This is a genomic window from Enterobacter sp. EGD-HP1 (assembly GCF_000733275.2).
Lineage (GTDB): Bacteria > Pseudomonadota > Gammaproteobacteria > Enterobacterales > Enterobacteriaceae > Enterobacter.
On sequence record NZ_AVOP01000001.1, the window covers coordinates 57,672 to 114,855 of the forward strand.

Sequence of the window (57,184 nt, forward strand, 5' to 3'; positions counted from 1 at the left end):
CGCCGTGGCACCTGAGCCAGGCGATTGTCGGTTTACTCTCGGTTGCTTATTTGACCGGAACGTGGAGCTCGCCGAAGGCCGGGGCGATGACCGCGCGCTATGGACGCGGCCCGGTCATGCTGTTCTTCACGGCGGTGATGCTGGCCGGCCTGCTGCTGACGCTCTTCTCCTCCCTGTGGCTGGTTTTTGCCGGAATGCTGCTCTTCTCCGCGGGGTTCTTCGCCGCACATTCGGTCGCCAGCAGCTGGATTGGCCCGCGCGCGCGTCGCGCCAAAGGTCAGGCATCGTCGCTGTATCTGTTTAGCTATTACCTGGGTTCCAGCATCGCCGGGACCCTCGGCGGCGTGTTCTGGCATAACTACGGCTGGAACGGCGTGGGCGGGTTTATCGCGCTGATGCTGTGCGCGGCGCTGCTGGTGGGGGGAAACCTGCATCAGCGTTTGAAATAAATATACGCTATCCCCCGTATGACCGTAATCGTGCGGGGGAACGTTTCTCAGCTTAATTATGCTTAATTTAAAATTAAGTATAATCAATGCATTATAGCCATTACGTGCATTTATCACCCCTCATTCTCTCTGTAGTCTCGTTGATTCCATCCTTAGTTAAGAGGGATTTTAAAATGGCGATTCCAGGTAATATGTGGTTGTTCGATGGTGGTGGTGCACTGATTAAAGGCGGTTGTGATGTTCAGCACAGGGAATGCAGCATTGAGTTCAAAGGATTTCACCATAATCTTTCGACTCCGACCGATAACCTGACGGGCAAACCTACAGGTAAACGCATTCACTCCCCAATGATGATCGTAAAGGAATTCGATTACTCATCACCCTATCTCTATAAAGCGGTCGCGACAGGTCAGGCTCTGCAAAAAGCCGAACTCAAGTTCTATAAGATTAATGACGCAGGTCTTGAAGCAGAGTACTTCAATATTCTTCTGGAAGGCGTGCGGATTGTTTCGGTATCACCTGCAATGGCCGCACCGGGCGACAATAATAACAACCACCTCGAAACGGTTGAATTGCGCTATGAGAAAATTACGTGGAAACATAACGACGGCAATATCATTTTCTCTGACGCATGGAATGAACGGGCGACAGCGTAACTGGGGTACTGGTATGGATACTACGGAAGAGATTAACGGAACCTACTTCTACAGAGGCCATTCAAACGTCACTCCGGGTGAGTTACTTGAGATCATCTTTCTGGAAGAATTCTGTATGGAGTTGGGGATAGATGCCGTTTCAGGTGCGGCTATTTTGGGCGGACAACCATGGCTAGGTACTCGGGCTAAACCTAAAGGCGCAATCCTGGGGACAAGCGTTGTTTCAAAGTACGCGCGAATAATTTTACGGGACGCACGTCTCCCTTTCGGGATTAAAATTCCTACTCCCGTTGGAGTCAGAATGCAGCCCACTAACAAACTCGCAGCGGTAATTGGTCGCTACATCCCCTGGCCAGGATGGGCCTCGCTTGCAATGACTCTTCATCGAGTTTCAACGCGTACGCAAGAGAAATACAATTTGATTAAATACAATTTGATTGCACGCCCAAAAGACCGCATAGCGTGGACATCATTCTAATGAGCATCGTAGACGACGTGTTATTTATGTTTCGGGATGAAATTCCTGGTTATCTGGATAACGACTGGAAAGAAGTTCCTCTGGAACTGGATTCTGATTTATTCGATACACCGGGCGATGACCTGCATGACGCATTAAACCGGTACGAAAAAGAGTTCAACGTCGATTTGTCTGGTGTGAACTGGTCTCGTTATTTTCCCTGGCAGAATACCCCATTGTTAGATCGCTGGTTTAAGCTGAAGCGGGAAGACGTTGAAGCAACCCGCATCCCGTTGACCGTAAGAATGTTTACAGAGTCCGCAAAAGCAGGTAAGTGGCTCTACGACTGACTAGTAAGGGGCTTCGCGCCCCTTACATCAAAAGTGCACTACTCCCTCCTGAATCACGTTACACTTCCTGAACACTCCCAAAACGATAAGGAAGAACAACAATGGAAAAAGCATCAGCTTATCAACAACTCACCCGCACCTTCCAGCGCCTCTCCCGCTTCTCGCACCTCTCCTCCATCGCCAGTTGGGACATGTTCACCATGATGCCGCCAGGCGGCAGCGCCGCGCGCGGCGAGGCGCTGGCGGAGATGAGCGTCCTGCAGCACCAGATCCTGACCGATAAAAAGGTAGGCGAATGGCTGACCGCTGCGGCAGGTGAAGAACTCAATGACGTCGAACAGGCCAACCTGCGCGAAATGACGCGCCACTACCAGCAGGCCACCCTGCTGCCGGAATCGCTGGTGGAAGCCAAGTCCCTCGCGGGCAGCAGGTGTGAACACGCCTGGCGTACTCAGCGCCCCGCCAACGACTGGCAGGGTTTTTCCGCCAACCTGAAAGAGGTGGTCAAACTCAGCCGCGAAGAGGCTCGCCTGCGGGCCGAAGCCAAAGGCTGTACGCCGTACGACGCGCTGCTGGACATTTTTGAACCCGATATGACCAGCGCGCGTCTGGACGTCCTTTTCGGCGATATGAAGTCCTGGCTACCGGACCTGCTGGCAAACGTGGTGGAAAAACAGGCTCAACGGTCGTTTATTCCTCCGCAGGGTCCCTTCCCGACGGCAACACAGCGTGAGCTGGGCCTGGAAGCCATGAAGATGCTGGGCTTCGATTTTAACGGCGGTCGCCTGGACGTCAGTGCGCACCCGTTCTGCGGCGGCGTCCCGGAGGACGTGCGCATCACCACGCGCTATGACGAAGATGAACTGCTCAGCGCGCTGTTTGGCGTGATCCACGAAACCGGACACGCCCGCTACGAACAAAACCTGCCGCGCGCGTGGGCAGGACAGCCGATTGCCCTGGCCCGTTCAACCGCGATCCATGAATCACAGAGCCTGTTCTTTGAAATGCAGCTGGGGCGCAGTGAAGCCTTCCTCAAGCATCTTCTCCCTGCAGTACACGCCCGCTTTGGCAGCCAGGCGGCATTCAGTGAAGAGAACTTTATTGCCTGGAACCAGCGCGTGAAGCCTGGCTATATCCGCGTCGATGCGGACGAAGTGAGCTACCCGGCACACGTGGTGCTGCGCTATGAGATTGAGCGTGCGCTGATCAACGGCGAGATCGAGGTGGACGATATTCCCGCTCTGTGGGATGAGAAAATGCAGGCCTGGCTCGGGTTATCCACCAAAGACAACTACCGCAACGGCTGTATGCAGGATATCCACTGGACCGACGGCGGTTTTGGTTACTTCCCGTCTTATACGCTTGGCGCCATGTACGCCGCGCAGCTGTTCCATGCGGCCAAAACGGCGCTTCCGGGTCTGCAGGCCTCCATCGCTGAGGGCGATTTTTCCGCTCTCTTTGAGTGGCTACGTCAGAACATCTGGCAGCACGGCAGCCGCTTCAGCACGTCGCAGTTAATTACCCAGGCGACGGGTGAAGATCTGAATATCCGCTACTTCCGCGAACATCTGACCTCTCGCTATTTGTAATCTGTTTGGCCGGGGGTGAGGGAGCTCAAGTAAAAGAGCCGTATGTTCCCCCTCACCACAGCCCTCTCCCTCAAGTGAGAGGGGGTCGTCCGTGCAGAACCCCGGCAATGTACATATGGTTACACGCCGATACCAATCACTCACGGAAACCTCGAATTTACAGGGATATAGTTATTTCAACGGCCCCGCAGTGGGGTTAAATGAAAAACCAAATTCGAGGGTATGAGAATGAATAAAGTATTAGCTCTGGTTGTTGCCGCTGCTATGGGTCTGTCTTCTGCTGCATTTGCTGCTGACACTACCGCAACTGCTGCACCGGCTGCCGCGCCTGCTGCAACCACCACCGCTGCGCCAGCAAAAGCGGTTCACCATAAGAAACACCACAAAGCTGCAGCGAAAAAAGAAGCCGCTGCACCAGCAACCGCAGCATCAACCGAGCAGAAAGCGCAGGCCGCTAAAAAGCACCACCACAAGAAAGCCGCTAAACCGGCTGTAGAGCAGAAAGCTCAGGCTGCTAAAAAGCATCACCACAAAAAAGCCGCTAAACCGGCTGTAGAACAGAAAGCTCAGGCTGCTAAAAAGCATCACAAAAAAGCAGTAAAACACGAAGCTGCTAAACCAGCTGCACAGCCAGCTGCATAAGAGTACAAGCTTAACCGTGCCCTTCGGGGCACGTTGGTAAACCGGCGCTGAACCGGAACAGGTTCCGCGCCGTTTTTTTTATCCGGAGGGCGTATGCTGCGACGCTATCGGTTTGAGCTGATTCTGATCCTGCTTATTTTATGCGCGCTCATCGCAAGCCATTTTTATCTTTCCTGATTGTAGCACGCTGATTTTACTCCCACTTTAGCGCTGTCCCGTCTATAGTATTTTCATAGGGTTCACTTTTAATAATCATAATTACCCCCACCAGAGTGTGATATGCGTAAATCTGTTGTGTTGTTACTGGGAACGTTTGTTCTTTTTTCTGGATTCTCACATGCGGATGATGGCGGTGATGACACCATTAGCGCGAAAGAGCTAAAGACGCTTTTTTTCGGTCATGACGATCGTACGCGCGTCGCCGATCCCACCCAGGCCCCCTGGGATGCAATAGGTCAACTGGAAACCGCCAGCGGTAACTTATGTACTGCGACGTTGATCACCCCACAACTAGCCCTGACGGCAGGCCACTGCCTGTTAACACCGCCAAACGGCAAGCCGGATAAAGCGGTTGCCTTGCGGTTTGTGTCGCAAAAAGGGACCTGGCGCTATGAAATACACGGCATTGAAGGCCGGGTCGATCCGTCTCTGGGCAAACGCCTGAAACCGGATGGCGACGGCTGGATAGTGCCACCGGCGGCCGCCTCATGGGATTTTGGCCTCATTGTTTTACGCTACCCGCCTTCAGGCATTACGCCGCTGCCGTTATTTGACGGCGACAAAGCCGCACTCACCGCCGCGCTCAAAGCCGCCGACCGAAAGGTGACGCAGTCAGGTTATCCTGTCGATCATCTTGATACGCTTTATACACATACCGACTGTATTGTGACGGGCTGGGCGCAAAACAGCGTGCTTTCGCATCAGTGCGATACGTTGCCGGGCGACAGCGGTTCACCGCTGATGCTGAAAACGGAAAACGGCTGGCAGCTGATCGGAGTCCAGAGCTCTGCCCCGGCGGCAAAAGACCGGTGGCGAGCCGATAACCGGGCCTTGTCCGTTACCGGTTTCCGCGACCAGCTGGAAGCGCTGGCGCAGCAGTAAATCAGCAGCGTCTCACCTTACGTAACGCTCTGATTGACTCAATCGGCATCGGCTGGCTGAACCAAAAACCCTGCAGTTGATCGCAGCCAGCCAGCCGCAGCAGTTTCATTTGTTTCTCGGTTTCCACCCCTTCTGCCACCACCGCCATGCCCAGCGCATTGGCGATCCGCACCGTGCCGCTCACCAGCGCTGCCGCCTGTTCATCGTGGTCCACCAGCCCGGCCAGGGATTTATCGATCTTGATGGTGTCGAAGTTAAAACGCCTCAGATAGCCAATGCTGGAATAGCCGGTACCAAAGTCATCCAGCGCCACCGCGGTGCCCAACGCTTTAAGATTGGTTATCGCCATGCGGGCACGCTCCGGATTTTCCAGCACATAGCTCTCCGTGACCTCAAGCTGCAGCCGGTGGGCCGGGAAATGGGTGCTCTCCAGCACGCTGGCCACTTTTTCTTCGAAGGCAGGATCCCGAAATTGCGCGGGCGAGATATTCACGGAAAGCTTTAATTCACCGTACGGCTGCAGATCCTCACAGGCCCGCCGCAGCACAAACTGGCCCAGTTTGTAAATCAGACCGCTGGTCTCCGCAATGGCGATAAAGGTATCCGGGCCAAGCGGCCCCTCCGGGCGACGCGGCCAGCGGACCAGCGCTTCGACGCTGCTCATTGTCTGGCTGCGTGCGTCAATAATCGGCTGATACCAGACCTCAAACTCATCGCGTTCCAGGCCGTCACGAATTTGATTTTCAATCGCCAGCTTGCGTTCCCGGACGCTGTTCAGCTCCGCGTCGTAGTGGGTGATACGCCCTTTCCCGCTCATTTTGGCGTGATACATGGCAATATCGGCGCGGCGAAACAGTTCCGAGCTGTTGCATTCAGTCAGGGTTCCGCTGGCGATACCGATGCTGGCACCGATATGGATTGTGCGTTCCCCCAGCTGAACCGGAGTGGTGAGAAAATCGAGCACGGAAACGGCAAAGGCGGTAGCCAGCGCCTCTGCATCATCACCGCCAATGGTCATGGCGAACTCATCCCCGCCCATGCGCGCCAGCATCCCGCCAGGCGGCACGCGTTCATTCAGCGTTTTCGCTATCGCCACGATGAGATCGTCACCGACGCTGTGACCGTAGATGTCATTCACATCCTTAAAGCCATCGAGATCGATAAACACCACGCTTTTGACGTCGGTATCGCCGCGTAAACGCACCCGATCCAGCGCCTCGATGAGCGCGCGCCGGTTAGGCAAATGGCTTAGCCAGTCCGTTCTTGCAACCAGACGCGCCTGGCTTTCGCCGCGCGCGAGTTTGTAAAGCCCCACGCTGCTCACCAGAATGAAAAGCAGGATCAGCGCCGACGCCAGCACCACAATCTGCCGGATATCAGAAGATGCCGCCCGGGCGGCCTGTGCGCCCGGAAGCCGCGCCTGCCAGTTCAGAAATCCGACTAACTCCCCTGCTGCACTGTGCAGCGGCATGCTGCGCTCGTTAATTTTGCCTGGGGTAAAGTTGAGGTTATCGATCTGAAAGGTGCCGCCCAGGTCGGACAGGATTCTGGCGTTAAGATGGCGGGTAATGACCAGATAACGACGCGTTCCGTCGTGAACCTGTAGCCTGCCGACCATCGGGCGAATCAGCCCAATGCCGACAAAGGCCACGCCGGTGCGCGTCTGGCTGATCCCCGCATAGATATTTTTTTCACCCGCGAGCGCGCGCCCGTGCTGGTCGATAAGCGCTTTGAGGCCTTTGCCAAAAAAGTCGAGGTTTTTTTCGTTAAAGGGCCGGCTTTGAAACGATCCCCAGAGAACGTTGAAATGCTCATCCAGCACGAAGGTGCCGTCATAGAGGTTATTGATTTTAAAGCCGGCTCCCCATGTGTTGTACAGCCAGTCGGTATCGAGCGTGGGACGGTAGGCCTCCCGCACCGCATCGTCCCAGACGGCGTTATCAAGCACCAGAGAGGAGACGCGGTTAACCGAGGTCTGAATAGCTCCCTGCACGGAAAGCACCGTGCGATGTTCATCAATTTCGTTGGTTTTGGAGCTGATAAGATGCAGGGAAAGATAGAGCAGTGCGACGATGGAGATGATTAAGCCGATCCCCGCCATGAAGACCATGGCAAACAACGTTCTCGCATTGGGAATATTGCGCCAGCTTAATGTGCGATACATCAGCCATCCTCTTCATGTTTTGCTTTTCTAAGCGTAATACAGGCAGCGAATTTCGCTGCCTGTAAATCATGGTTCGAGGAGTGTCAGGCGAGTTTTATCATGATCATGCCGGCAAGCAGCAATATCAGCCCCATCCAGCCCTTGTTATTTAAGCGCTGGCCGAAGAGTACCCAGCCTGCGGCCAGCGTGGCGGCGATACCAAAACCGCCCCACAGCGCATAGGCCACCGAAAGATCGATCCCTTTTACCGCCTGGGACAGGGCGCTGAACGCCCCAAGAACCGCGGCAATCGACATCAGGCCGTAGTGTTTACGGCGAAAACCGTCCGAGAATTTCAGCAGAACGTTCGCCAGAATTTCCAGCACGATAGCGAACCCCAGCCAGGCCGCATGAACCCATTCAAACTGTTGCATGGTTCTGCTCCTTCTGCTGTTTGCCAGGCTTTCGGGTACCGGATTTAATCAGCACAATACCTGCGACCAGCGTCGTTAATCCGGCGACCTTCATTGTTGTTAATGTTTCGTCAAATATCAGCACGCTGAACAGCGTAATCAACAAAATACCGATCCCTTCCCAGAGTGCATACGCCACGCCCAGCGCAATTTTTTTCACCGCAAACGAGAGGAAAATATAGGAAAGTGAAATCATCACCAGCATCAAAATAAAACCGGTGTTGCCATCGCTAACGCTTGCCCACTTCATAGACAGCGTGCCGGTAATTTCAGCGATAATTGCCAGCGCTAATAGGATCCAGTAAAACATGTTTTTCTCCTGCTTGAGAATATAATCCATCGTGGCCCGCTGCGTGCAGCAAACCAAAAAATACGAATTGAAATCAGACAGCTAAGCGCTTAGCGCTAGCTCAGGCAGAAGAAATGACTATAGTGCGGTGCGCCAGTGTTGCTCACCAGAAAGCAGGCAGAAGGAGGTGGAGTATACAGCGGTATTGTTTGAAGAGTACGTCCTGAACATATTGTCCATAAAATTACAATTATCCGCGTTGTTGCTTCTCGTCTTTGCGGATGAAAATTGTCCTCGGTAGTTAAACACACCAATTTTGTACCATAGGCTAGGATTTTACTCAAAGTCTTTGCAATTCTTTACCCATCCCGTTTGATTTTGGTTAGTTTATTGCAACGCCTTTCACCTTTATTATAAATAAAAAGATTATTCCGGAGTCACCATGGCTAAACCCATCATTACCCTGAACGGGTTAAAAATTGTCATCATGCTGGGCATGCTGGTGATCATACTCACAGGCGTTCGTTTTGCCGCCGACATTATTGTGCCCTTTATTCTGGCTCTGTTTGTTGCGGTGATCCTTAACCCGCTGGTGCAGCGCATGACGCGGCTACGCATCCCGCGCGTGCTGGCGATTACGCTGCTTATCAGCATCATTATTGTGGCGATGGTCTTGCTGGTGGCGTATCTGGGGACCTCGCTAAACGAACTGGCGCGAACGCTGCCAAAATACCGTTCTTCGCTGGCGATACCGCTGCTGCAGCTTGAACCCTGGCTGCAGCGCGCGGGTATCGAAGTCTCGGTTGAGGAACTCCTGAAATATATCGACCCTAATGCGGCCATGACGATCGTCACCAGCCTGCTGGCGCAGCTTTCCAATGCCATGACCTCCATTTTCCTGCTGTTTTTAACGGTGGTGTTTATGCTGCTGGAGGTGCCTCAGCTGCCGGCAAAACTGCAGCAGATAATGGTCCGTCCGGTTGAAGGGATGGGGGCGATTCAGCGCGCGCTAGACAGCGTCTCTCGCTATCTGGTGCTGAAAACCGCCATTAGCCTGGTTACGGGCGGTGTCGTCTGGGTGATGCTTCTGGCGCTGGACGTTCGCTTTGCGTTTGTCTGGGGGTTGCTGGCGTTTGCGCTTAACTACATTCCCAACATCGGATCCGTGCTGGCGGCGATCCCCCCTATCCTTCAGGTGCTGGTTTTCAGCGGGCTTTATGACGCGCTGATCCTGCTGGCCGGATACCTGGTCATCAATCTGGTGTTCGGTAACATTCTTGAGCCACGCATGATGGGACGAGGCCTGGGACTCTCCACGCTGGTGGTCTTTTTGTCCCTGATTTTCTGGGGCTGGCTGCTCGGCCCCGTTGGGATGCTGCTCTCCGTCCCGCTGACCATTATCGTCAAGATTGGCCTGGAGCAGACGGCGGGCGGGCAAAGTATCGCCGTGCTGCTAAGCGATATGAGCCATCAGTAGCGGTCAATCCGCCATGGACAGGAGGGGCTTGCGGGTCCTTCCTCCTTCGCGATACGTACCGATCGCCCTCTGCCATTCCGCAAGTGGATACACCGTGACGCCGCTGTACCCGCTGTTGGGCAAATTACGCCAGATGCGGTCAAACTCCGCGCGCCACGCCTCAGCGCTGAGCGCCTCCAGACCGTTTCGGATATGGAACCACGCCACGCGCGGCACGGGCCGTTGCTGTCTGAAGGTTTGCCCGGAGAGCAGCCCGTAGCAAACAAACATCCCCTGTTCGGGCATCACGCTGAGGATCGCTTCCGCAAGCGGCCCGCCGGTGGCATCGTAGACGATGTCGGTACGCGCGGCGACGGCGCCAATCCGCTGCGCGTCATGCTGCGCGACGGGAATGATCCCCATCGACTCCAGCCGTTCAGCGTGAACGGCGGAACGGTGAATTCCGTACACCGCTTCAGCCCCCGCCTGATGCGCCCACTGTCCCAGCAGAATGGCGCAATCCGATCCGGCTGCCGTGAGCAGCACCCGCTTTCCCTGAGGCGGATAGCGGGTAAGCATCATCTGCGCCGCCAGCGGGTTGATATAGGCCCGCGCGGCCAGATGTGCGTCAACAGCGTCCGGAACGGGGATGGCATACTCTGCCGGGCAATCAACATAGCGCTGCCAGGTGCCTTGACCGCGCAGCGGCAGGACGCGTTTACCCAGCAGATGCGCAAACGACGCGGGCGCGTCGGTGACAACCCCGACACCTTCATACCCCGCTACCGCCGGTAACGGGGTTCGGTGGCGGTAGGCGCCGGTAATGGGAATGAGATCGGACGCGTTTACCGGAGAAAACAGCATTCGCACGCGAAGGTGACCCGGCACAAGCGCCCCCAGCGGCGCGGTTTCAGGTTGCAGAACGGTTTCTGGCCCGCCAAAACGGCGATACCAGAGGGCCAGGTTTTCCATTACGATCTCACGGCTGATAGCGGAACGACTATTCGCGCCAGCCCATTGCCGGTGCGACATGTTTGAGAATAGACTCAATCACGTGCGCATTATAATCCACACCCAGCTGGTTCGGCACGGTCAGTAATAGCGTATCTGCTTCAGCAATCGCGTCGTCCTTTTTCAGCTGTTCAACCAGCTTGTCAGGCTCTGCCGCATAGCTGCGTCCGAAGATCGCGCGCGTTTTCTCATCAAGGTAACCCACGCTATCGCTGTCGTTGCGGCTGGCACCAAAATACATCCGGTCGCGGTCGTCCATCAGCGCAAAAATACTGCGGCTGACCGATACCCGCGGCTGGCGCGTATGCCCTGCATCTTTCCAGGCCTGACGGTACGCGCGGATCTGTTTTGCCTGCTGAATATGGAACGGCTCACCGGTTTCATCGTCCTTCAGGGTTGAACTTTGCAGGTTCATTCCGAGCTTTGCGGCCCATACTGCCGTCGCATTTGAACCGGCGCCCCACCAGATACGCTCGCGCAGCCCTTCAGAATACGGCTCCAGGCGCAGCAGCCCCGGCGGATTCGGAAACATCGGCTGTGGATTAGGTTTTGCAAACCCTTCACCGCGCAGCACCTCAAGCAGCACCTCGGTATGACGGCGCGCCATATCCGATTCGTCTTCCCCTTCCTGCGGGACATAGCCAAAATGACGCCAGCCATCAATGACCTGCTCCGGCGAGCCGCGGCTGATGCCAAGCTGCAAACGACCGCCGGAAATCAGATCCGCCGCCCCCGCATCTTCGGCCATGTACATCGGATTTTCATAGCGCATATCAATCACGCCGGTACCGATTTCGATGGTTTTCGTTTTTGCGCCTATTGCCGCCAGCAGAGGGAACGGCGAGCTAAGCTGTCGGGCAAAGTGGTGTACGCGGAAATACGCGCCGTCTGCCCCCAGCTCTTCCGCCGCCACGGCTAAATCGATGGACTGCAGCAGCGTGTCTGCCGCCGAGCGCGTGCCGGACTGCGGTGAAGGCGTCCAGTGGCCAAAGGATAAAAACCCGATCTTTTTCATAACCCTGTGTCCTGATAATGCTTTGCGTTCTAACTACTTTACGCATTACCGGCGGAGAATAAATGCCGTTTATTTAACGGAATGATTCAAATAAATTGATTGAATTGAGCGGGGCGTCATTACGCGCCATAATGGGATATAATATCCCCCACTTTTTTCATGGCAGGTAAAACCGGCAATGGCTTTGATCCCCAAAAACTACGCGCGGCTGGAAAGCGGCTATCGCGAGAAAGCATTAAAAATCTATCCCTGGGTCTGCGGACGCTGCTCGCGGGAGTTCGTCTATTCCAATCTGCGTGAATTGACGGTTCACCATATCGATCACGACCATACCAACAACCCGGAAGATGGCAGCAACTGGGAGCTGTTGTGCCTGTTTTGCCACGATCACGAGCATTCGAAATACACCGAAGCGGATCAGTACGGCACCACCGTGGTTGCCGGGGAAGACGCGCAAAAAGACGTGGGTGTCGCCACGTTTAACCCGTTTGCCGATTTAAAAGCGATGATGGATAAGAAGAAATAATCGTTCACCGCCCATACCTGCCGTATGGGCGGCTCAGGAAAGGATAAAGGCATGGACACCCTCCGCTGCTACTGGGATATGTTTTATACCGCCTACGGTTTACTTTTCACGAGAATACTTAGCCTCATACTTCTGGTCTGGCTGTGCCATGATTTTCTGCGCCGCATCAGGAAAAACGCTGCTGATGCCGCTGGCCCGATCGCAGAAGCCGACGCCCGGGAGCGGTATCAATGGCGTTTTCAGCTGTGGTCATTGCGAACCGTACAAATCCTCTGCCTGCTCTCACTTTTCTGGATGCTTATTAAGGGGCTCTTTGCCTGACCCTTTCCCTGGTTAAAATGTCCAGGCAATAGCGGCTTTCGCCCCAACGGATTACGCGGCGGTCAGCGCAAAACGGTCCTTCAGGACATGGCGGATGTCCTCCTCCGCCAGTTTCCGCGTTTCAGTGCCGTTCGCCGTGATGGTTTTCAGCATATCGCCCAGTAAAATCTGCCGTCCCTCCGGGCTGTGCTGCACCACCACCCGCTTCTGCACAAAGATCGCATCCGGGTGCGTGGAGTTAAGGTAGTTGGCCGGGGCGAAATCAATCCATTCCTGAGGCGTAAGATCAAAGCCGTACTGCCGGGCCCATTCACCCTCAACCTGCGCCTCAAGCAGATACTCGCCTTCCGCGCTGCGGCTCAGTCGGAACGTGTCGAAATCCTGCGTGATACCCACATCAAGCGTGTCCAGCGCCATCGGCGCGCGAATGCCGTAGCTGCCGAACCCGAGGTCGCAAAGCCACTGTCGGCTCTCTACCTCAGCGACGATCGCCATGTGGGTCTTCGGCCGCCGCGCGGGGTAGAACATCGGGCGTGCCGCCACGAAGCGGTAAGGTATCCCTAACGCCGCCAGCGCCATGGCAAACAGCCCGTTTACCTCATAGCAGTAGCCGCCGCGCCCCTGCGTTAACACCTTATCGGCAATATCGTCTGGCACCAGCGAGACGATTTTACCCGCCTGCACGTCCAGATTTTCAAAGGGAACGGAAAAGAGCTGATGACGCATCAGCGCATGCAGGGTGGCCGTATCGGCACCCGCCGGTCCGGTGTAATTTATGCGTTTGAAATAGGTGGAAATGTTAAAATTATCGCTGTGCATAATGCCTCCTTGTCCTGAACATGCCGGACACTATAGATGGCGCGCATCATTGGCTGTATAGTCAGTTTTATCGAAAATTTGCCTGAACAGATACCCATGTCTGCCCCGTCCCCGTCGTCCCCACACTATCGCCGCATTGCCGAGATGCTGCGCCTCACGCTGACGTCTGGCGCGCTGCGCCCCGGTGACAGGATGATCTCCGCGCGTAAACTGGCCGAACGCGAGCACGTTAGCCTTCCGACGGCGCTGGAGGCCCTTCGCTGCCTGGAGGCTGAAGGGCTGATCGTTGCGCGCCCGCGTTCAGGTTATTACATCCGCCAGACCAGCCAGCCGCCGCGCGTTGAGCCCGCGCGTTCCTCACCAGGCCCGGTCCCCGTCACCCTGTCCGCCGTGGCCCGGTCGCTGTTCAGCAGTGCAGAAGCCCGGCTGATCCCGCTGGGCGCCGCCCTGCCCGATCCCGCGTGGCTGCCGGGTGATGCGCTGCAGCGGGCGTTGCACTCTGCGGGCCGTCGTCTGGACGCTCACGGGCAGAGCTATAGCCTGCCTCCGGGAAGGGTTGATTTGCGCAGTAAGATTGCCGCCCGTTCTGCGCAGTGGGGAGCCCGGTTCGGCGCGGACGATCTCATTATTACCGCAGGCGCGACGCAGGCGCTGCGCCTGGCCCTTCGGGCCGTGTGCCAGCCGGGCGATGTCGTGGCGATTGAGCAGCCCGCCTACTTTGGCACGCTCCTGCTGCTGGAGGATTTAGGCCTGAAGGCCTTAGCGATCCCCACCGACCCTGTCGACGGCCTGCTGCTGGAACCGCTGGCGGACGCCATCCGCTGCCACCGCCCCGCTGCCGTTCTGGCCTCGCCCACCGTGCAGAACCCGTTGGGTGCCAGCATGCCCGTCGCGCGCAAGCAGGAGCTGGTTGCCCTGCTTGAAGAGGCAGAAATTCCGTTGATTGAGGACGATGTTTACGGAGATCTGGTCGGTGACGGGCAACGACCTCCGGCCTGCAAGGCGTTCGACCAGAGCGGGAATGTGATCTACTGCAGCTCCCTGTCTAAAACGCTTGCGCCGGGCTGGCGAATCGGCTGGATTGCAGCGGGACGCTACCACGCGCAGGTCTTACAGGCCCGCATGGCCGGAGACTGGGCGGGCGCCCCGCTGCTGGAAGCCGCAACGAGCGAGATGCTGGCAAGCGGCGACTACGATCGTCACCTGCGGCGGCTAAAGCGCCGGATCGCAGAGGGGATACGCGCCGTTGTGGCGCGGGTCGAGGCCAGCTTTCCACCCGGTACGCGCGTTAGCGTACCCGCAGCCGGTTTCCTGCTGTGGGTAGAGCTGCCTCAGCAGGTCAACGCGCTGGAGGTGCACCGTCGCGCGCTGGCGCTGGGCATTGGCGTCAGCCCTGGCCCCCTGTTTTCCCCGGCTGCCGAGTTAACCCACTTTCTGCGGCTGAACTGCGCAAACGAACCCACGCCCCGCCTGCTGAACGCCGTGGAACAGATTGGCGCGCTGTGTCACGAGCTGGCTGTTTTCACACCAGACTCTCCAGCCATTCGGTAAAGACCCGTACTTTGCGGGAAAGGTGGCGGTGCGGATAGAGCAGTGACAGCTTGCGGTCCGGCGAGCGATAGTCCGGCAGGACTTCAACCAGAAGACCGCGGTCAAGGTAAGGCTGGAGAAAAAGATTCATCCCCTGCATTAACCCCAGCCCGGCAAGGCCTGCCGCGATGTAGGCCTCGGAGTTATCCACGACAAGCTTACCGGGCAGGGTAATCTCCGCGATGCCTTCCGGCGTGGTAAACGTCCACGGATGAATTTGTCTGCTGCTGTTATTAATCCAGTTGATGGCCTGATGCTGGCGTAAATCATCCGGCGTTTTTGGCGTACCGTGTTTTGCCAGCCAGGCCGGGCTGGCGCAGGTCGTGATTTTGATGTTCCCGATTTTACGCGCGATATACTCGCCGTCCTCCAGCTCTCCCACCCGCAGCACGCAGTCCAGGCCATCCCGCAGCATATCCCGACGGCGATCCGAGCTGCTCAGAATGATGTCGATCTCAGGATGCTGACGGTAAAAATCAGGCAGATTGGGGATGACCCGCAGCGTGGCAAAAGAGACAGGCATATCCACACGCAGCTGACCGTGTATTGCCCGGTCCGTACCAAACGACTCCAGTAATTCGTCCGCCTGCGCCAGCAGGGGTTTACTCCGGCGATAAAACGCTTCCCCATCCGGCGTCAGGCTAATCCGACGCGTTGTTCGCTGCAGTAGCCGCGTGCCGCTGTGTTGCTCCAGGAGCTGCAACGCTTTGGTGATGGCCGGACGATGGACCTGCAGATTCTCCGCCGCCTGGGTAAGGCTGCCTGACTCGACAATTTCAATAAAAATTCTAATAGATTCAAAAAGGTTTATTTGCATAAGAGACGCTTTTGCCGCGAGCAGGATAAAGTAATTGTTATTAATTTTATAACAGTGATGAATCTTTTTGGCTATTTTTCCTAACAATCCTGCGCCCTACACTCTCCTCCATTCAAACGAGAGGGAGAGTCCGCTATGAAAAATAACCGTATTTGTCAGATCCTGGGTATCGAAAAACCTGTTATTCAGGGACCGCTATCCTGGCTCACTGACGCCCGCTTAGTCGCTGCGGTCAGCAATGCCGGCGGGCTTGGCGTGCTGGGACCCAACGCGGGCTTAACCGCCGACACCGCGGTGTCAACGCCGGAAGAGACCGCCGAAAAAATGCGCGAGGAAATTCGTAAAACCAAACGGCTGACCGAAAAACCGTTTGGCGTGAACCTGATCCCCACAGCCGTTAATGACGTCTGGACCAGGCCTATTCTTCAGGTGGTGAAAGAGGAAGGCGTCAGGGCCGTGGTGTATACGGGCTATGGGGAAGGCAGCATTATTCCGGCGCTCTTCAGCGAGCTAAAAGAGGCGGGTATCGCCATTATCTACCGCGACATCAATCCCACCCCGGAAAACACCCGCCTCGCGGAAGACCTGGGCGCAGACATTATCGTCGCCACCGGTTTTGACGAGGGCGGAACGTTACCCGCCACGGTGCTTGGCACCTTTTCCATCGTGCCGCTGATTGCCGATGCCGTGAAGCACATCCCGGTGATGGCCGCGGGCGGCATTACCGATAATCGCACCGCCAGAGCGGCGCATGCCTTAGGCGCTGAAGGCGTGTTTGCCGGTTCGGTGTTTATCAGTACGGAAGAAAGCCGCGTGCCGCAGAGCGTCAAAGAGAAAATTGTTGCCGCCAACGGTCTCGATTTGCTGCTTTTCCGCACCGTACCCCATTACTACCGCTCTCTTCCCGGCAGGCTGGCGGAAAAACTGGCGGCGATGGATAAAGCAGGCGCAAGCAACGAAGAGCTGGGCAAGGCGATGGGAGGATTACGGGGCCTGCGTCTTGGCATGCTTGAAGGCAACACCGATGAAGGTTATATCGCGCTCGGCACGGGGATTGGGAACATCCGCAGCGTGAAAAGCGTGGCCGAGGTTGTTAATGCATTAACGGTTGAGTAAGTGCCCCGGCGTCCTGGCCTGCACCAGGACGCCCTGGTTCATCAGGGAATAATTCGCGCCGCTCTCAGCTGCGCAAACAGGCTGAAAAACATCTCATCGGTCGCCTGCATTTGCGTAAAGCCCGCCCTACGCAGCTTGCTCCCGTCCCCAAACATGTCGTAGTTCCAGCCAAAGACAAAATCGGCAAACTGCCCGTCGCTCAGCCGCAGAATATCCGCTTCCACCAGCCGCTCTCCGGCAAGCTCGCGCCATACCCCGCGATAGTCGTTAAACAGCTGATGGAATGACAGCCTCACCGGCGGCGCAGAATCCAGTTCAAACCAGCGTGCGATGCGCGGCCACAGTTCGCTCCAGCGCCAGATATCGCCATTATTCACGTTGAACGCCTGATTCTGTGCCGCAGGTGACGTGGCGGCCCACAGCGTTGCCTCGGCCAGCAGCCCGGCGTCGGTATGATCCACGATGCTGTGCCAGGCCTGTTCCGAACCGGGAAAACGCAGCGGTAACCCCAGCGCCTTACACAGGGAGGCGTACAGGGCGATGCTCAGCGCAAGGTTCATGGCATTCCCCGGTACTGCGCTCCCCACCACGCCCGGCCTGATGGCATGCCAGTGCCAGCGTTTCCCCTGCTGAAACTGGCTGAGCCACGTGAGCTGCGCGGCGTTAAATTCAGCACCCGGTACGCCGGGATCGCTTTCCCGCGCCGGGGTTTTAAACGGCCCCAGATGCGCACCATAGACTTTGTACCCCTGCATCAGGCTTACCGTCTGCAAAGGTGCCGTTTTTTCGAGGGTGCTGACCAGATTACGCAGCATGGTGACGTTCGGCTCAACCATGTCCGTCCAGTTCGCCGCGTTCGCCCAGGCGCTGTAAAAGATGTGGGTGACACCGTTCAGGGCGTGCAGCGCCCGTGCAGTGTCCTGCGCATCCAGTAAATCGACGTTCACCACGGGAATGCCGTCAGGATGAGACTCGGCATGGCGGCTAAGGCCGATCACCTCCCACTGATGGTGCAGAAGCGTGTTGACCAGCTGTCTGCCGACAATGCCGCTGGCCCCCGCGACCAGGGCGACGTTGTGTTGCTGCATCTTATTCATGGTGTTTCTCCGCAAAGGGTGACAGACGCAGTGTGATCTATTATTTTTTCTGGAGATATCCCCTGAAACCGATGGCACTTATAAGCAGAATCATTAAATGAATAACAAGCTCACGGCCATTTCTACCTTTCTACGCGTCGCTGAAGCGGGCTCGTTTTCGGCGGCCGCCCGGCAGATCGGGATTAAGCAGTCCGCCGTCAGTCAACAGATCGCGGCGCTGGAGGAATCGCTGGGTGTGGTGCTGCTGCACCGTACGACGCGTACGATGAAGCTGACCGAGCAGGGTGAACGTTACCGGCGAGATATGCAGCTTGTACTGGACGCCATGGGGGAAGCGGAGAGGCGCTTACATCCTGTCGATCATAGCGTTCAGGGACGCGTCCATGTCCAGCTACCGAGCGGCCTGGGGCAGATCTTTTTGCCGCATCTGCTGGCGCTACAGCACCGGCATCCCGAACTGCAGCTGATGATTTCCCTGGATGACCGCCTTGCCGATCTGGTGACGGAAGGCGTGGATGTCGCGATACGGCTGAGCAGTGAGCCTCCGCAGGCGCACGCGGCTCGCGTGCTGGCGCATATTGAAGCCGCGCTGTTTGCCGCTCCCGGTTTTCAGGCGGTACACGCCGTCAGCGAACTGACGACGCTGCCACACGTACGGTTCAGCGGTATTCCGCTGGATGCCCCCCTGCGCCTGATTTCTGACGAGGAAACGGTCGAGATCAGCGTAAATACCGTTTTCCGTGCCAACACCAGCGACGCGCTGCTGCAGGCGCTGGAGTCCGGCATCGGTATCGGCGGCATGCAGCAACCGCTCGTGGCCAGGGCGCTGCAGGCGGGCACGCTGGTACCGGTACTGCCCGAGTGGCGGCTCCCCGATCGTTTCCTCTATGCCGTCTATCCTGACTCCCGCTTTATTCCGCAGCGCGTCAGAAAGGTCGTCAACGTGATTGAGCAGTTACTGCCTGAGATCGCGACGCATGACGCCACAAAATAGTCGCCTTCTACTTCGCCACCGGCAAATCGGCGTATCGCGTCGTATAGGCCGGTGACAGCATCTCACGCTTCATCGCCCAGGATTTCTCAATACCCTGCCCGGCAAACCATATCTTCCCTTTGCCAGAATGATTTACGCTGTCGATCGTCTCCATCAGCGCCGCGCTGTTGGCGCGCAGACGGTTATCGTCAAACAAGTTTAGCTGGGCGACGCCGCTGCTGAAAAAATCCGCCAGCATGACCCCGGCTTTCATATAGCGATACCCGTCGAGCCATATACGCCCCAGCGCCTCTGTGGCGGCGCGGATGATATCCCGCGAGTCATTGGTGGGCGTCATCAGGGTGACAGAAGCCTGATTGCCGTAATAAATTTCGTTGTCCGCATGCGGGCTGGTGCGCACAAACACGCTGATAAAACGGCAGTATTGATGCTCGCCGCGCAGTTTCTCTGCTGCCCGCTCCGCGTAGGCGCAAATCGCCTGGTGCATCTCTTCATATTGCGTAATGCGGTGTCCAAACGAACGGCTACAGATGATTTGCTGCTTCGTGGGGGTGAACTCTTCCAGATCAAGGCAGGGCTCGCCGCGAAGCTCGCGGGCCGTACGTTCCAGCACCACGTTGAAATGTTTGCGGATGACCCAGGAGGACGCTTCCGCCAGCTCCAGCGCTGTGGTAATGCCCATCGCGTTCAGTTTTTTCGTGATGCGCCGCCCTACTCCCCACACCTCTTCTACCGGAACCTTTGCCAGCAGTTTACGCTGCCGTTCGCGGCCTGAGAGATCGACCACGCCGCCCGTGCTGGCCCAGCGTTTCGCCGCATAGTTGGCCAGCTTCGCCAGCGTTTTGGTCGGGGCAATACCGACGCCAACGGTTAAGCCCGTATTTTTAAAGACCTGCGTGCGCATCTGGTGACCGAACGCTTCCAGTGACAGGCAGTGACTGACCCCTGAGACGTTCACGAACGCCTCATCAATGGAGTAAATCTCTATTGCCGGGGCGAGATCGGTCAGCGTCTGCATGACCCGACTGCTGAGATCGGCATATAGCGCATAGTTCGAGCTAAAGACATAAACCCGCGACGGGTAGAGCTTTTCTTTGAATTTAAAATACGGCTCACCCATTTTTATGCCGAACTGCTTTGCCTCCCGCGACAGTGAAATAATGCAGCCGTCGTTATTGGACACCACTACGATGGGTTTCCCCTCCAGATCGGGGCGGAATACCCGCTCGCAGGAGGCATAGAAGCTGTTCACATCAACCAGCGCGAACATGTTTATGCGTTTTGAGCGTGTGGGTGACGACGCCGAAGATCTGCAGCTCCTCTTCGGACTGAAAGGTAATCGGCTGATAACGGGCATTATGCGGCAGAAGTCTCAGAACCGGACGGGTCTGTAGCTCTTTCACCGTAAACTCACCGGCGACCGACGCCACGACAATATCCCCATGTTCGGCATTTAACGAACGATCGACCACCAGCAGATCGCCGTCGCCGATCCCCGCCCCAATCATGGAGTCTCCACTCACCTTGATAAAATAGGTCGCACTGGGGTGCCTTACTGCCAGCCGGTTAAGATCGAGACGATCTTCCACATAATCCTGCGCCGGGCTGGGAAACCCACAGGCAACACGTTCTAAAAACAAAGGTAATTCAATGATTTGTTTTGGGTGATAAGAAAAGAGAGTGTCCATAGTGCCTTTCTCGCCAGATACTGTATATAAATACAGTATTACGGATTGTGGACAAGGATCAAGGTCATTTCCGGAGACGAATCCAAACGCGTTGAAGTTTGAGCGGTTTTAATTGAGCAACATCGCCCGCCGTTAACAGGATTGACAGCGAAAGTCATATATAAGTCATGTTGTTTATGACTTATAAAAAAATAACATCACTATGTACTAACTACATATTGACTTTAAAGTCAGATAAAAGCATATTTTACAGCACGAATTAACAAGACTTACTGGAGAATATTTCCCATGCCAGCCCGTGACTATCCAGACAAGCGTGTTGCACGCGGTCTGGCAAAGGAGGCCGATCTCAGGATGCTGAGCGCCCGTATCGATCCCGATCTGATGGAGTACATCAGAATCACCGCCTTTGAGACGCGTAAAAGTAAGCAAGAGATTGTGGCGGAAGCGTTAGCGCTCCACAGGCAGAAAAGTCAGACAGGACCCTAAGCGCGCAAAGCCGAAAGTCCCCTTCGGGCTTTGCGCGTATCACGTTTAATCTATCAGCGAATTCAGCGTTTCCAGTGCTTCAGGCGGTAACTGCAAATCCGCCGCCGCGAGGTTTTGCCGCAGATGCGCCACGGAAGAGGTGCCCGGGATCAGCAGAATATTCGGGGAACGTTGCAGCAGCCATGCCAGCGCTACCTGCATTGGCGTCGCGCCCAGTGAATCCGCGACAGCCTTCAGCCCGGAAGATTGCAGTGGCGTAAAGCCACCCAGCGGGAAGAACGGCACATAAGCAATGCCCTGCTGCGCCAGCAGATCCACCAGCGCGTCGTCACCCCGGTTCACAATATTGTACATGTTCTGCACGCACACCACCGGTACCAGCTTCTGGGCTTCCGCAACCTGGGTGGCCGTGACGTTGCTCAGGCCAATATGACGCACCAGCCCCTGCTGCTGTAATTCGGCCAGGGTGGAGAGCGGTTCAGCAATCGACCCTTCCGCCGGCCCGTGTGCGCTAAACATGATCCGCAGATTCACCACGTCCAGCACGTCAAGCTGCAGATTACGCAGGTTGTCGTGCACCGCCTGAGTCAGTTCCTGCGCGGAAAAGGCCGGCAGCCAGGCACCTTTGTCGTTGCGGCGGGCACCAATCTTGGTGACGAGCGTCAGATCGTCCCGGTACGGGTGAAGCGCCTCGCGGATCAACTGGTTAGTGACATGAGGACCATAAAAATCACTGGTATCAATGTGGTTCACCCCTGCCGCCACCGCTTCGCGCAGCACGTCCAGCGCGGCTTGCTTATCCTTCGGTGGACCAAAGACGCCCGGCCCGGCGAGCTGCATCGCACCGTAGCCCAGTCTTTTAACCGTCCGCGTTCCGAGCGCGTACGTCCCGCTTTTATCAATGCTGCTCATGTTAACCTTCCTCATAAAAATGATCCGGATTTACAACAGGTTCCCTCGCAGAACCATTAGTTAAGCGCGAGTTAATTAAAGTTTAAATTCTCTACGACGATAGTAATGAAGTACCCCTGCATCTTCTCTAACGGACGACCGCTATGCTGAAAAATCTGCACGTGATTACCGGTATTATCTTTGCCCTCACCATATTCTGTCTGTTGCAAGTTGTCACGGGAGGGTTGTTCTACTCTGCCGTCAGCAACGACCGCCATAACTTCCAGAATTCCGGCGTGCTCAATGCCCAGCAGGAAAGCCTGAGCGACAGCGTGAACACGCTGGTGAAAACGCGCGTCACCGTCACCCGCGTGGCGATCCGCTATCTGAAAAACCAGCGCGACCCGGCTTCCCTTGCGGCGATCAATAAACTGCTTGGCACCGCAGCCGACTCGCTGGCAAAAGCCGAAGCCTATAACAAAGAGTGGCAGAAACTGCCGCAGGTTAACGGCCAGGAGGCGGCATTAACCGACGAGATGCAGAAATCCTGGAACCAGATGCACGAAGTGATGCGCTTATCGATTGAGTATCTGCGTGCCGACAACTATCAGGCCTATGGCGATCTGGACGCCCAGCAGGCGCAGGACGAGATGGAAGCGGTCTATAACCGCTGGCGCGCCGAAAACAACACCCTGCTGAAGGCCGCAACCGAAGAGAACCAGAGCAGCTTCACGCAGATGCAGTGGACCCTGGCGGCGATTCTGCTGGCCGTTATCGCGGTTCTGGTGGTCATCTGGCAGGGTTTACAGCACCTGCTGTTGAAACCACTCCACTCCATTATGAACCATATTCGCGCCATTGCAGGGGGCGACCTGACGCAGGATATCGCCATCTCTGGTCGCAATGAGATGGGTCAGCTGGCCGCCGGCCTGCACGAGATGCAGCAGTCGCTGGTGACCACCGTCAGCGCCGTACGTGGAAGTACCGATTCCATCTACACCGGCGCAGGCGAAATTGCCGCAGGGAGCAACGATCTGTCCGCCCGTACAGAGCAGCAGGCCGCCTCGCTCGAAGAGACCGCCGCCAGCATGGAGGAACTGACCGCAACGGTTAAACAGAACTCCGATAACGCCCGTCAGGCCACGCTGCTGGCGAAAAACGCCTCTGAGACGGCCGCGCGCGGCGGTCACGTCGTGGATAACGTGGTTCGCACCATGAACGAAATCGCCGACAGCTCGCAGCAAATTGCGCATATTACCGGCGTGATTGACAGCATCGCGTTCCAGACCAACATTCTGGCGCTTAACGCCGCGGTGGAAGCGGCACGCGCCGGGGAACAGGGGCGTGGTTTTGCGGTTGTTGCAGGCGAAGTTCGTACGCTGGCGAGCCGCAGCGCGCAGGCGGCGAAAGAGATCAAAGGGCTTATCGAGAACTCCGTCAGCCGGGTGAATACCGGTTCTGAGCAGGTCAGCGAGGCCGGCACCACCATGAAGGAAATTGTCGCCGCCGTCACCCGCGTGACCGATATCATGGGTGAGATTTCATCAGCCTCTGACGAGCAGAGCCGCGGCATTGAGCAGGTGAGCCTGGCCGTTTCGCAGATGGACAGCGTGACGCAGCAAAACGCCGCGCTGGTGCAGGAGTCCGCCACGGCGGCGGCGGCACTGGAAGATCAGTCCGAGCAGCTGCGCCAGGCGGTGGCCGCGTTTCGTCTGAACGGCAAAGAAAAAGCGGTCGCTCCACGCCCGGCCAATCTGAAAACGCCACAGCTGCTGCGTCCGGCCACGGCAACCGCCTCTACCGACAGCAACTGGGAAACGTTCTGAGTCTCAGGCGGGCGAGGATATCGCCCGCTAGCGGCTGCGCTTGGCGTGACGCTCCCAGTTTTCCTGTTTTGCTTCATCGGATTTTCGCAGGGAAACATAACAAGCCCCGCTGCCGCCGTGATGCGGCAGCGCCACGCAAAAAGCCTGCACTTCCTCGAACTCGGTTAACCAGCGCGCCAGATAGCTGCGCACCACGTTAGGATGCGAGTTCTGCTCGCGCCCTTTCCCGTGGATGATAATCAGGTTACGTAACCCGTCGCGCCCGGCCTGGCGAATAAAAGAATAGAGCATCTGACGGCAGCGCTCTGCAGGCTGGCGTAAGAGGTTTAAGCTGGCCTGGCGGGCATATTTCCCCGTGCGCAGCTTATCCATCACGCCCTGCTGCACCCCTTCGCGCTGGAAAGCCAGCGGTTCTTCCAGGGGCAGAACGTCAAGAAAGTCCAGCGTCAGGAAGTTATCCAGCTGTTCATTATCCACCTCTTCGCGCGCCCGCGTATTGCGGCTGGGCTGCCAGTGAATATCCGCGCAGCGCTTCAGGGGCTGGACATCTTCCATGGCGTCAAGAAAAAAGGATTTGTCGTCAGGGTTCATGGGCATCCTCCGGCTACAGCTGAGGACGGTACTATACCTGCGCCTGAGGCAGGCCTCAATCATCGCTGTACGCCGTCGTGCGCCATAAATATTAACCCGATGAATATATATAGTATTTATAAAATGAACTTAAACATGACTTAACTAAAATTTCAGCAAAGATAAAATAAGTGATTTGTGTTAAATTTTCGTAAAATCAAACACTCAACCCCCTTTCCTTTTTCGGGAAAGGTGTTATACCTAAATATACCTGCCTCATGGATATAATACTCAGGATTGGCGAAAGGACGTACTGCTGTGTGTACTATAGGGTCTGTCTGATGTCGGGCAGATCCTGTTTTTTTAATAGGCATTTCACGCGACGACTATTTTTCTCGCTTCCCTTCTGAATTGCGTAATTAATGACTCAGCAAGGGGCGTCTGACGTGAATCACGGCGCTGAATTAAATAATAGGTCGCTTTAGGAAGCGATTCGACTACCGGCAGCATAACCAGGCGGTGCGCCAGCAGCGGGTCACAGCCTAGCTCCTGCGGCAGTATGCTTAAAAAATCGCTTTGCGCGACGAGGCTAATACAGGAAGAAAATGTTTCGCAAACCACGCCAATTCGCGGTATTTGCGAACGATCGCTAAATACCTCTTCTAATTGCTTGTAATAGCTTCCCCGCGGCGTCGGCATTGTCCAGTTAAAATGCAGAAGTTCATTAATTGACGTTGCCCCCATTGCCGGATGCCCTTCACGACAAAATACCGCAAACGGTTTTTCGAAGAGTTTTTCAAACGTAAACTCCTGGTCGTAAGGCCCCTGATAATAGGTGTTGATGGTGAAGTCCAGTTCGCCCTGGCGTAATTCATTGATCATCGACACCAGCTGCCCTTCCATAATCCGCACCTTGACCTGCGGATGTTGCGCGTGAAAGCGGGTAATGACGGCGGGCATAAGCGTGCGTGAAACGCTGGCCCCCATCCCGATGTTGATCTGCCCGGCCAGCTCACCCTGCCGCTGACGGATATCATCCTGCGCCGCGCGCAGCTCTTCCAGAATCAACCGGGCGCGCTGGTAAAAGCCCTCTCCACATTCGGTCAACGCGACGCCCTTACTCCTGCGCACGAAAAGCTGCGCCGCCATGCCCTCCTCCAGCTCTTTGATGGATTTGGTCAGCGCCGGCTGGGAAAGATTCAGCGTTCTGCTGGCACCGCGAATGCTGCCCTGACGTGCAACCTCAACAAACGCCCGAATTTGATGAAATTTAATCTGGAATGTCATAGCCCGACCGATAACCGTTGTTTATCAGAGTAAAGAAACTGTCATCTACTTTAATGGAAAGGGATGTGCGAGGGTAATTCCTGAACGGTTAAAACTGTGAAAAATCGGTTAGTGATAAGTAAAAACTATCACAGCGTGAAGCAGTTCACATATTTTAATGATGACAGGAACAGATATGGACACACTGGCGCAGTACATCCAGACGCTATCGCCGCAGCTGAGCGCATGGCGTCGTGATTTTCACCATTTTGCGGAATCCGGCTGGGTAGAGTTTCGTACCGCGGCGAAGGTCGCGGAAATCCTCGACTCGCTGGGTTACGAACTGGCGATGGGTCGCGACGTGGTGGATGCCGAAAGCCGGATGGGGTTGCCCGATGCCGCAACCCTGGCGCAAGAGTTTGCCCGCGCGCGGGCGCAGGGCGCGCCTGAGAAATGGCTGGCGCCGTTTGAAGGCGGGTTTACCGGCATTGTCGCCACCCTCAATACCGGGCGTCCAGGACCGACCCTGGCGTTTCGCGTCGACATGGATGCTCTTGATTTAAGCGAAGCGCTGGATGAAAGCCATCGCCCGTTTCGCGACGGTTTTGCCTCCTGCAATCCGGGAATGATGCACGCCTGCGCGCACGACGGTCACACCACGATTGGTCTGGGGCTGGCGCGGGTACTTAAAGAGAATGAAGCACAGCTCAGCGGCACCCTCAAGCTGATCTTCCAGCCTGCCGAAGAAGGGACCCGCGGCGCGCGCGCCATGGTTGCCGCCGGGGCGCTGGACAACGTGGACTATTTCACCGCCATCCATATCGGTACCGGCGTCCCTGCCGGAACGGTAATTTGCGGCAGCGATAACTTTATGGCGACCACCAAGTTCGACGTGAACTTTACCGGCGTGGCCGCACACGCGGGCGGGAAACCGGAGGACGGACGTAACGCCCTGCTCGCCGCCGCGCAGGCCGCCCTCGCCCTGCACAGCATCGCCCCGCACAGCGAAGGCGCCTCCCGGGTGAACGTCGGGGTGATGCAGGCGGGCAGCGGACGCAACGTGGTGCCTGCGAATGCCCTGATAAAGGTTGAAACCCGCGGTGAAAGCGAAGCGATTAATCAGTACGTCTTTGAGCGCGCGCAGGCGGTCATTACCGGCGCAGCGGCGCTCTACGGCGTGCGCGCCGAGATACGCCTGATGGGTGCCGCAACGTCCAGCGCGCCGACACCGGCGTGGGTTGATTATCTGCGCGAACAGGCGAGCCAGGTTTCCGGGGTTGTTCACGCCATCGATAAGGTGAAGGCGCCAGCAGGCTCCGAAGACGCCACGCTGATGATGGCCCGCGTGCAGCAGAACGGCGGCATGGCGTCCTATATGGTGTTCGGCACGGATTTGAGCGCCGGACATCACAACGAAAAATTCGACTTCGATGAGCAGGTCATGACCATCGCCATTGAAACGCTGGCGCGAACTGCGCTCAATTTCCCGTGGACGCGAGGTGTGTAATGCAGGAGAACTACGCTTTTATTGCCGATGCGATCGACACGCGATGTCGCACGTTAACCGACATTGCCGACGCGATCTGGGATCGTCCTGAAACCCGCTTTGAAGAGTTCTGGTCTGCCGAACGGCTGGCCAGCGAGCTGGAGGCCGAGGGCTTCACGCTGACGCGCGAGGCCGGCGGCATCCCCAATGCCTTTATCGCCAGCTTCGGCAGCGGGAAACCGGTCATCGCCCTGCTGGGCGAATACGACGCGCTGGCCGGGCTAAGCCAGCAGGCGCACTGCGCGACGGCGCAATCGGCCACGCCGGGAGCTAACGGCCACGGCTGCGGGCATAACCTCTTAGGCACCGCGGCGCTGGCGGGGGCGGTAGCGGTGAAAAGCTGGCTGGAACAGCACGGCGGTAGCGGAACGGTGCGTTTTTACGGCTGCCCCGGCGAGGAAGGCGGCTCCGGGAAAACCTTTATGGTGCGCGAAGGCCTGTTTGATGACGTCGATGCCGCCGTCACCTGGCACCCGGAAGCCTTCGCCGGGATGTTTAACGTCAGCACGCTGGCGAATATTCAGGCCGCCTGGCGTTTTCACGGCGTGGCGGCACACGCGGCCAACTCCCCCCATCTGGGACGCAGCGCGCTGGACGCCGTGACGCTGATGACCACCGGCACCAACTTCCTCAACGAACACATTATCGAGAAAGCGCGCGTCCATTACGCCATTACCGACACCGGAGGGATTTCGCCCAACGTGGTGCAAGCGCAGGCCGAGGTGCTGTATCTGATCCGCGCCCCGGAGATGGCCGATGCGCAGCAGATCTACGAACACATCGAAAAAATCGCCCAGGGCGCGGCGCTGATGACCGAAACCACCGTCGAGTGCCGCTTTGACAAAGCCTGCTCAAGCTACCTGCCGAACCGCACGCTCGAGGCGGCGATGTATCGCGCCCTGCAGCACTACGGCACGCCGCTCTGGACGGAGGAAGAACGCGCCTTTGCCCGCGAGATCCGCGCCACCCTGACGCCCAACGATCTGCAGAACAGCCTGAAAAATATTGCCGCGACGGGCGGTGATGCGGGTAAAGCCTTTTCCCGTCGTCATCAGGAGACGCTGCTGGTGGATGAAGTCGCGCCCTATGCCATCACCGACAACGTGCTTGCGGGTTCCACGGACGTGGGCGACGTCAGCTGGAAAATGCCGGTCGCCCAGTGCTTCAGCCCCTGCTTTACCGTCGGCACGCCGCTGCACACCTGGCAGCTGGTGGCGCAGGGGCGTACCTCCATTGCCCACAAAGGCATGCTGCTGGCTGGAAAAGTGATGGGCGCGACCGCGCTCAATCTGCTCCAGGACGCAGCGCTGCTGGAAAAATGCCGTGAAGAGTTCGAACAACAATTACATGAAAAACCGTACGTGTGTCCGATCCCACAGGGCGTGACACCGTCACCTTTAAAATAAAAAAACACAACACAACAACACAACACTCCCGAGGAACGCCCATGAGTATGTCATCCATACCTTCGCATTCCCCATCCGGTAAGCTCTATGGCTGGGTTGAAAGGATCGGCAATAAAGTGCCGCACCCTTTCCTGCTGTTTATCTATCTGATTGTGATTTTAATGGTTGCCACCGCCGTGCTCTCCGCCTTTGACGTGAGCGTGCGCAGCCCGGCTGACGGCAGCCTGGTGGCGGTAAAGAACCTGCTCAGCGTTGACGGGCTGCACTGGTTTTTGCCGAACGTCATCAAAAACTTCAGCGGTTTTGCCCCGCTGGGCGCCATTCTGGCACTGGTGCTGGGCGCCGGACTGGCTGAACGCGTGGGCTTGCTGCCCGCATTAATGGTAAAGATGGCTTCTCACGTCAGCGCGCGTTACGCGAGCTATATGGTGCTGTTTATCGCCTTCTTCAGCCATATCTCCTCCGACGCCGCGCTGGTGATCATGCCGCCGATGGGGGCGCTGATCTTCCTCGCCGTCGGGCGTCACCCCGTGGCGGGCCTGCTGTCGGCGATTGCGGGCGTGGGCTGTGGATTCACCGCCAACCTGCTGATCGTCACCACCGACGTGCTGCTGTCCGGCATCAGCACGGAGGCGGCAAAGACCATTGATGCGGCAATGCACGTCAGCGTAATCGACAACTGGTACTTTATGGCCAGCTCGGTCATTGTCCTGACGATTGTCGGCGGGCTGATTACCGATAAGATCATCGAGCCGCGCCTGGGTAAATGGGAAGGCCGTAGCGATGAAAAGCTGGAAACCCTGAGCAAAGAGCAGCGCTTCGGCCTGCGCGTGGCGGGCGTGGTCTCGCTGGCCTTTATCGCGCTGGTGGCGCTGATGGTGGTGCCGGAAAACGGCATATTGCGCGATCCGGTTAAACATACCGTCCTGCCGTCGCCGTTTATTCAGGGCATCGTGCCGCTGATTATCCTCTTCTTCTTTGTCGTTTCGCTCGCCTACGGTATCGCTACCGGCAAAATCCGCCGTCAGGGCGATCTGCCCCAGCTGATGATCGAGCCGATGAAAGAGATGGCGGGCTTTATCGTGATGGTGTTCCCGCTGGCGCAGTTTGTGGCGATGTTTAACTGGAGCAACATGGGCAAGTTTATGGCCGTGGGCCTGACCGACGCGCTGGAGGCGGCCGGGCTAAGCGGCGTGCCGGCGTTTGTCGGCCTGGCGCTGCTGTCATCCCTGCTGTGCATGTTTATCGCCAGCGGCTCCGCCATCTGGTCGATTCTGGCCCCGATCTTCGTGCCGATGTTTATGATGCTGGGGTTCCATCCGGCGTTTGCCCAGATCCTGTTCCGCATTGCGGACTCCTCGGTGATTCCGCTGGCACCGGTTTCACCGTTTGTGCCGCTGTTTTTAGGCTTCCTGCAGCGCTATAAACCGGAGGCCAAACTGGGTACCTACTATTCGCTCGTCTTGCCTTATCCGCTTATCTTTTTAGGGGTATGGCTGGTGATGCTGGTGGCGTGGTATCTTGTCGGCCTGCCGATTGGACCGGGAATATACCCGAGGCTGAACTAAAGGAATGAGGATGCTGAGATTACTCGAAGATAAGATTGCGACGCCGCTCGGGCCGCTGTGGGTGATCGCGGACGAGGAGTTTTGCCTGCGCGCCGTTGAGTGGGAAGAGCACAGCGACCGCATGGAAGAACTGCTCGCTATTCACTACCGCTCCCAGGGGTATGAACGTATCCGCGCCACCAACCCGGGCGGACTGAGCGACAAGCTGGCGGCCTACTTCGAAGGCGATCTCAGCATCATCGATACTCTGCCGACCGCCACGGCAGGCACGCCTTTTCAGCGCGAAGTGTGGCAGGCCCTGCGGTCAATACCGTGCGGGCAGGTCATGCATTACGGCCAGCTCGCGGAGCAGCTAGGCCGCGCAGGGGCAGCACGCGCGGTGGGTGCCGCGAACGGCTCTAACCCGGTCAGCATCGTGGTGCCCTGCCATCGCGTCATTGGCCGCAACGGTACCCTGACCGGCTATGCCGGCGGCGTGCAGCGAAAAGAGTGGTTGCTGCGTCACGAAGGGTATCTCCTGCTCTAGTTCCCAGGCTTTTTGTGCTTAATTTTCTACTGGTTAGGCTAAAAATCCATAATCAAGCTGTGGAATTTCAAGAAGATGGCGACACATTGCCGTCTCTTGTCTTTATTGAGGGTTTGTCAGGCTTACGTACTTACCAAAAAGATGTTAAAATTGACCAATATCAATTAAGGCTTGAGCAAACCTATGATCCCGGAAAAGCGAATTATACGACGCATTCAGTCTGGCGGTTGTGCTATCCATTGCCAGGATTGCAGCATCAGCCAGCTCTGTATCCCGTTTACCCTGAATGAGCATGAACTCGATCAGCTTGATAATATCATCGAGCGCAAAAAGCCTATTCAGAAAGGGCAGACGCTGTTTAAAGCGGGAGACGAACTGAAATCGCTCTATGCTATCCGTTCTGGCACCATCAAGAGCTACACCATCACCGAACAGGGTGATGAGCAGATCACCGGCTTCCATCTGGCGGGCGACCTGGTAGGCTTTGATGCCATCGGTACGGGCCATCACCCGAGCTTTGCTCAGGCACTCGAAACCTCAATGGTTTGCGAAATCCCGTTTGAAACCCTGGACGACCTGTCCGGCAAGATGCCTAACCTGCGTCAGCAGATGATGCGTCTGATGAGCGGTGAGATCAAAGGCGATCAGGACATGATCCTGCTGCTTTCCAAAAAGAATGCAGAAGAGCGCCTGGCCGCGTTTATCTACAACCTCTCCCGCCGCTTCGCCGAGCGTGGCTTCTCGCCGCGTGAATTCCGTCTGACGATGACGCGTGGCGATATCGGTAACTACCTGGGCCTGACCGTGGAAACCATCAGCCGTCTGCTGGGTCGTTTCCAGAAAAGCGGAATGCTGGCCGTTAAGGGTAAATACATCACTATCGAAAACGGTGAAGCGCTGGCCGTTCTTGCCGGGCACGCCCGCAACGTGGCGTAACTTCCGCCTGTTGATGACCAGACTGATAAATTCTTGTGATTTATTGGTCTGGTATAATCACTTCCGTTTCGACATATTTTCACCGCAGCACGTCCCCACACAGCGCCCGAAAGGTTCTCGTTGAGGTTATGAATTGAGAGAAAGTTTGTTTTTCGTTTCAGTCGTGATTGCCTCAGTGACCTTTATCTTCATCTGGATCATGCTTGTCGGCCCGATGAAGGGGGAGGAAAAAACCTACGTTCAGGACTCCACGACCTTTGCGATAGCGGTGATGGTGCTGCTGTTTATTGCGTTTATCGCGGTGACAACCACGGTACTTTTCCTCTGATAAATTTTCATGAAATATTGATCTGGCAAAACCTCCCCTCTGTTTCATTCAGGATATATAGGTTACTCTTTTAATTACAGACTGTGGTGACAGTAGTAAGGAGACCTGTATGGCCAAGTATCAAAACATGCTGGTAGCTATCGATCCGAATCAGGACGATCAGCCAGCATTACGACGTGCTGTGTATTTACATCAACGGATTGGTGGCAAAATCAAAGCGTTTTTGCCGATCTATGACTTCTCTTATGAGATGACCACCCTTCTGTCGCCTGACGAGCGCACCGCTATGCGTCAGGGCGTCATCAGCCAGCGTACCGCGTGGATCCGTGAACAGGCGAAGTATTACCTGGAAGCGGGTGTACCCATTGATATTAAAGTGGTCTGGCATAACCGACCTTTCGAAGCCATCATCCAGGAAATTGTCGCTGGTGGGCACGACCTGCTGCTGAAGATGGCGCACCAGCACGACAAGCTGGAGTCCGTGATTTTCACCCCGACCGACTGGCACCTGCTGCGTAAATGCCCTTGCCCGGTCTGGATGGTGAAAGACCAGCCGTGGCCTGAAGGCGGGAAAGCCGTTGTGGCGGTAAACCTCGCGAGCGAAGAGGATTACCACAATTCGCTGAACGAGAAGCTGGTGAAGGAGACCATCCAGCTTGCCGATCAGGTGAATCATACTGAAGTACATCTGGTGGGCGCCTATCCGGTTACCCCGATTAACATTGCCATTGAGCTGCCTGAATTTGACCCGAGCGTGTACAACGACGCGATCCGCGGTCAGCACCTGCTGGCCATGAAAGCCCTGCGCCAGAAATTCAGTATCGATGAGAAAATGACCCACGTGGAAAAAGGGCTGCCTGAAGAGGTGATCCCGGACCTGGCGGAACACCTGCAGGCGGGGATTGTGGTGCTGGGCACCATTGGCCGGACCGGTATTTCCGCCGCGTTCCTCGGCAATACCGCCGAACAGGTGATCGACCATCTGCGCTGCGACCTGCTGGTCATTAAGCCGGATGAGTACCAGACGCCGGTTGAGCTGGACGATCCGGAAGACGATTGACCAGCAGGATGAAAAAAAACCGTCGGGGAACCGGCGGTTTTTTTTGCCGGGTGGCGGCTTCGCCTTACCCGGCCTACGGGTTTGGTAGGCCCGGTAAGCTTGCGCCACCGGGCCTTACCCTGTCAGAGTGATTTCAGAATCGCATCCACGCTGGCTTTGGCATCGCCAAACAGCATGTGGGTGTTCTCTTTGAAGAACAGCGGGTTCTGAACCCCGGCATAGCCGGTATTCATGGAGCGTTTAAACACAATCACGTTCTGCGCCTTCCACACTTCCAGAACCGGCATACCGGCGATTGGGCTACCCGGATCGTCCTGTGCAGCAGGGTTAACGGTATCGTTAGCACCGATGACCAGCACGGTGTCGGTGTCGGCGAAATCATCGTTGATCTCATCCATTTCCAGCACGATGTCGTAAGGCACTTTCGCTTCCGCCAGCAGCACATTCATGTGGCCTGGCAGACGCCCTGCCACCGGGTGAATACCAAAGCGAACCTTGATGCCACGCGCGCGCAGCTTCTCGGTGATTTCCGCCACCGGATACTGCGCCTGCGCCACCGCCATGCCGTAGCCCGGGGTGATGATCACGGAATGCGAGTTTTTCAGCATGTCTGCGGTATCTTCCGCAGAAATTTCACGGTGCTCACCCACTTCTTCATCCGCACTGGAAGAAGACCCATCGGTCCCGAAACCACCGGCGATAACGCTGATGAACGAGCGGTTCATCGCCTTACACATGATGTAAGACAGGATCGCACCGGAAGAGCCCACCAGCGCACCGGTGACGATCAGCAGGTCGTTGCTCAGCATAAAGCCCGCCGCCGCCGCCGCCCAACCGGAGTAGGAGTTCAGCATCGAGACAACCACCGGCATATCCGCACCGCCGATGGACGCCACCAGGTGCCAGCCAAATGCCAGCGCGATGATGGTCATGACCAGCAACGCCAGCACCTGCAAACCGACGCTTTCAGTACGCACGAAGACCACCAGCAGTACAAACGACACCACCAGCGCCGCCAGGTTCAGCTTGTGACGGTTTGGCAGCATCAGCGGCTTAGAGGAGATCTTCCCGCGCAGCTTGCCGAACGCGACGATGGAGCCGGTGAAGGTCACCGCACCGATGAAGATGCCGAGGAACACTTCCGTCAGGTGGATGTTCACCAGAATCGGCTCCAGGCCCGGTTCGTGATACAGGTAGCTGTTGAAGCCCACCAGCACCGCCGCCAGACCCACGAAGCTGTGCAGAATGGCAACCAGCTCCGGCATCTCGGTCATTTCAACGCGTTTCGCCAGGCGAATACCAATCGCGCCGCCGATGATCATCGCCACCAGGATCCACGCCACGTTGCCGGTGTCCGGCCCAAAGATGGTGGCAATCAGCGCAATTGCCATCCCGGCGATACCAAAGTTATTACCCTGCTGAGACGTTTCGTGTTTGGAAAGCCCCGCCAGACTGAAAATAAACAGGATTGCAGCAACAATGTATGCGGCTGTCACTAATCCTCCAGACATATGCTACCCCTTAGCCTTTACGAAACATTTTCAGCATGCGCTGAGTCACGGTGAAACCACCGAAAATATTGATACTGGCGATCAGCACCGCGATGAAGCTCAGGAAGCTGATCCAGCCGCCGTGACCAATCTGCAGTAACGCCCCCACCACGATGATCCCGGAGATGGCGTTGGTTACCGACATCAGCGGCGTATGCAGCGCATGGGAGACGTTCCACACCACGTAGTAACCTACGACGCAGGAGAGCGCGAAGACGGTAAAGTGGCCGAGGAACTCTTTTGGCGCAACGTCAGCCAGCCAGCCGAACAGAATAATCACCAGCGCCATGATCGCGTATTTGCGCCACGGAGAAGCCGGTTTGGCAGGTTCTTTTGGCGCAGGTGCCGCCTTCGCTGCCGCCTGAGGCTGAGCAGAAACCTGAATAGGCGGTGCAGGCCAGGTAATTTCACCTTCACGGACCACGGTGACGCCGCGCACCACCACATCGTCGAAATCAACGGTGACGTTGCCGTCTTTCTCTTTGCAGAGCAGCTTCAGCAGGTTGACCAGGTTAGTGCCGTAGAGCTGAGAAGACTGCGTTGGCAGACGGCCCGGCAGATCGGTATAACCGATCACCTTCACGCCGTTAGCGGTCGTGGTCACCTGATTCGGTACGGTATATTCACAGTTACCGCCGTTTTGGGCGGCCAGGTCGACAATCACGCTGCCCGGCTTCATGGAGTCAACCATCTCACGGGTAATCAGCTTCGGCGCCGGTTTACCCGGGATAAGCGCGGTGGTGACAATAATGTCGACATCTTTCGCCTGGGCGGCGAAGAGTTCCATTTCGGCTTTGATAAACGCTTCGGACATCACCTTCGCGTAACCGTCGCCGCTGCCTGCCTCTTCCTTGAAGTCCAGCTCAAGGAATTCGGCGCCCATACTCTGGACCTGTTCCTTCACTTCAGGACGGGTATCGAAAGCGCGAACGATAGCGCCCAGGCTGTTTGCCGCACCGATGGCGGCAAGTCCCGCCACGCCCGCACCAATCACCATTACCTTCGCCGGAGGGACTTTACCCGCCGCGGTGATCTGACCGGTAAAGAAGCGACCAAATTCGTGGGCCGCTTCAACGATGGCGCGGTAGCCCGCAATGTTTGCCATCGAACTTAAGGCATCCAGCGACTGGGCGCGCGAAATGCGCGGCACGGAGTCCATCGCCATGACGGTGACGCCACGGGCCGCCAGCTTTTCCATCAGTTCAGGATTTTGTGCAGGCCAGATGAAGCTCACCAGGGTCGTCCCCGGATTCAGCAGCGCAATCTCACTCTCTTCCGGTGCGTTGACCTTCAGAATCACCGGCGACTGCCAGACGTCAGCAGCGTCGACCACTTCCGCGCCAGCCTGGATAAAGGCCTCGTCATCGAAACTCGCCAGTTTGCCTGCGCCGCTTTCAACCGCGACCGTAAAACCCAGTTTAAGCAGTTGCTCCACCGTTTTCGGTGTTGCCGCTACGCGGGTTTCATTGGCTAACCGTTCTTTTGGTACCCCAATACGCATAGTTTTCCCTTCCATCGGTTTTTGATGATGGTTTATCGATAAATGCCCGCGGTTTGTATCAATTTTCGCCATTACGCGAGCGACGAAATATGATTAACCCCGGAAAATAAAACAGTAACAAACTGTCTATAACCTACTGAAAATAGCGCCCGCGATCTACCGCCAGAAAACACTATTTCTTACTTTATCTGTGAAAAATAAGCGATCGGCGTCACTGACAGTGATATTTACCTTAAATTCCTTGCCAGAACCGATAAATCGCGCAAGCGAAGCGGTAAAAACATGATATAGCGCCATAAGAGAACAAGTTATTAACATTAAATTAACTTGTAAAAGTCATAAGCTTTATCAGTTTTACTTGTCAAACGCCTGTTTTTTCAACATATCACTAAATGTTATCGAATTCGGTGATTCAGTCAGCACGGGCAGTGAAAAATGGCGCAGACAGCGACGGGTTTTAAATGCAATAATCGGGACCGTCTCAAATTAACAACAATACCAGTACATGGTTTGCGCAAGGCGAAGGATCATTTTTATGAAGCTTAAGAACACACTCCTGGCGTCCGCACTTCTTTCCGCGACCGCCCTGTCTGCGAATGCCGCAACAGAGTTAACGCCGGAGCAAGCGGCAGCGTTAAAACCTTTTGACCATACGGTCATTGTGGGTCGTTATAACTCCATTGGCGACGCCGTCGCCGCGGCATCAAAAGCTGCTGATAAAAACGGGGCGGCCTCGTTTTATGTCGTTGACCAGTCCGATTACGGCAACAGCGGTAACCAGCGCGTGACCATTGCGCTGTACAAAGACAATGCGCCAAAAGCTGACGCACCGAAAAACCGCGTGATCAACGGTGTTGTTGAACTGCCGAAAGATCAAGCGATCGAGCTGGAACCTTACGACACCGTCACCGTTCAGGGCTTCTATCGCAGCCAGCCTGAGGTGAACGATGCCATCACTAAAGCCGCGAAAGAGAAAGGGGCCTACTCTTTCTTCATCGTGCGTCAGGTCGATGCTAACCAGGGTGGCAACCAGCGTATTACCGCATTCATCTATAAAAAAGATGCGAAAAAACGTGTTCTGCAGAGCCCGGATGCTATCCCGGCGAATTCAGAAGCAGGTCGCGCGGCGCTAGCGAAAGGCGGCGAAGAAGCGAAGAAAGTTGAAATTCCAGGCGTAGCAACGACCGCGGCCCCAAGCGCTGAAGTGGGCCGTTTCTTTGAAACACAGTCCACGAAAGGTGGCCGTTATTCCGTTACGCTGCCGGACGGTACCAAAATTGAAGAGCTGAACAACGCCACTGCCGCGCAGATGGTGCCGTTCGACAGCATCAAATTTACCGGCAACTACGGCAACATGACGGAAGTTTCCTATCAGGTCGCGAAGCGTGCGGCGAAGAAAGGAGCGAAGTACTACCACATTACCCGCCAGTGGCAGGAACGTGGTAACAACGTGACCATCAGCGCCGATCTGTACAAGTAACAAAATCGTTTACGAAAGGCGGCGCAATGCCGCCTTTTTTGTTACTTTTTTTGAATTTCTGCCACACGTCATTGCATGCTTTCGTTACACTCCGTAAAATCCCGCGCCTTAGTGTGATCCACCATTTTTATGCGCCTGAGCGAAATAATTATTCTGGATTTTGACCTTTCATAACAGGAAGCCAATGGAAAAGAAACTTGGCCTGAGTGCTCTGACTGCACTCGTTTTAAGCTCAATGCTGGGTGCGGGCGTATTCAGTTTGCCGCAGAATATGGCGGCCGTCGCCAGCCCTTCCGCGCTCATCATTGGCTGGGGCATTACGGGTGTTGGCATACTGCTGCTGGCCTTCGCCATGCTGCTGCTCACCCGCATTCGCCCGGACCTGGACGGCGGCATTTTCACCTATGCGCGTGAAGGTTTCGGCGAGCTGATTGGCTTCTGTTCCGCGTGGGGATACTGGCTGTGTGCCGTTATCGCCAACGTCTCCTATCTGGTGATCGTCTTCTCGGCGCTCAGTTTCTTTACCGATACGCCTGAACTGCGCCTCTTTGGCGACGGGAATACCTGGCAGTCTATTGTGGGCGCCTCGGTGTTACTGTGGTTCGTCCACTGGCTGGTGTTACGCGGCGTACAAACGGCCGCCAGCATCAACCTGGTGGCGACGCTGGCGAAACTGGTTCCGCTCGGCCTGTTTATCGTTCTGGCCTTTATTGCTTTCCGTATGGACGTATTCAAGCTTGATTTCAGCGGCGTTGCGCTGGGCGTTCCCGTCTGGGAGCAGGTGAAAAACACGATGCTGATTACCCTGTGGGTGTTCATCGGTGTTGAAGGCGCGGTCGTGGTTTCTGCCCGGGCCCGGAATAAACGCGATGTGGGCCGCGCGACGCTGCTGGCCGTACTGGCTGCGCTCGGGGTCTATCTGCTGGTGACGCTGCTGTCGCTGGGCGTGGTGGCGCGTCCTGAGCTGGCTGAAATGCGTAACCCGTCAATGGCAGGCCTGATGGTGAAAATGCTTGGCCCCTGGGGCGATGTGGTGATTGCCGCAGGGCTGATCGTCTCCGTCTGCGGCGCTTACCTGAGCTGGACCATCATGGCGGCTGAAGTGCCGTTCCTTGCCGCGACGCACAAGGCATTTCCACGCCTGTTTGCCCGTCAAAATAAAAACAGCGCACCGTCGGCATCACTCTGGCTGACCAACATCAGCGTTCAGGTCTGTCTGGTGCTGATCTGGCTCACAGGTTCAGACTATAACACCCTGCTGACCATCGCCTCGGAGATGATTCTGGTACCCTATTTCTTAGTGGGTGCGTATCTGTTAAAAATTGCCACACGCCCGGCGCATTATGTCGTGGGTGTCGGAGCCTGTATTTACGGCCTGTGGTTGTTGTATGCTTCCGGGCCTATGCATCTGCTGCTGTCGGTCGTGCTGTACGCACCGGGTCTGCTGGTGTTTATCTACGCCCGCCGCACGCATCAGCTGGAAAACGCGCTGAAACGCCGTGAGATGGCATTAATTGGACTGCTACTGGTTGCTGCCCTACCGGCAACCTGGATGTTAATGGGATAGCATGGCCTTTCCCATTGTTGAACTGTAAAGGAGAATACGATGGGAAATGCACCGCTTCGCCCAATACTGATTACCGGCGGAGGCCGCCGTATCGGCCTCGCCCTCGCCCATCACTTTCTCAACCTTCGCCATCCGGTCATTGTCAGCTACCGTACGGAATACCCGTCGATTGAAGGGTTACGCAAAGCCGGGGCTGTCTGCATTCAGGCTGATTTTTCAACCGATGATGGCATTCTGGCTTTCGCGGAAGAGGTGAAATCCACGACGACGGGGCTGCGCGCCGTGATCCATAACGCCAGCGCATGGCGTGCCGAAAAACCCGGTACGTCACTCAGCGAAACGCTCTCCGCCATGCTGCAGATCCACGTCAATGCGCCTTATCTGCTTAACCACGCTCTGCAGGATCTGCTGCGCGGTCATGGGCACGCTGCGGGCGACATTATTCACTTCACCGATTATGTGGTGGAGCGCGGAAGCGACAAGCACATCGCCTACGCGGCGAGTAAAGCCGCACTGGATAATATGACGCGTTCGTTTGCCCGCAAGCTCGCGCCCGAGGTGAAGGTGAACGCCATCGCCCCGGCGATGATTTTATTTAACGAAAACGATGATGCGGAGTATCGCCAGCAGGCGCTGAATAAGTCGCTCATGAAAATCGCCCCGGGCGAGAAAGAGGTCATCGACCTTGTGGATTACCTGCTCACCAGTTGCTACGTCACCGGCAGAACCTTTGCCGTGGACGGCGGCCGACCGCTGCGCTAGTGAAAGCGGCTCCAGAAGAAAATTAACACCCAGGCGCTGAGTCCCCAGCAGACCACCGCCCCGCTCAGCGCCAGGGGAAGACGCAGAAAACCGGTGAAGTACCACAGCGAAAGCAGGTAGAGGAAATACGGAATGATCGACCACATGCCAAACACGATGGTCGTACGTAACGCTTCCGTGCCCCGTTCGGAAGCCACAATATAGTGAGCAATCAGCGCAAAGGTCGGAAACAGCGGGATAAGCCCGGCAATGTAGTAGTTTTTCGTTTTTGCCAGAATGCCAATCAGTAATACCACCAGCGCGCCCAGCACGGCTTTGATCGCCAGCCCCATATTTTTCCCTGGAATAATCAACTCACAATATGAGCCAGAATAACGGAACCGGCGTTAATTTTGAAAGATTAATGGAAGGTTAAGGTTTCGCGGTGTATGTTGGCTTTTTTCACGAAAACAGACGCTGTATGAATAAGATTGTTTATGTTGAAGACGAACCCGAAGTCGGACAACTGATCGCCGCCTATCTGGGTAAACATGATATGGACGTCATTGTTGAACCTCGCGGCGATCGTGCCGAAGAGGTGGTCGTCCGTGAAAACCCGGATCTGGTGCTGCTGGATATCATGTTGCCAGGCAAAGACGGCATGACGCTTTGCCGTGACCTGCGCGCCCGCTGGGACGGCCCTATCGTTCTGCTCACCTCCCTGGACAGCGATATGAACCACATTCTCTCGCTGGAGATGGGGGCCAATGACTACATTCTGAAAACCACACCGCCTGCCGTCCTGCTTGCACGCCTGCGCCTCCACTTACGCCAGCATGCCAGCGTTGAACGCGAAGCGCCCGCGCCGTCGCTGACGCCCCACAAAGCGATGCGCTTCGGTACGCTCTCTATTGACCCCATTAACCGCCAGGTGCTGCTTTCTGGCGAGCTTATCGCCCTCTCCACCGCTGATTTTGACCTGCTGTGGGAGCTGGCAACGCACGCCGGGCAAATCATGGACCGCGACGCGCTGCTGAAAAACCTTCGCGGCGTGAGCTATGACGGCATGGACCGCAGCGTTGACGTGGCGATTTCGCGTCTGCGTAAAAAGCTGCAGGATAACGCGACCGAGCCCTACCGCATTAAAACCGTGCGTAATAAGGGTTATCTGTTTGCCCCCCACGCCTGGGAAACCTGATGCCGTTATCGGGTTTGCATAACCTGCGCGAAATGAAGGCATTACACGAGGATGCCCCCTCTTTCGCGCCTTTATTTATCCGTTTGCGCAACAAATAACTTGCTAAGCACGCGAACTATTCCATAATTAAAACTACTCCTTCCTTTTCTTCGCCCGTACCGCCCCGGCTACATCCATATTTCTGTTCACCGTGAAGCTCTCACGAAACATCGCTCATAAAATCTTGAAATGAGGATTTAAGCTCATGCATTATGTATAGCTACTATGAAGTAGAGGCCATTAAAACCAATCTTGAATGGATTGTTAATCAGGCCGCGCTTAGCCATCCCTCCCCCTCGCGTACCGATCGGAAAGCGCTCTTTGATCTCCTTGAACTCATCCAGTCTTACGAAATTCTCCTGGATTTAATTAACGAATTCGGGACCGATGTGATTGATATGCACATTGCGGAAGGACTGGCCGTAACGGAAACACTCATCGCCAAGGTAAAAAACAGCGCGAATGCCATGTAACACGCTTCACAGACATGAAAATATCGACGGGTTTTCATGTATATTCTGCACAAAGCGTTTCTTCGGTGAGATCCAATGAAAAAGCTGTTTGTGCAGTTTTATCTTTTGCTGTTTGTCTGCTTCCTGGTCATGACCATGCTGGTCGGGCTGGTCTATAAATTCACCGCCGAACGTGCGGGCAGGCAGTCGCTGGACGATCTGATGAAAAGCTCGCTCTATCTGATGCGCAGCGAGCTGAGAGAGATCCCACCGCACGACTGGGCGAAAACCCTCAAAGAGCTGGATCTGAATCTGTCGTTCGATTTACGCATCGAGCCGTTAAAAGATTTTGAGCTGGATCCGCCCGCCATGCAGCGTCTGCGCGACGGGGACATCGTTGCGATGGATGAGAAATACACCTTTATCCAGCGTATTCCGCGCAGCCATTACGTGCTGGCCGTCGGGCCGGTGCCCTATCTCTATTATCTGCACCAGATGCGTCTGCTGGACATGGCGCTGATGGCCTTTATCGCTATTTCGCTCGCGTTCCCGGTTTTTATCTGGATGCGTCCGCACTGGCAGGACATGCTGAAGCTGGAATCCGCCGCGCAGCGTTTTGGCGAAGGGCATTTTACCGAACGCATTCACTTCGACAGCGGTTCCAGCTTTGAACGTCTGGGCGTGGCCTTTAACCAGATGGCCGATAACATCAATGCCCTGATTGCCAGTAAGAAGCAGCTGATCGACGGGATTGCGCACGAGCTGCGCACACCGCTGGTTCGTCTGCGCTATCGTCTGGAGATGAGCGAGAATCTGACGGAAGCGGAGTCTCAGGCCCTGAACCGCGATATAGGCCAGCTTGAAGCGCTGATTGAGGAGCTGCTGACCTACGCGCGCCTCGATCGTCCGCAAAACGAGCTAAACCTCAGTACGCCGGACCTGCCTGACTGGCTGCAAACCCACGTTGATGATGTCCAGAGCGTGAACCCGCAGCGCACGCTGTTAACGCGGGTCACGCCGGGTGATTACGGCGCGCTCGATATGCGCCTGATGGAGCGCGTGCTGGACAATCTGATGAACAACGCCATGCGCTACAGCGAAAGTACGCTCCAGATCGGACTGGATTTGCAGGGCAATCAGGCCAGCCTGACGGTGGAGGATGACGGGCCGGGGATCGCCCCTGAAGCGCGAGAAACCGTGTTTGAACCGTTTGTCCGGCTCGACCCTAGCCGCGACCGCGCCACCGGAGGATGCGGCCTGGGGCTGGCGATTGTCTACTCTATCGCGCAGGCAATGGGCGGCACGGTGCATTGCGAGGAGAGCGAGCTCGGCGGCGCGCGCTTCTGCTTTAGCTGGCCGGTGTACCATAACATTGCCCTTCCCGTCCCTGCCTGACCTTAACCGCACGCTGGCCTGACCCGGCGTGCTGTGCTATACGATAAGTATGTTGTAACTAATGAGAGTGCTTATGGCGACCTACGATCTCCTCGAACGGCTGAACAGCACGTTTCGGGAAATAGAACACGAGCTCCTGACCCTGACCGAACGTTTGCAGACCTGCCGCCTGCTGGCCGCGCGCGTCTTTACCCTGCCCGAGGTAGCTAAAGGGGCCGAGCACGACCCGCTGGACACCATCGCAGTTGAACAACACATCGGCAGCGCCGCCCTTGAGCTGGCGCTGAAGCACTATCGCCGCCTGTTTATCCAGCAGCAGTCAGAAAACCGCAGCAGTAAGGCGGCCGTACGCCTGCCCGGCGTGATCTGCCTGCAAACCGATGCAACAACGCGCGACGCGCTGGAAACCCAGATTGCCCATATCAACACCCTGAAAGCGGCATTTGAAAAGATCATTACCGAAGAGTCCGGCCTCGCCCCTGCCGCCCGGTTTGAATGGGTGCACCGCCAGCTTCCGGGGCTGATAACCCTTAACGCCTATCGCACGCTGACGGTACTGCGTCATCCCGCCACGCTGCGCTTCGGCTGGGCGAATAAGCACATCATTAAAAACTTCACCCGGGATGAGATTCTGGCGCAGCTGGAAAAAAGCCTGAAGACGCCGCGCACCGTCGCACCGTGGTCGCGCGAGCAGTGGATCGAGCGCCTGGAGCAGGAGTACCACAGCATCGCTTCTCTGCCGGCGGATACGCGCCTCAAGATCAAGCGCCCGGTGAAGGTTCAGCCCATCGCCCGCGTCTGGTACTCCGGTCAGCAAAAACAGGTTCAGTATGCCTGCCCTACGCCGCTGATTGCGCTGTATGATGCCGATCGGGGAGCCATCGTGCCGGATGTTGGTGAGCTTTTGAATTACGATGCGGACAATGTCCAGCACCGTTACAGACCTCAGGCGCAGCCGCTACAGCTGATTATTCCGCGGCTGCACCTGTACGTGGCGGGATGACTATTTCAGGCTGCCGACCATCGCTTCCGGGCGAACCCAGGCGTCGAACTCCGCCTCCGTCAGATAGCCCAGCGTCAGGGCGGAGGCTTTCAGCGTCAGCCCCTCTTTATGCGCTTTTTTAGCGATCTCGGCGGCTTTGTCGTAGCCGATATGGGTATTCAGCGCCGTCACCAGCATCAGGGATTCATTGAGCAACTGGCTGATACGCTCGCGATTCGGCTCAATCCCTACCGCACAGTGCTCGTTAAAGCTCTCCATCCCGTCCGCCAGCAGACGAATTGATTGCAGAACGTTGTGGATCACCATCGGGCGATAGACGTTCAGCTCGAAGTTGCCGGACGCACCGCCCAGGTTGACGGCGACATCGTTGCCCAACACCTGACAGCAGAGCATGGTCATGGCTTCGCACTGGGTCGGGTTGACTTTACCCGGCATGATAGAGCTGCCCGGCTCGTTTTCCGGAATGCTGATTTCGCCAATGCCGCAGCGCGGACCCGAGGCCAGCCAGCGCACGTCGTTGGCGATTTTCATCAGCGAGGCCGCCAGCCCTTTCAGCGCGCCGTGGGTGTGGACCAGCGCATCGCAGGTCGCCAGCGCTTCGAACTTGTTGGGCGCCGTGACGAACGGCTGCCCGGTGATGTTTGCCAGCTCCTCCGCCACGCGCACCGCGTATTCGGGATGGGTGTTTAACCCGGTCCCGACCGCCGTCCCGCCGAGCGCCAGTTCCGCCAGGTGCGGCAGGCTGTACTCAATATGCTTCAGGTTATGTTCCAGCATCGCCACCCAGCCGGAAATCTCCTGGCCGAGCGTCAGCGGCGTGGCGTCCTGCAGGTGCGTACGGCCAATTTTGACGATGTCGCGGAAGGCCTGCGCTTTCTCGTTGAGCGTAGACTTCAGGACGTTGAGCTGCGGGATAAGCTGCTCGCGGATAGCAATCACCGCCGCCACGTGCATGGCCGTCGGGAAGACGTCGTTAGAACTCTGGCTCTTGTTGACGTCATCGTTCGGGTGAACCTTGCGCTCCATGCCGCGCACGCCGCCCAGCAGTTCGCTGGCCCGGTTCGCCAGCACTTCGTTCATGTTCATGTTGCTCTGGGTGCCGGAACCGGTCTGCCAGATGGCGAGGGGGAATTCGTCGGGATGCTTGCCCGCCAGCACTTCGTCGGCGGCGTTGATGATGGCGGTCGCTTTGTCTGCCGCCAGCAGGCCTAAATCCTGGTTCACTTTCGCGGCGGCGCGTTTGGTGAGCGCCAGCGCCTGAATCAGCGAGACGGGCATTTTTTCAGTCGAGATACGGAAGTGCTCCAGCGAACGCTGGGTTTGCGCGCCCCATAGCTTGTCGGCCGGGACGTCGATGGCGCCCATCGAGTCTTTCTCATGGCGTACCGTGGTCATTACTTTCTCCTTGATAACAAAAGAGGGATTGCTCACATGCTTAAGGGATAAGTATTGATGACTTCTGAGAAACGATATGGCGCTTTGTGCGCTCTTATTGGTGTCGGGTGGCGCTAGCGCCACCCGATAATTTACAGAATTACTTCACACACGCCGAACACTGGGACGACTGGATCTGTTTGAAGAAGTCGTTACCTTTGTCATCCACGAGGATAAACGCCGGGAAATCTTCCACTTCAATTTTCCAGATGGCTTCCATACCCAGTTCCGGGTATTCCACGCACTCCAGGCTCTTGATGCTGCCCTGCGCGAGCACCGCCGCTGGGCCGCCGATGCTGCCGAGGTAGAAGCCGCCGTGCTTGTGGCAGGCGTCCGTCACCTGCTGGCTGCGGTTACCTTTCGCCAGCATGATCATGCTGCCGCCGTTGGCCTGCAGTTGGTCAACGTACGAGTCCATGCGGCCCGCCGTCGTTGGGCCTAACGAGCCGGAGGCATAGCCTTCAGGCGTTTTCGCCGGGCCGGCGTAGTAGATCGGGTGATCTTTAATGTACTGCGGCAGCCCTTCACCGTTGTCCAGACGCTCTTTCAGCTTCGCGTGCGCGATGTCGCGGCCCACGATAATCGTGCCGTTCAGGGAGAGACGGGTCGAAACCGGGTACTGTGAAAGCTGCGCCAGGATCTCTTTCATCGGACGATTCAGGTCAACGTGAACCGCTTCACCCTCACCCGCTTTACGCAGCGCTTCCGGAATGTATTTGCCCGGGTTGTTTTCCAGTTTTTCGATCCACACGCCTTCGCGGTTGATCTTCGCCTTGATGTTGCGATCCGCAGAGCAGGACACGCCCATCCCGACCGGGCAGGAGGCACCGTGACGCGGCAGACGGATCACGCGCAGGTCGTGGGCAAAGTATTTGCCGCCAAACTGCGCCCCGAGGCCCAGGTTACGTGCCTCTTCCAGCAGTTCCTGCTCAAGCTGCACGTCGCGGAACGCCTGGCCGTGCTCGTTACCTTCGGTAGGCAGACCGTCATAATATTTGGTTGAGGCCAGCTTGACGGTTTTCAGCGTGCTTTCAGCCGACGTACCGCCAATCACAAACGCGATATGGTACGGCGGGCACGCCGCGGTGCCGAGGGTGCGCATCTTCTCAACCAGGTAGTTCTTCAGCTTGCCCGGGGTGAGCAGCGCCTTGGTTTCCTGGTAGAGATAGGTTTTGTTGGCTGAACCGCCGCCTTTGGCGATACAGAGGAATTTGTACTCGTCACCGTCGACGCTGTAGAGGTCGATCTGCGCAGGCAGGTTGGTGCCGGTGTTGACCTCTTTGTACATATCCAGCGCCGCATTTTGCGAATAGCGCAGGTTATCTTCGGTGTAGGTGTTGTAGACGCCGTGCGCCAGGGCCGCTTCGTCACCGCCGCCGGTCCAGACGCGCTGGCCTTTTTTACCGACGATGATCGCCGTGCCGGTGTCCTGACAGGTAGGCAGAACACCTTTCGCCGCGATGTCTGAGTTACGCAGGAACTGCAGGGCAACGTATTTATCGTTCTCACTGGCCTGCGGGTCGCTCAGGATATCGGCAACCTGCTGCTGGTGCGCAGGACGGAGCATAAACGAGGCGTCGTGGAAAGCGTGCTGCGCCAGCAGCGTCAGCGCCTGCGGTTCTACCTTGAGGATCTCTTGTCCTTCAAACTCAGAGACGGAGACGTGATCGCGGGTTAACAGGTAATACTCGGTCCGATCCTTACTGAGGGGGAAAGGATCCTGATAATGGAAGGGTTTATTCGACATTGGTCTCTCACTTACTGCTTCGGTCTGTTTATTCAGGGCAGATGTTCCGCTGCCCGGCTTAAAAGCGAGTCAGCTTATCCTACACAATTTTTTAACAAAAACTGAGACTAGTACGACTTTTTACATCCACAGGTTACTTCCATGAGGTTTATTGCTTTAATACCCGGAGTTAATTCCACAATTGAATCAGGGCTTGATAATGCAAAAACTCATTAACTCAGTGCAAAACTACGCCTGGGGAAGTAAAACTGCGTTAACGGATCTCTACGGTATCGCGAACCCGGACAACCTGCCGATGGCAGAACTGTGGATGGGGGCACACCCGAAGAGCAGCTCAAAAATTGAAGACGCCAGCGGCCAGGTACACAGCCTGCGTGACGTCATTGATGCCGATAAAACCGCGCTGCTGGGTGACAAGGTCGCTCACCGCTTCGGCGAACTGCCGTTCCTGTTTAAGGTCCTGTGCGCCGACCAGCCGCTCTCCATCCAGGTTCACCCGAACAAGAAAGCCTCCGAAATCGGCTTTGCCAAAGAGAACGCGGCGGGTATCCCGTTAGACGCCGCCGAGCGTAACTACAAAGATCCTAACCATAAGCCGGAGCTGGTCTTTGCGCTGACTCCCTTCCTGGCGATGAACGCGTTCCGCGCGTTTTCAGAGATCGTTTCCCTGCTGCAACCGGTCGCAGGTGCCCACAAGGCTATCGCCCACTTCCTCGAAAACCCGAACGCAGACGCGCTGAGCCAGCTGTTTGCCAGCCTGCTGAATATGCAGGGTGAAGAGAAATCTCACGCGCTGGCGGTGCTGAAAGCAGCCCTGGACAGCCAGCAGGGTGAACCGTGGGAGACCATCCGTCTGATCTCCGAATTCTACCCGGACGACAGCGGCCTGTTCTCCCCTCTGCTGCTGAACGTGGTGAAGCTGAACCCGGGCGAAGCAATGTTCCTGTTCGCTGAAACCCCGCACGCCTACCTGCAGGGCGTGGCGCTGGAAGTGATGGCCAACTCCGACAACGTGCTGCGTGCGGGCCTGACGCCGAAATACATCGATATTCCTGAGCTGGTTGCCAACGTGAAGTTCGTGGCAAAACCTGCCGCGGAGCTGCTGACTCAGCCGGTGAAAAACGGCGCAGAGCTGGACTTCCCGATTCCGGTTGAAGATTTTGCCTTCTCCCTGCACGACCTGAGCCAGGCCGAAACCGCCATCGCGCAGGAAAGCGCGGCGATTCTGTTCTGCGTGGAGGGCGAAGCGACGCTGCGCAAAGGCGAACAGCGTCTGGTGCTTAAGCCCGGTGAGTCAGCATTCGTTGCAGCCAATGAGTCTCCGGTTAGCGTAAGCGGCACCGGTCGTCTGGCGCGCGTTTTCAATAAGCTTTAAGCACTTACTGAATTTTTTAACAACTCTTGCTAAGCTAGTTGCAGGCTTAATATCTCCAGGCGGTTTTTACCGCCTGGTTTCATTTTAGGGATAGTCGCAATGAAAAAATCGGTCGTAGCGGTTGGAGTGATTGTAGCGTTAGGCGTGGTCTGGACGGGAGCCTCCTGGTTTACCGGGAAACAGCTGGAAGGCCGTCTGGCTGAGATGGTGGCGCAGGCTAACGGCGAAATTAAGCGCAGCGCGCCGGAGGCAGGCCTTGAGCTGAGCTACCAGAATTATCATCGCGGCGTCTTTACCAGCCGTATGCAGCTGGTAGTGAAGCCGGTTGCCGGTGCTGAAAACGGCTGGCTGAAACAGGGCCAGAGCGTGGTGCTGGACGAGGTGGTGAGCCACGGTCCGCTGCCGCTGGCGCAGCTGAAGTCCTTTAACCTGATCCCGTCGATGGCATCTGTTCATACCGTGCTGGTGAATAACGACGTCACCAAACCGCTGTTTGACCTGGCGAAGAATGAATCGCCTTTCGACATTAATACCCGAATTAGCTATGCCGGTGACACAAGTTCCGATATTGCTCTGAAAGCGCTGAACTACGAGAAAGAGAATGAGAAAGTCGCCTTCAGCGGCGGCCACTTCAAGCTTGAGGCTGACCGCGACGGAAACGTGTTCTCCCTGACGGGTGAAGCGGAAAGCGGCCTGGTCAATGCCGTGAACGAATATAACCAAAAAGTTCAGCTCACCTTCAACAACCTGAAGGCCGACGGCAACAGCCGAATGACCGATTTCCAGGAGCGTATCGGCGATCAAAAACTGTCTCTCGATAAGGTTGCCATTGCTGTTGAAGGCAAAGAGATGGCCGTGCTGGAAGGCATGGACGTCAACGGTAAATCCGACGTTTCCAAAGACGGTAAGAGCATCAACACGCAGCTGGATTACACGCTGAAGAGCCTGAAAGTGCAGAATCAGGATCTGGGCACCGGCAAACTGTCGCTGAAGATCGGCAATATCGACGGCCAGGCGTGGCACGAGTTTAGCCAGAAATACAGCAAAGAGAGCCAGGCGCTGCTGACCGATGCCGCACTGCAGCAGAACCCTGAGGTGTACCAGCAGCAGGCGATGGCGGTGCTGTTCAACAACCTGCCTATCCTGCTGAAAGGCGAGCCGGTGATCACCGTTGCGCCGCTGAGCTGGAAAAACAGCAAAGGCGAAACCAGTTTTAACCTGTCTCTGTTCCTGAAAGATCCGGCAACCGCAACGGGTGAACCGCAGACGCTGGCGCAGGAAGTGGATCGCAGCGTGAAGTCGCTCGAGAGCAAGCTGACCATCCCGATGGACATGGCGACCGAGTTTATGACCCAGATTGCGAAGCTGGAAGGCTACGGCGATGAAGACGCCGGCAAGCTGGCTAACCAGCAGGTGAAAGGCCTGGCGGCAATGGGCCAGATGTTCCGCATCACCAAAGTGGAAGACAACACGATTTCCACCAGCCTGCAGTACGCCAACGGCCAGGTCACGCTCAACGGCGACAAGATGCCGCTGGAAGACTTCGTCGGCATGTTTGGTATGCCGACGCTGGGGATGCCGGAACCGGCTGAACCGGCAGCGCCAGCCGCTCCGGCGGCACCGCAGCAGTAAACGGCAAAACCCCTCGTACGAGGGGTTTTTTATTGCCGGGTGGCGCTGACGCTTACCCGGCCTACGATTCCGGGCCATTGTAGGCCCGTGCAAGCGCAGCGCCGCCGGGCGTGACCTCAGTGCGGCAGGTAAGGTTCTCTGACAAAGTCAGCCAGAAGATAAACCAGGTCATGCAATAAGCCTGCAAGTTCTTGCGAGACAGCACTTGCCAGTGTCTGACTCAATAAGGCCTGATTAAGTGCCTGAGCATATCCCACCAGCATCGCAGTATCTTGCCAGCAATCGGGAATAGAGGATTGCGCAGGTAACCCGGTGCTCAGTCGCTCAACCAGATGAGGCGGTAAATCTTCATCGCATCGGTTTTTTAGCTCATCGAGAGTAAAAGCCAGACGTCCACACAGCGCTAAGCGCTCTGCTTTGTTTTGGGTTTCCAGCAGCACGTTAACAAAAGCGCAGCAGCAATCTGTCAGTTCGAAGAGATCAAGCGTTGAGGATATCGGCAGATCGAGAAGTTGGCAGGCAATACTGTCAGTGGATTGAGGGTTAGCAAGGGTTGGGATCGTAGCCATATGGCAGCCTCCGTGTGATGTTTTAAGGCCACCATCTAAGTTTCCACGCTCAGAGGGTGGTGGCGCTGACAGGGGTGGAAACTGAATCACACGGTCTTCAGCCAGCCTTTCGACTGCCCTATCAGCGCCACCGTTGATTTTACAAGGATATGCGCTGCACCGACACTAAAACTGTGTCGTCGTGTGATGGTTCAGGTTTCCACGCCTGACTGCGGAATTTGCCGCAGTGGGGACACCTTATACGGAATGGAAAATTTAAGGAACTAATTTTATGTATTTGCACAGGATTTATCAAATTTATGCGAGCATGATTCCAAAAAGGGGAGTCGTGCATTCGATAATACCTCCATCCAAATATATTATAAGTTGCAATACACCTCTAATTAAAAAAACCAAAACTCAAACTTTTATACACTCATCCATCATTTTGGGGTTTGTATTGTGTAACTTTGATCACATAGCATTCTCTTTATATCAGCACTTGGTATATTTAATATTTCCTCAGCCAATTCAAAGTCAAGTGGCACAGTTCTTTTTTGTAAGTTCTTCACTAACTCTGACTCATTTTTGTATCCTTGAATCATTTTATAATATTTAGATTTATCCTTCCCGATTAGCTGACTTGCAGTTTCAGGAAAATTCCTTAAGAAGTCATTTACCGAGATCGTTAAGTTATCAATCATGTTAATGATAATTTCAGTTAACTCTATGTATTTGTGCAAATCTACAGAATTGACATTAGAGAGTATCTCGTCCACGGTAAAGGATTTACGTTCGTATTCACGAGCCAAGCCATCTTTTATTTTATAATCATAAGAATTCCGCTCCTGAATAATCTTATCTAACTGATTTAATTAATCTTGCACTGACACGTATGATGAGATATTAAACCACGGTTTATTTTTAATGCTTATATCATTTGTCATTATAACTTGAAGAAGATGCTCATAATTTAGATTTAACGGTGAGAATGAATAGATAATTAGCGGTACTGCAATAGTGCGTTGCAATGGATGCTCAGATAAATTATTTGTATAATTTCCCTTGAGGCTTAATAATGTCCCCTGCATATTCTGAAAGCCCAGTATTGTCTTGTTGACAGTATCTATCTTAAGCTTATTTGTAAGAAATTTATCCTGCCATTTATAACCAGACTTAGCACTCAAGTAAGCAACAGCGGCTGAGAGCAAAAGCGTTAAAAATGGCATAATGTAATCTTTAGACCAATCGACATTATTAACCTGCTTTACTATTTCTTGAGTTTCCTTCACGGAATCGGAGAGATGATTGATAGCTATAACAATAGAAAAAAGATCTGGGCTGGACATAGAACTCCTCCATAAGAGCTAACGTTGTTACATAAAACAAGACTTATGAACATGTCATTTATTTCACTTAAGCGCAGCACATTAGAATCATGCATATAAGATATAATAAATACTTGATAATACTATTACACATAATTTTTAGCCGGGTGGCGGCTACGCCTTACCCGGCCTACGATCCGCCGTTGTAGGCCCGTGCAAGCGCAGCGCCGCCGGGCGATGTGCAGCGGAGATTACTTCACCGTTACCAGCCGCGCCGCCACAATCTGGTGTCCGGCCTGGACATCCGTATTGTCGATGCGCTGCATGATCCTGTCCGCCAGCGTGTAGCCCATTTCGCGCGCGGGGGTGGTGGCCCAGACGATCGGCAGATCGTCGAGGGCGTTTTCACCGACGTCGGCAAACGCCCCAAGCGCCACCTGGTGGCCGAAGAAGGTTTCCACCCCACCCTCGCCGCTCTGACGCCCGGCGCGGATCAGGCCAAACCAGGCGCCCATGGCAATCACGTCGTTGTAGCAAATCACGGCGCTGATCGTCGGACTGCTGCGCAGCAGCGCGCCTATCGCTTCCGCCGCTTTCTTCTGGCTGGATTCACACTCCACCACCCATTCGCTGTGGAACGGCAGGCCGTATTTAATCAGCGTCGCGCAGTAGCCGCCTACCCGCTCGGCGCGGGTCAGAGACGAGCTTTTACCGCCCAGCCAGGCAATGCGCTGATGCCCGCGACGAATAAGATGCTCGGTCAGCATTTGCGCGGCCTGCATGTTATCCGGGCGCAGCGTATCGGCCTCGTCCAGGTAGCTGGCGCGCGAAGCAAACACAAGCGGCACGCCTTTCGCGGCGGCGCGCTCGCACAGCTCGCTGCCCACGCCCGACGCCCCGGCGACGATCACCCCGTCCACCCCCTGGTTCAGCAGCATATCGAGCCGGGAGAGAAGCTGATCGGACTCGCGACCGCCGTGCAGCAGAAAGACCATCCGCCCCTGGGCTTCAAGCGCTTCGGTTAACCCGGCGGTCAGCTCCGCATAGAAAGGTGACGTCAGGTCGCGAACGATCAGGCCAATCACTCCGCTTTGCCCACCGCGCAGCGCCGACGCCTGGCGGTTACGCACAAAGCCCAGCTGTTCAACCGCCTCGTTAACCCGCTGACCGGTCGCAGGAGAGATGCGCCCTTTCCCGCTCAGCACCAGAGAAACGGTGCTGACGGAAACGCCCGCCGCCAGCGCGACATCGTTGATGGTGATTTTTTTCGCTACAGCCATGTGTCGGTGTGACTCCCTGAAATGAGATCGGTAAAACGTTTTATCAATACGTTATCTTTATACTACCAGTCAAAGCCTGAGAATGTGATTTAGCGCGCACTAAACTTTGATAAAACGTTTTATCTTCTTGCAGCATTGAAGCAGGCAAACTGATTTTAACAATAAAGGAGTCGTTTTATGACGGCGAAAGCAGCACAAAAAATATCGCTGTGGGAATTTTTCCAGCAACTGGGTAAAACCTTTATGCTGCCCGTGGCACTCCTCTCGTTCTGCGGGATCATGCTCGGGATCGGCAGCTCGCTAAGCAGTAAAGACGTCATCACGCTGATCCCGTTCCTCGGTACCCCCGTGCTGCAGGCGATCTTTATCTGGATGAGTAAAGTCGGCTCCTTTGCGTTTAGCTTCCTGCCCGTCATGTTCTGTATCGCTATTCCGCTGGGCCTGGCGCGCGAGAATAAAGGCGTCGCGGCGTTTGCCGGGTTTGTAGGTTATGCGGTGATGAACCTCGCGGTTAATTTCTGGCTGACTGCGAAAGGCATTCTGCCGACCACAGACGCTGCCGTGCTGAAAGCCAACAACATTCAGAGCGTGATTGGTATCCAGTCTATTGATACCGGGATCCTCGGTGCAGTGATCGCGGGTGTGATTATCTGGATGCTGCACGAGCGCTTCCACAATATCCGCCTGCCGGATGCCCTGGCCTTCTTCGGCGGTACCCGCTTCGTGCCGATTATCACCCTGGTGGTCATGGGTCTGTTCGGCTTAATCATTCCGCTGATCTGGCCGGTCTTTGCTATGGGCATCAACGGTATCGGCCGCATCATCAACGGCGCGGGAGATTTTGGGCCGATGATCTTCGGCACCGGCGAGCGTCTGCTCCTGCCGTTTGGCCTGCAGCATATCCTGGTGGCCCTGATTCGCTTCACCGAAGCGGGCGGGACGATGGAGGTGTGCGGTCACGACGTGAGCGGTGCGCTGACCATCTTCCAGGCGCAGCTGAGCTGCCCGACCACCCACGGCTTCTCCGAAAGCGCCACCCGCTTCCTGTCTCAGGGTAAAATGCCTGCCTTCCTCGGCGGCCTGCCGGGTGCCGCGCTGGCGATGTACCACTGCGCGCGCCCGGAAAACCGTCATAAAATTAAAGGCCTGCTGATTTCCGGCGTGATTGCCTGCGTCGTGGGCGGTACCACCGAGCCGATCGAATTCCTGTTCCTGTTCGTTGCGCCGGTACTGTATCTCATCCACGCGGTGCTGACCGGTCTGGGCTTTACCGTGATGGCGGTGCTGGGCGTGACCATCGGCAACACCGACGGCAACGTGATCGACTTCGTGGTGTTCGGGATCCTGCACGGCCTGTCCACCAAGTGGTATCTGGTGCCGGTCGTGGCGGCTATCTGGTTTGCGGTTTACTACGGCATCTTCCGCTTCGCCATCACCCGCTTTAACCTGAAAACGCCTGGCCGCGATACCGATACGGCGAGCAGCGTTGAACAGGCGGTTGCCGGGACAGTGGGCAAATCCGGCTATAACACCCCGGCCATTCTGGCGGCGCTGGGCGGTGCGGATAACATCACCTCGCTGGATAACTGCATTACCCGCCTGCGTCTGTCGGTGGCGGATATGTCAAAAGTGGATACCAACGCCCTGAAAGCCAACCGGGCCATTGGCGTGGTACAGTTAAATCAGCATAATTTGCAGGTGGTTATCGGCCCGCAGGTGCAGTCGGTGAAGGATGAGCTGGCTACCCTGATGCGAACAGTAGAAGCCTGATGCCTCACCCCCCTCTCAGGAGGGGGTTTTACTTTAAGGATTACGTCATGTTTGATTTCTCTACCGTCGTGGATCGACACGGCACCTGGTGTACGCAGTGGGACTACGTCGCCGACCGCTTTGGCGCGGCGGACCTGCTGCCCTTCACCATCTCGGATATGGATTTCGCCACCGCACCCTGCATTACCGACGCGCTGCATCAACGCATCAATCACGGCGTGTTGGGCTACAGCCGCTGGAAGAACGATGAGTTTCTCGCCGCCGTCGCGCACTGGTTCCAGCAGCGCTTTAAAAGCATGATTGATATGGAAACCGTCGTTTATGGTCCTTCCGTTATCTACATGGTGTCAGAGCTGATTCGTCTCTGGTCACACCCCGGCGACGGCGTAGTGGTTCACACCCCGGCATACGACGCGTTTTACAAAGCCATTGAAGGCAATGCGCGTCATGTGGTGCCCGTGGAGATGGAAAAGCATGCCGCAGGCTGGCAGGGGAATATGGCTGCACTGGAAGCGGCCCTGGCGAAACCTGAAAACAAGATTTTACTGCTGTGCAGCCCGCAAAACCCAACCGGCAAGGTCTGGACGCGGGATGAACTGACGCACATGGCGGAGCTGTGCGCACGCTATGACGTGGCGGTTATCAGCGATGAAATCCATATGGACATGGTGTGGGGAGAGCATCGTCACACGCCGTGGAACGCGGTGGCACGCGGCAAATGGGCGCTTCTCACCTCCGGCTCGAAAAGCTTTAATATTCCGGCGCTGACGGGCGCTTACGGCCTGATTGGTGATGAAGAGAGCCGGAACGGCTACCTCAGCGCGCTAAAAGGTCGGGACGGTCTCTCTTCCCCTTCCGTGCTGGCGCTGACGGCGCATATCGCCGCCTACCAGAAGGGAGCGCCGTGGCTGGATGCCCTGCGGGGTTATCTGGAAGAGAATTTGTTGTATATCGCGCAGGAAGTAAACAGCGCTTTTCCGAAACTGAACTGGCAGCCGCCGGAAGCGACCTATCTGGCCTGGATTGACCTGCGCCCGCTGAATATTGACGATCGGGCGCTGCAAAAAGTGCTGATCGAGCAGCAAAAGGTCGCCATCATGCCGGGATATACCTACGGCAAAGAGGGAAATGGCTTTGTTCGCCTGAATGCGGGCTGCCCGCGCAGCAAGCTCGAACAAGGCGTTCAGCGCCTCATTGCCGGGATTAACGCACTCCTGTAATCAATTTGCGCAACGGAATATTCCCTTGCGCAAATAGCTTTTTACCCCGTTTTGTTTTTATAATATGGCGCACTTTAACCAGAAAAGAGTGCGACCATGATTGATACACGCCTGCCTTTAACTGATATTCATCGTCACCTTGACGGTAACATTCGTGCCCAAACCATCCTCGATCTTGGCCGCCAGTTCAATTTAACGCTCCCCGCGCAGACGCTTGAGTCGCTGATCCCGCACGTACAGGTGACCTCCAGTGAACCGGACCTGGTCAGCTTCCTGAGCAAACTCGACTGGGGCGTGAAGATGCTGGCCTCGCTGGATGCCTGCCGCCGCGTGGCGTTTGAGAACATTGAAGATGCGGCCCGTAACGGCCTGCACTACGTCGAGCTGCGCTTCTCGCCGGGCTACATGGCGATGACCCACAGCCTGCCCGTTGCAGGCGTGGTGGAAGCCGTCATTGAAGGCGTCCGCGAAGGGTGTAAAACCTTCGACGTTCAGGCCCGTCTGATTGGCATTATGAGCCGCACGTTCGGCGAAGCCGCCTGCCTGCAGGAGCTGGAAGCGCTGCTGGCCCATCGCGATGCCATCACCGCCGTCGACCTTGCCGGCGATGAGCTGGGCTTCCCGGGCAGTCTGTTTCTCTCCCACTTCAACCGCGCGCGCGATGCCGGCTGGCACATTACCGTGCATGCGGGTGAAGCGGCTGGCCCGGAAAGCATCTGGCAGGCCATCCGCGAGCTGGGCGCCGAGCGTATCGGTCACGGCGTGAAGGCGGTCGAAGATCGCACCCTGATGGATTTCCTGGCGGAGCAGCGTATCGGGATTGAGTCGTGCCTGACGTCTAACATTCAGACCAGCACCGTGGCAACGCTGGCGCATCATCCGCTGAAAACCTTCCTCGAGCACGGCGTGCTGG

The 57,184-nt window shown here is 56.2% G+C and carries 57 protein-coding genes (2 of these 57 only partly in view); 34 read left to right on the forward strand and 23 right to left on the reverse strand.

The window, feature by feature from the left end:
- From N037_RS00260 to N037_RS00290, 7 genes are all read left to right on the forward strand, one after another.
- A protein-coding gene (locus N037_RS00260; RefSeq protein ID WP_032638210.1) for an MFS transporter crosses the window boundary here: on the forward strand, positions 1-449 show its final stretch. It extends 805 nt beyond the left edge of the window; the window shows 449 of its 1,254 coding nt (coding positions 806-1,254); its start codon lies beyond the left edge, outside the window; its stop codon occupies positions 447-449.
- A gap of 173 nt (positions 450-622) precedes the next feature.
- Positions 623-1,105, forward strand: a complete 483-nt coding sequence (locus N037_RS00265; protein WP_032638211.1) for an Hcp family type VI secretion system effector — start codon at positions 623-625, stop codon at positions 1,103-1,105.
- Positions 1,106-1,118: 13 nt separating this feature from the next.
- Entirely contained in the window at positions 1,119-1,583 is a 465-nt protein-coding gene (locus N037_RS00270; RefSeq protein ID WP_032638212.1) for an STM2901 family protein, read from the forward strand.
- Positions 1,568-1,912, forward strand: coding sequence for a DUF1493 family protein (locus N037_RS00275; RefSeq protein WP_155858044.1), 345 nt, complete (start codon positions 1,568-1,570; stop codon positions 1,910-1,912). Before N037_RS00270 ends, N037_RS00275 begins: the two co-directional genes overlap by 16 nt.
- Before the next feature lie 101 nt (positions 1,913-2,013).
- Entirely contained in the window at positions 2,014-3,501 is a 1,488-nt protein-coding gene (locus N037_RS00280) for a carboxypeptidase M32 (protein ID WP_032638213.1), read from the forward strand.
- Between the two features lie 228 nt (positions 3,502-3,729).
- Positions 3,730-4,143, forward strand: a complete 414-nt coding sequence (gene asr, locus N037_RS00285; RefSeq protein ID WP_032638214.1) for an acid resistance repetitive basic protein Asr — start codon at positions 3,730-3,732, stop codon at positions 4,141-4,143.
- Positions 4,144-4,422: 279 nt separating this feature from the next.
- Positions 4,423-5,244, forward strand: a complete 822-nt coding sequence (locus N037_RS00290) for a trypsin-like serine peptidase (protein ID WP_032638215.1) — start codon at positions 4,423-4,425, stop codon at positions 5,242-5,244.
- A 1-nt stretch (position 5,245) separates the two neighbouring features.
- On the opposite strand, the gene N037_RS00295 is transcribed toward N037_RS00290, so the two are convergent.
- The 4 genes from N037_RS00295 to N037_RS25375 all read right to left on the reverse strand — a co-directional run bounded on the left by N037_RS00295 (position 5,246) and on the right by N037_RS25375 (position 8,458).
- Positions 5,246-7,408: a bifunctional diguanylate cyclase/phosphodiesterase gene (locus tag N037_RS00295; protein ID WP_032638216.1), complete on the reverse strand. Its 2,163-nt coding sequence runs from the start codon at positions 7,406-7,408 to the stop codon at positions 5,246-5,248.
- 83 nt (positions 7,409-7,491) lie between these two features.
- On the reverse strand, positions 7,492-7,821 hold the full coding sequence (mdtI, locus tag N037_RS00300) for a multidrug/spermidine efflux SMR transporter subunit MdtI (protein WP_032638217.1): 330 nt from the start codon (positions 7,819-7,821) through the stop codon (positions 7,492-7,494).
- Complete coding sequence (mdtJ, locus tag N037_RS00305) at positions 7,808-8,170, reverse strand: multidrug/spermidine efflux SMR transporter subunit MdtJ (RefSeq protein WP_029739354.1); 363 nt, start codon at positions 8,168-8,170, stop codon at positions 7,808-7,810. Before mdtJ ends, mdtI begins: the two co-directional genes overlap by 14 nt.
- Positions 8,171-8,287: 117 nt before the next feature.
- Complete coding sequence (locus N037_RS25375) at positions 8,288-8,458, reverse strand: protein YdgV (protein WP_085930315.1); 171 nt, start codon at positions 8,456-8,458, stop codon at positions 8,288-8,290.
- A 133-nt stretch (positions 8,459-8,591) separates the two neighbouring features.
- Here N037_RS25375 and N037_RS00310 point away from each other — a divergent pair, with 133 nt between their 5' ends.
- Entirely contained in the window at positions 8,592-9,626 is a 1,035-nt protein-coding gene (locus N037_RS00310) for an AI-2E family transporter (RefSeq protein ID WP_032638218.1), read from the forward strand.
- A gap of 3 nt (positions 9,627-9,629) precedes the next feature.
- Here N037_RS00310 and N037_RS00315 read toward each other — a convergent pair whose 3' ends face one another.
- Positions 9,630-10,577, reverse strand: a complete 948-nt coding sequence (locus N037_RS00315; RefSeq protein ID WP_032638219.1) for a zinc-dependent alcohol dehydrogenase family protein — start codon at positions 10,575-10,577, stop codon at positions 9,630-9,632.
- Between the two features lie 28 nt (positions 10,578-10,605).
- Complete coding sequence (locus N037_RS00320) at positions 10,606-11,631, reverse strand: LLM class flavin-dependent oxidoreductase (protein ID WP_032638220.1); 1,026 nt, start codon at positions 11,629-11,631, stop codon at positions 10,606-10,608.
- 178 nt (positions 11,632-11,809) lie between these two features.
- Here N037_RS00320 and yajD point away from each other — a divergent pair, with 178 nt between their 5' ends.
- On the forward strand, positions 11,810-12,157 hold the full coding sequence (gene yajD, locus N037_RS00325; RefSeq protein WP_003857471.1) for an HNH nuclease YajD: 348 nt from the start codon (positions 11,810-11,812) through the stop codon (positions 12,155-12,157).
- 51 nt (positions 12,158-12,208) lie between these two features.
- Entirely contained in the window at positions 12,209-12,478 is a 270-nt protein-coding gene (locus N037_RS00330; RefSeq protein ID WP_023335495.1) for a hypothetical protein, read from the forward strand.
- A gap of 51 nt (positions 12,479-12,529) precedes the next feature.
- On the opposite strand, the gene N037_RS00335 is transcribed toward N037_RS00330, so the two are convergent.
- Entirely contained in the window at positions 12,530-13,297 is a 768-nt protein-coding gene (locus N037_RS00335; RefSeq protein WP_032638221.1) for an arylamine N-acetyltransferase family protein, read from the reverse strand.
- Between the two features lie 36 nt (positions 13,298-13,333).
- Between N037_RS00335 and N037_RS00340 the strand changes: the two genes are divergently transcribed.
- On the forward strand, positions 13,334-14,848 hold the full coding sequence (locus tag N037_RS00340) for an aminotransferase-like domain-containing protein (RefSeq protein ID WP_032638222.1): 1,515 nt from the start codon (positions 13,334-13,336) through the stop codon (positions 14,846-14,848).
- Here N037_RS00340 and N037_RS00345 read toward each other — a convergent pair.
- The gene (locus N037_RS00345; RefSeq protein WP_032639101.1) at positions 14,820-15,704 is read right to left on the reverse strand and encodes a LysR family transcriptional regulator; all 885 of its coding nucleotides are present in this window, start codon (positions 15,702-15,704) and stop codon (positions 14,820-14,822) included. The two genes, N037_RS00340 and N037_RS00345, sit on opposite strands and share 29 nt — an antisense overlap.
- Positions 15,705-15,839: 135 nt before the next feature.
- On the opposite strand from N037_RS00345, the gene N037_RS00350 reads away from it, so the two are divergent.
- Entirely contained in the window at positions 15,840-16,820 is a 981-nt protein-coding gene (locus N037_RS00350; RefSeq protein WP_032638223.1) for an NAD(P)H-dependent flavin oxidoreductase, read from the forward strand.
- A 41-nt stretch (positions 16,821-16,861) separates the two neighbouring features.
- On the opposite strand, the gene N037_RS00355 is transcribed toward N037_RS00350, so the two are convergent.
- Positions 16,862-17,917, reverse strand: coding sequence for an SDR family oxidoreductase (locus N037_RS00355; RefSeq protein ID WP_032638224.1), 1,056 nt, complete (start codon positions 17,915-17,917; stop codon positions 16,862-16,864).
- 97 nt (positions 17,918-18,014) lie between these two features.
- Between N037_RS00355 and N037_RS00360 the strand changes: the two genes are divergently transcribed.
- The gene (locus N037_RS00360; protein ID WP_032638225.1) at positions 18,015-18,911 is read left to right on the forward strand and encodes a LysR family transcriptional regulator; all 897 of its coding nucleotides are present in this window, start codon (positions 18,015-18,017) and stop codon (positions 18,909-18,911) included.
- 7 nt (positions 18,912-18,918) lie between these two features.
- Here N037_RS00360 and umuC read toward each other — a convergent pair whose 3' ends face one another.
- Together umuC and umuD are read right to left on the reverse strand one after the other, a co-directional pair.
- Entirely contained in the window at positions 18,919-20,181 is a 1,263-nt protein-coding gene (umuC, locus tag N037_RS00365) for a translesion error-prone DNA polymerase V subunit UmuC (protein ID WP_023335489.1), read from the reverse strand.
- Positions 20,165-20,599 carry a translesion error-prone DNA polymerase V autoproteolytic subunit gene (gene umuD / locus N037_RS00370; RefSeq protein ID WP_023335488.1) on the reverse strand — a complete coding sequence of 145 codons (435 nt, stop codon included), beginning with the start codon at positions 20,597-20,599 and terminating at the stop codon, positions 20,165-20,167. The genes umuC and umuD overlap by 17 nt, the downstream gene beginning before the upstream one ends.
- Positions 20,600-20,887: 288 nt before the next feature.
- Between umuD and N037_RS00375 the strand changes: the two genes are divergently transcribed.
- Complete coding sequence (locus tag N037_RS00375) at positions 20,888-21,088, forward strand: hypothetical protein (RefSeq protein WP_023335487.1); 201 nt, start codon at positions 20,888-20,890, stop codon at positions 21,086-21,088.
- A 45-nt stretch (positions 21,089-21,133) separates the two neighbouring features.
- On the opposite strand, the gene N037_RS00380 is transcribed toward N037_RS00375, so the two are convergent.
- Complete coding sequence (locus tag N037_RS00380; RefSeq protein ID WP_023335486.1) at positions 21,134-22,000, reverse strand: aldo/keto reductase family oxidoreductase; 867 nt, start codon at positions 21,998-22,000, stop codon at positions 21,134-21,136.
- A gap of 143 nt (positions 22,001-22,143) precedes the next feature.
- On the opposite strand from N037_RS00380, the gene tcp reads away from it, so the two are divergent.
- Complete coding sequence (gene tcp, locus N037_RS00385; RefSeq protein WP_032638226.1) at positions 22,144-23,805, forward strand: methyl-accepting chemotaxis citrate transducer; 1,662 nt, start codon at positions 22,144-22,146, stop codon at positions 23,803-23,805.
- 27 nt (positions 23,806-23,832) lie between these two features.
- Here tcp and smrA read toward each other — a convergent pair whose 3' ends face one another.
- Positions 23,833-24,396 carry a DNA endonuclease SmrA gene (gene smrA, locus N037_RS00390; protein ID WP_032638227.1) on the reverse strand — a complete coding sequence of 188 codons (564 nt, stop codon included), beginning with the start codon at positions 24,394-24,396 and terminating at the stop codon, positions 23,833-23,835.
- A gap of 354 nt (positions 24,397-24,750) precedes the next feature.
- On the reverse strand, positions 24,751-25,662 hold the full coding sequence (locus tag N037_RS00395; protein WP_023335483.1) for a LysR family transcriptional regulator: 912 nt from the start codon (positions 25,660-25,662) through the stop codon (positions 24,751-24,753).
- Between the two features lie 175 nt (positions 25,663-25,837).
- On the opposite strand from N037_RS00395, the gene N037_RS00400 reads away from it, so the two are divergent.
- The 7 genes from N037_RS00400 (at position 25,838) to uspE (ending at position 33,011) form a co-directional block, all read left to right on the forward strand.
- Complete coding sequence (locus N037_RS00400) at positions 25,838-27,148, forward strand: M20 family metallo-hydrolase (RefSeq protein WP_023335482.1); 1,311 nt, start codon at positions 25,838-25,840, stop codon at positions 27,146-27,148.
- Positions 27,148-28,593 carry a M20 family metallopeptidase gene (locus N037_RS00405; RefSeq protein ID WP_032638228.1) on the forward strand — a complete coding sequence of 482 codons (1,446 nt, stop codon included), beginning with the start codon at positions 27,148-27,150 and terminating at the stop codon, positions 28,591-28,593. The genes N037_RS00400 and N037_RS00405 overlap by 1 nt, the downstream gene beginning before the upstream one ends.
- A 41-nt stretch (positions 28,594-28,634) precedes the next feature.
- On the forward strand, positions 28,635-30,161 hold the full coding sequence (gene abgT, locus N037_RS00410; RefSeq protein WP_029740288.1) for a p-aminobenzoyl-glutamate transporter: 1,527 nt from the start codon (positions 28,635-28,637) through the stop codon (positions 30,159-30,161).
- A 10-nt stretch (positions 30,162-30,171) separates the two neighbouring features.
- A complete protein-coding gene (gene ogt / locus N037_RS00415) occupies positions 30,172-30,687 on the forward strand; it encodes a methylated-DNA--[protein]-cysteine S-methyltransferase (protein WP_032638229.1) in 516 nt (171 codons plus the stop codon).
- A gap of 183 nt (positions 30,688-30,870) precedes the next feature.
- Positions 30,871-31,623, forward strand: a complete 753-nt coding sequence (gene fnr, locus N037_RS00420; protein ID WP_006174991.1) for a fumarate/nitrate reduction transcriptional regulator Fnr — start codon at positions 30,871-30,873, stop codon at positions 31,621-31,623.
- A gap of 145 nt (positions 31,624-31,768) precedes the next feature.
- Complete coding sequence (locus N037_RS00425) at positions 31,769-31,951, forward strand: hypothetical protein (protein ID WP_014883604.1); 183 nt, start codon at positions 31,769-31,771, stop codon at positions 31,949-31,951.
- A 109-nt stretch (positions 31,952-32,060) separates the two neighbouring features.
- The gene (gene uspE, locus N037_RS00430; protein ID WP_023335478.1) at positions 32,061-33,011 is read left to right on the forward strand and encodes a universal stress protein UspE; all 951 of its coding nucleotides are present in this window, start codon (positions 32,061-32,063) and stop codon (positions 33,009-33,011) included.
- Positions 33,012-33,133: 122 nt separating this feature from the next.
- Here the strand turns inward: uspE and pntB are convergent, their stop codons facing one another.
- A complete protein-coding gene (gene pntB / locus N037_RS00435) occupies positions 33,134-34,522 on the reverse strand; it encodes a Re/Si-specific NAD(P)(+) transhydrogenase subunit beta (protein WP_024909329.1) in 1,389 nt (462 codons plus the stop codon).
- A 10-nt stretch (positions 34,523-34,532) separates the two neighbouring features.
- On the reverse strand, positions 34,533-36,062 hold the full coding sequence (gene pntA, locus N037_RS00440) for a Re/Si-specific NAD(P)(+) transhydrogenase subunit alpha (RefSeq protein ID WP_023335476.1): 1,530 nt from the start codon (positions 36,060-36,062) through the stop codon (positions 34,533-34,535).
- A gap of 535 nt (positions 36,063-36,597) precedes the next feature.
- Here pntA and ydgH point away from each other — a divergent pair.
- From ydgH to folM, 3 genes are all read left to right on the forward strand, one after another.
- Entirely contained in the window at positions 36,598-37,542 is a 945-nt protein-coding gene (ydgH, locus tag N037_RS00445) for a DUF1471 family protein YdgH (RefSeq protein WP_023335475.1), read from the forward strand.
- A gap of 184 nt (positions 37,543-37,726) precedes the next feature.
- Complete coding sequence (locus tag N037_RS00450; protein WP_023335474.1) at positions 37,727-39,109, forward strand: amino acid permease; 1,383 nt, start codon at positions 37,727-37,729, stop codon at positions 39,107-39,109.
- 39 nt (positions 39,110-39,148) lie between these two features.
- Entirely contained in the window at positions 39,149-39,871 is a 723-nt protein-coding gene (gene folM / locus N037_RS00455) for a dihydromonapterin reductase (protein WP_023335473.1), read from the forward strand.
- Here folM and N037_RS00460 read toward each other — a convergent pair.
- On the reverse strand, positions 39,868-40,203 hold the full coding sequence (locus N037_RS00460) for a GlpM family protein (protein ID WP_032638230.1): 336 nt from the start codon (positions 40,201-40,203) through the stop codon (positions 39,868-39,870). The genes folM and N037_RS00460 overlap by 4 nt on opposite strands.
- A 128-nt stretch (positions 40,204-40,331) precedes the next feature.
- Between N037_RS00460 and rstA the strand changes: the two genes are divergently transcribed.
- The 4 genes from rstA (at position 40,332) to tus (ending at position 43,937) form a co-directional block, all read left to right on the forward strand.
- A complete protein-coding gene (gene rstA, locus N037_RS00465; RefSeq protein WP_032639102.1) occupies positions 40,332-41,048 on the forward strand; it encodes a two-component system response regulator RstA in 717 nt (238 codons plus the stop codon).
- Between the two features lie 251 nt (positions 41,049-41,299).
- Positions 41,300-41,560: a hypothetical protein gene (locus N037_RS00470; RefSeq protein WP_032638231.1), complete on the forward strand. Its 261-nt coding sequence runs from the start codon at positions 41,300-41,302 to the stop codon at positions 41,558-41,560.
- 75 nt (positions 41,561-41,635) lie between these two features.
- A complete protein-coding gene (gene rstB / locus N037_RS00475) occupies positions 41,636-42,934 on the forward strand; it encodes a two-component system sensor histidine kinase RstB (RefSeq protein WP_023335469.1) in 1,299 nt (432 codons plus the stop codon).
- 73 nt (positions 42,935-43,007) lie between these two features.
- Positions 43,008-43,937, forward strand: a complete 930-nt coding sequence (tus, locus tag N037_RS00480) for a DNA replication terminus site-binding protein (protein ID WP_032638232.1) — start codon at positions 43,008-43,010, stop codon at positions 43,935-43,937.
- Here the strand turns inward: tus and fumC are convergent, their stop codons facing one another.
- Positions 43,938-45,332, reverse strand: a complete 1,395-nt coding sequence (fumC, locus tag N037_RS00485; protein WP_032638233.1) for a class II fumarate hydratase — start codon at positions 45,330-45,332, stop codon at positions 43,938-43,940. It abuts the gene before it with no gap.
- A 139-nt stretch (positions 45,333-45,471) separates the two neighbouring features.
- Positions 45,472-47,118 (reverse strand): class I fumarate hydratase FumA, encoded by a 1,647-nt coding sequence (fumA, locus tag N037_RS00490; protein ID WP_032638234.1) that lies wholly within the window; start codon positions 47,116-47,118, stop codon positions 45,472-45,474.
- 199 nt (positions 47,119-47,317) lie between these two features.
- Here fumA and manA point away from each other — a divergent pair, with 199 nt between their 5' ends.
- Positions 47,318-48,493, forward strand: a complete 1,176-nt coding sequence (gene manA / locus N037_RS00495; protein ID WP_032638235.1) for a mannose-6-phosphate isomerase — start codon at positions 47,318-47,320, stop codon at positions 48,491-48,493.
- 99 nt (positions 48,494-48,592) lie between these two features.
- Positions 48,593-50,125 (forward strand): YdgA family protein, encoded by a 1,533-nt coding sequence (locus N037_RS00500; RefSeq protein ID WP_032638236.1) that lies wholly within the window; start codon positions 48,593-48,595, stop codon positions 50,123-50,125.
- A gap of 116 nt (positions 50,126-50,241) precedes the next feature.
- Here N037_RS00500 and N037_RS00505 read toward each other — a convergent pair whose 3' ends face one another.
- From N037_RS00505 to N037_RS00520, 4 genes are all read right to left on the reverse strand, one after another.
- Positions 50,242-50,694, reverse strand: a complete 453-nt coding sequence (locus N037_RS00505; RefSeq protein WP_032638237.1) for a hypothetical protein — start codon at positions 50,692-50,694, stop codon at positions 50,242-50,244.
- A gap of 422 nt (positions 50,695-51,116) precedes the next feature.
- Complete coding sequence (locus N037_RS00510; protein WP_032638238.1) at positions 51,117-51,485, reverse strand: hypothetical protein; 369 nt, start codon at positions 51,483-51,485, stop codon at positions 51,117-51,119.
- A 63-nt stretch (positions 51,486-51,548) separates the two neighbouring features.
- Positions 51,549-52,022 carry a hypothetical protein gene (locus N037_RS00515; RefSeq protein ID WP_032638239.1) on the reverse strand — a complete coding sequence of 158 codons (474 nt, stop codon included), beginning with the start codon at positions 52,020-52,022 and terminating at the stop codon, positions 51,549-51,551.
- A gap of 230 nt (positions 52,023-52,252) precedes the next feature.
- Positions 52,253-53,281: a Mal regulon transcriptional regulator MalI gene (locus N037_RS00520; RefSeq protein WP_023335463.1), complete on the reverse strand. Its 1,029-nt coding sequence runs from the start codon at positions 53,279-53,281 to the stop codon at positions 52,253-52,255.
- Between the two features lie 177 nt (positions 53,282-53,458).
- On the opposite strand from N037_RS00520, the gene malX reads away from it, so the two are divergent.
- The 3 genes from malX to add all read left to right on the forward strand — a co-directional run.
- Positions 53,459-55,051 (forward strand): maltose/glucose-specific PTS transporter subunit IIBC, encoded by a 1,593-nt coding sequence (gene malX / locus N037_RS00525; protein WP_032638240.1) that lies wholly within the window; start codon positions 53,459-53,461, stop codon positions 55,049-55,051.
- A gap of 47 nt (positions 55,052-55,098) precedes the next feature.
- Entirely contained in the window at positions 55,099-56,271 is a 1,173-nt protein-coding gene (locus tag N037_RS00530) for a MalY/PatB family protein (protein WP_032638241.1), read from the forward strand.
- 96 nt (positions 56,272-56,367) lie between these two features.
- On the forward strand, positions 56,368-57,184 hold the 5' portion of the coding sequence (add, locus tag N037_RS00535) for an adenosine deaminase (RefSeq protein ID WP_032638242.1). Its footprint extends 185 nt past the window's final position; only the first 817 of its 1,002 coding nucleotides appear in the window; the start codon lies at positions 56,368-56,370; the stop codon falls past the right edge of the window.

Coding starts and splice junctions, on each gene's coding strand:
- fumA (WP_032638234.1), bottom strand. CDS start 47,118: ATGTCGAATAAACCCTTCCATTATCAGGATCCTTTCCCCCTCAGTAAG.
- N037_RS00470 (WP_032638231.1), top strand. CDS start 41,300: ATGTATAGCTACTATGAAGTAGAGGCCATTAAAACCAATCTTGAATGG.
- pntB (WP_024909329.1), bottom strand. CDS start 34,522: ATGTCTGGAGGATTAGTGACAGCCGCATACATTGTTGCTGCAATCCTG.
- N037_RS00460 (WP_032638230.1), bottom strand. CDS start 40,203: ATGGGGCTGGCGATCAAAGCCGTGCTGGGCGCGCTGGTGGTATTACTG.
- abgT (WP_029740288.1), top strand. CDS start 28,635: ATGAGTATGTCATCCATACCTTCGCATTCCCCATCCGGTAAGCTCTAT.
- N037_RS00355 (WP_032638224.1), bottom strand. CDS start 17,917: ATGAATAAGATGCAGCAACACAACGTCGCCCTGGTCGCGGGGGCCAGC.
- fnr (WP_006174991.1), top strand. CDS start 30,871: ATGATCCCGGAAAAGCGAATTATACGACGCATTCAGTCTGGCGGTTGT.
- N037_RS00515 (WP_032638239.1), bottom strand. CDS start 52,022: ATGTCCAGCCCAGATCTTTTTTCTATTGTTATAGCTATCAATCATCTC.
- malX (WP_032638240.1), top strand. CDS start 53,459: ATGACGGCGAAAGCAGCACAAAAAATATCGCTGTGGGAATTTTTCCAG.
- N037_RS00345 (WP_032639101.1), bottom strand. CDS start 15,704: ATGCAAATAAACCTTTTTGAATCTATTAGAATTTTTATTGAAATTGTC.
- N037_RS00405 (WP_032638228.1), top strand. CDS start 27,148: ATGCAGGAGAACTACGCTTTTATTGCCGATGCGATCGACACGCGATGT.
- N037_RS00335 (WP_032638221.1), bottom strand. CDS start 13,297: ATGCACAGCGATAATTTTAACATTTCCACCTATTTCAAACGCATAAAT.
- mdtJ (WP_029739354.1), bottom strand. CDS start 8,170: ATGTTTTACTGGATCCTATTAGCGCTGGCAATTATCGCTGAAATTACC.
- manA (WP_032638235.1), top strand. CDS start 47,318: ATGCAAAAACTCATTAACTCAGTGCAAAACTACGCCTGGGGAAGTAAA.
- N037_RS00310 (WP_032638218.1), top strand. CDS start 8,592: ATGGCTAAACCCATCATTACCCTGAACGGGTTAAAAATTGTCATCATG.
- folM (WP_023335473.1), top strand. CDS start 39,149: ATGGGAAATGCACCGCTTCGCCCAATACTGATTACCGGCGGAGGCCGC.
- N037_RS00520 (WP_023335463.1), bottom strand. CDS start 53,281: ATGGCTGTAGCGAAAAAAATCACCATCAACGATGTCGCGCTGGCGGCG.
- rstB (WP_023335469.1), top strand. CDS start 41,636: ATGAAAAAGCTGTTTGTGCAGTTTTATCTTTTGCTGTTTGTCTGCTTC.
- N037_RS00350 (WP_032638223.1), top strand. CDS start 15,840: ATGAAAAATAACCGTATTTGTCAGATCCTGGGTATCGAAAAACCTGTT.
- N037_RS00530 (WP_032638241.1), top strand. CDS start 55,099: ATGTTTGATTTCTCTACCGTCGTGGATCGACACGGCACCTGGTGTACG.
- N037_RS00280 (WP_032638213.1), top strand. CDS start 2,014: ATGGAAAAAGCATCAGCTTATCAACAACTCACCCGCACCTTCCAGCGC.
- N037_RS00500 (WP_032638236.1), top strand. CDS start 48,593: ATGAAAAAATCGGTCGTAGCGGTTGGAGTGATTGTAGCGTTAGGCGTG.
- pntA (WP_023335476.1), bottom strand. CDS start 36,062: ATGCGTATTGGGGTACCAAAAGAACGGTTAGCCAATGAAACCCGCGTA.
- N037_RS00315 (WP_032638219.1), bottom strand. CDS start 10,577: ATGGAAAACCTGGCCCTCTGGTATCGCCGTTTTGGCGGGCCAGAAACC.
- N037_RS00375 (WP_023335487.1), top strand. CDS start 20,888: ATGCCAGCCCGTGACTATCCAGACAAGCGTGTTGCACGCGGTCTGGCA.
- tcp (WP_032638226.1), top strand. CDS start 22,144: ATGCTGAAAAATCTGCACGTGATTACCGGTATTATCTTTGCCCTCACC.
- ogt (WP_032638229.1), top strand. CDS start 30,172: ATGCTGAGATTACTCGAAGATAAGATTGCGACGCCGCTCGGGCCGCTG.
- yajD (WP_003857471.1), top strand. CDS start 11,810: ATGGCTTTGATCCCCAAAAACTACGCGCGGCTGGAAAGCGGCTATCGC.
- N037_RS00270 (WP_032638212.1), top strand. CDS start 1,119: ATGGATACTACGGAAGAGATTAACGGAACCTACTTCTACAGAGGCCAT.
- fumC (WP_032638233.1), bottom strand. CDS start 45,332: ATGACCACGGTACGCCATGAGAAAGACTCGATGGGCGCCATCGACGTC.
- rstA (WP_032639102.1), top strand. CDS start 40,332: ATGAATAAGATTGTTTATGTTGAAGACGAACCCGAAGTCGGACAACTG.
- N037_RS00395 (WP_023335483.1), bottom strand. CDS start 25,662: ATGACATTCCAGATTAAATTTCATCAAATTCGGGCGTTTGTTGAGGTT.
- umuC (WP_023335489.1), bottom strand. CDS start 20,181: ATGTTCGCGCTGGTTGATGTGAACAGCTTCTATGCCTCCTGCGAGCGG.
- N037_RS00330 (WP_023335495.1), top strand. CDS start 12,209: ATGGACACCCTCCGCTGCTACTGGGATATGTTTTATACCGCCTACGGT.
- smrA (WP_032638227.1), bottom strand. CDS start 24,396: ATGAACCCTGACGACAAATCCTTTTTTCTTGACGCCATGGAAGATGTC.
- N037_RS00400 (WP_023335482.1), top strand. CDS start 25,838: ATGGACACACTGGCGCAGTACATCCAGACGCTATCGCCGCAGCTGAGC.
- uspE (WP_023335478.1), top strand. CDS start 32,061: ATGGCCAAGTATCAAAACATGCTGGTAGCTATCGATCCGAATCAGGAC.
- N037_RS00295 (WP_032638216.1), bottom strand. CDS start 7,408: ATGTATCGCACATTAAGCTGGCGCAATATTCCCAATGCGAGAACGTTG.
- N037_RS00340 (WP_032638222.1), top strand. CDS start 13,334: ATGGCGCGCATCATTGGCTGTATAGTCAGTTTTATCGAAAATTTGCCT.
- mdtI (WP_032638217.1), bottom strand. CDS start 7,821: ATGCAACAGTTTGAATGGGTTCATGCGGCCTGGCTGGGGTTCGCTATC.
- N037_RS00380 (WP_023335486.1), bottom strand. CDS start 22,000: ATGAGCAGCATTGATAAAAGCGGGACGTACGCGCTCGGAACGCGGACG.
- N037_RS00265 (WP_032638211.1), top strand. CDS start 623: ATGGCGATTCCAGGTAATATGTGGTTGTTCGATGGTGGTGGTGCACTG.
- asr (WP_032638214.1), top strand. CDS start 3,730: ATGAATAAAGTATTAGCTCTGGTTGTTGCCGCTGCTATGGGTCTGTCT.
- ydgH (WP_023335475.1), top strand. CDS start 36,598: ATGAAGCTTAAGAACACACTCCTGGCGTCCGCACTTCTTTCCGCGACC.
- N037_RS00290 (WP_032638215.1), top strand. CDS start 4,423: ATGCGTAAATCTGTTGTGTTGTTACTGGGAACGTTTGTTCTTTTTTCT.
- N037_RS00505 (WP_032638237.1), bottom strand. CDS start 50,694: ATGGCTACGATCCCAACCCTTGCTAACCCTCAATCCACTGACAGTATT.
- tus (WP_032638232.1), top strand. CDS start 43,008: ATGGCGACCTACGATCTCCTCGAACGGCTGAACAGCACGTTTCGGGAA.
- N037_RS00320 (WP_032638220.1), bottom strand. CDS start 11,631: ATGAAAAAGATCGGGTTTTTATCCTTTGGCCACTGGACGCCTTCACCG.
- umuD (WP_023335488.1), bottom strand. CDS start 20,599: ATGGACACTCTCTTTTCTTATCACCCAAAACAAATCATTGAATTACCT.
- N037_RS00360 (WP_032638225.1), top strand. CDS start 18,015: ATGAATAACAAGCTCACGGCCATTTCTACCTTTCTACGCGTCGCTGAA.
- N037_RS00450 (WP_023335474.1), top strand. CDS start 37,727: ATGGAAAAGAAACTTGGCCTGAGTGCTCTGACTGCACTCGTTTTAAGC.